This window comes from Flavobacterium notoginsengisoli, assembly GCF_042686225.1.
Classification (GTDB): domain Bacteria; phylum Bacteroidota; class Bacteroidia; order Flavobacteriales; family Flavobacteriaceae; genus Flavobacterium; species Flavobacterium notoginsengisoli.
Genome location: NZ_JBHUOT010000001.1, coordinates 1 through 57,671 on the forward strand (window position 1 = coordinate 1; position 57,671 = coordinate 57,671).

At 34.1% G+C, this 57,671-nt stretch carries 37 protein-coding genes and 2 pseudogenes (1 of these 39 running past the window's edge); 20 read left to right on the forward strand and 19 right to left on the reverse strand.

Annotated elements, in window-relative coordinates:
* The 14 genes and pseudogenes from ACFS3A_RS00005 to ACFS3A_RS00070 form a co-directional block, all read right to left on the reverse strand.
* Positions 1 to 86: pseudogene (locus ACFS3A_RS00005) on the reverse strand (REP-associated tyrosine transposase); the annotation flags it as partial.
* A gap of 260 nt (positions 87 to 346) precedes the next feature.
* Complete coding sequence (locus tag ACFS3A_RS00010) at positions 347 to 871, reverse strand: hypothetical protein (protein ID WP_379823079.1); 525 nt, start codon at positions 869 to 871, stop codon at positions 347 to 349.
* A 539-nt stretch (positions 872 to 1,410) separates the two neighbouring features.
* Positions 1,411 to 1,710 (reverse strand): annotated as a pseudogene (locus tag ACFS3A_RS00015) (transposase); the annotation flags it as partial.
* A 443-nt stretch (positions 1,711 to 2,153) separates the two neighbouring features.
* On the reverse strand, positions 2,154 to 2,645 hold the full coding sequence (locus ACFS3A_RS00020) for a hypothetical protein (RefSeq protein ID WP_179002469.1): 492 nt from the start codon (positions 2,643 to 2,645) through the stop codon (positions 2,154 to 2,156).
* On the reverse strand, positions 2,645 to 6,031 hold the full coding sequence (locus ACFS3A_RS00025) for a hypothetical protein (protein WP_379823081.1): 3,387 nt from the start codon (positions 6,029 to 6,031) through the stop codon (positions 2,645 to 2,647). Before ACFS3A_RS00025 ends, ACFS3A_RS00020 begins: the two co-directional genes overlap by 1 nt.
* On the reverse strand, positions 6,031 to 8,190 hold the full coding sequence (locus ACFS3A_RS00030; protein WP_379823082.1) for a hypothetical protein: 2,160 nt from the start codon (positions 8,188 to 8,190) through the stop codon (positions 6,031 to 6,033). Before ACFS3A_RS00030 ends, ACFS3A_RS00025 begins: the two co-directional genes overlap by 1 nt.
* A 29-nt stretch (positions 8,191 to 8,219) precedes the next feature.
* Complete coding sequence (locus tag ACFS3A_RS00035; protein ID WP_379823083.1) at positions 8,220 to 8,717, reverse strand: hypothetical protein; 498 nt, start codon at positions 8,715 to 8,717, stop codon at positions 8,220 to 8,222.
* 27 nt (positions 8,718 to 8,744) lie between these two features.
* The gene (locus tag ACFS3A_RS00040) at positions 8,745 to 9,197 is read right to left on the reverse strand and encodes a CHAP domain-containing protein (protein WP_091498012.1); all 453 of its coding nucleotides are present in this window, start codon (positions 9,195 to 9,197) and stop codon (positions 8,745 to 8,747) included.
* Positions 9,194 to 9,415, reverse strand: a complete 222-nt coding sequence (locus ACFS3A_RS00045; protein WP_179002457.1) for a methyl-accepting chemotaxis protein — start codon at positions 9,413 to 9,415, stop codon at positions 9,194 to 9,196. The genes ACFS3A_RS00040 and ACFS3A_RS00045 overlap by 4 nt, the downstream gene beginning before the upstream one ends.
* Before the next feature lie 373 nt (positions 9,416 to 9,788).
* On the reverse strand, positions 9,789 to 10,043 hold the full coding sequence (locus ACFS3A_RS00050) for a hypothetical protein (RefSeq protein WP_091498003.1): 255 nt from the start codon (positions 10,041 to 10,043) through the stop codon (positions 9,789 to 9,791).
* A gap of 413 nt (positions 10,044 to 10,456) precedes the next feature.
* Positions 10,457 to 10,657 (reverse strand): hypothetical protein, encoded by a 201-nt coding sequence (locus tag ACFS3A_RS00055; RefSeq protein WP_379823085.1) that lies wholly within the window; start codon positions 10,655 to 10,657, stop codon positions 10,457 to 10,459.
* A 122-nt stretch (positions 10,658 to 10,779) separates the two neighbouring features.
* Positions 10,780 to 11,490, reverse strand: a complete 711-nt coding sequence (locus ACFS3A_RS00060) for a DUF3164 family protein (protein WP_379823086.1) — start codon at positions 11,488 to 11,490, stop codon at positions 10,780 to 10,782.
* 11 nt (positions 11,491 to 11,501) lie between these two features.
* Positions 11,502 to 11,780: a hypothetical protein gene (locus tag ACFS3A_RS00065; RefSeq protein ID WP_379823087.1), complete on the reverse strand. Its 279-nt coding sequence runs from the start codon at positions 11,778 to 11,780 to the stop codon at positions 11,502 to 11,504.
* Positions 11,777 to 11,911, reverse strand: coding sequence for a hypothetical protein (locus tag ACFS3A_RS00070; RefSeq protein WP_379823089.1), 135 nt, complete (start codon positions 11,909 to 11,911; stop codon positions 11,777 to 11,779). Before ACFS3A_RS00070 ends, ACFS3A_RS00065 begins: the two co-directional genes overlap by 4 nt.
* Before the next feature lie 306 nt (positions 11,912 to 12,217).
* Here ACFS3A_RS00070 and ACFS3A_RS00075 point away from each other — a divergent pair, with 306 nt between their 5' ends.
* The 7 genes from ACFS3A_RS00075 (at position 12,218) to ACFS3A_RS00105 (ending at position 26,904) form a co-directional block, all read left to right on the forward strand.
* Positions 12,218 to 12,901: a S24 family peptidase gene (locus ACFS3A_RS00075; protein ID WP_379823090.1), complete on the forward strand. Its 684-nt coding sequence runs from the start codon at positions 12,218 to 12,220 to the stop codon at positions 12,899 to 12,901.
* Between the two features lie 597 nt (positions 12,902 to 13,498).
* Complete coding sequence (locus ACFS3A_RS00080; protein ID WP_379823091.1) at positions 13,499 to 16,555, forward strand: beta-L-arabinofuranosidase domain-containing protein; 3,057 nt, start codon at positions 13,499 to 13,501, stop codon at positions 16,553 to 16,555.
* 61 nt (positions 16,556 to 16,616) lie between these two features.
* A complete protein-coding gene (locus ACFS3A_RS00085; RefSeq protein WP_379823093.1) occupies positions 16,617 to 19,304 on the forward strand; it encodes a DUF5695 domain-containing protein in 2,688 nt (895 codons plus the stop codon).
* 5 nt (positions 19,305 to 19,309) lie between these two features.
* Positions 19,310 to 21,412 carry a beta-galactosidase gene (locus tag ACFS3A_RS00090; RefSeq protein WP_379823094.1) on the forward strand — a complete coding sequence of 701 codons (2,103 nt, stop codon included), beginning with the start codon at positions 19,310 to 19,312 and terminating at the stop codon, positions 21,410 to 21,412.
* A 37-nt stretch (positions 21,413 to 21,449) separates the two neighbouring features.
* Complete coding sequence (locus tag ACFS3A_RS00095) at positions 21,450 to 23,618, forward strand: family 43 glycosylhydrolase (RefSeq protein WP_379823095.1); 2,169 nt, start codon at positions 21,450 to 21,452, stop codon at positions 23,616 to 23,618.
* A 25-nt stretch (positions 23,619 to 23,643) separates the two neighbouring features.
* Complete coding sequence (locus ACFS3A_RS00100; protein ID WP_379823097.1) at positions 23,644 to 25,602, forward strand: glycoside hydrolase family 97 protein; 1,959 nt, start codon at positions 23,644 to 23,646, stop codon at positions 25,600 to 25,602.
* A gap of 6 nt (positions 25,603 to 25,608) precedes the next feature.
* Positions 25,609 to 26,904: a DUF6055 domain-containing protein gene (locus ACFS3A_RS00105; protein ID WP_379823099.1), complete on the forward strand. Its 1,296-nt coding sequence runs from the start codon at positions 25,609 to 25,611 to the stop codon at positions 26,902 to 26,904.
* Positions 26,905 to 27,256: 352 nt separating this feature from the next.
* Here ACFS3A_RS00105 and ACFS3A_RS00110 read toward each other — a convergent pair whose 3' ends face one another.
* The 5 genes from ACFS3A_RS00110 to ACFS3A_RS00130 all read right to left on the reverse strand — a co-directional run bounded on the left by ACFS3A_RS00110 (position 27,257) and on the right by ACFS3A_RS00130 (position 36,385).
* A complete protein-coding gene (locus ACFS3A_RS00110) occupies positions 27,257 to 29,869 on the reverse strand; it encodes a T9SS type A sorting domain-containing protein (protein WP_379823100.1) in 2,613 nt (870 codons plus the stop codon).
* Positions 29,870 to 30,099: 230 nt separating this feature from the next.
* Positions 30,100 to 31,488 (reverse strand): aminopeptidase P family protein, encoded by a 1,389-nt coding sequence (locus ACFS3A_RS00115; protein ID WP_379823102.1) that lies wholly within the window; start codon positions 31,486 to 31,488, stop codon positions 30,100 to 30,102.
* A gap of 31 nt (positions 31,489 to 31,519) precedes the next feature.
* The gene (locus ACFS3A_RS00120; protein WP_379823103.1) at positions 31,520 to 33,670 is read right to left on the reverse strand and encodes a S9 family peptidase; all 2,151 of its coding nucleotides are present in this window, start codon (positions 33,668 to 33,670) and stop codon (positions 31,520 to 31,522) included.
* Between the two features lie 25 nt (positions 33,671 to 33,695).
* Positions 33,696 to 35,366, reverse strand: a complete 1,671-nt coding sequence (locus ACFS3A_RS00125; protein WP_379823105.1) for a M1 family metallopeptidase — start codon at positions 35,364 to 35,366, stop codon at positions 33,696 to 33,698.
* Between the two features lie 164 nt (positions 35,367 to 35,530).
* The gene (locus ACFS3A_RS00130) at positions 35,531 to 36,385 is read right to left on the reverse strand and encodes an AraC family transcriptional regulator (protein ID WP_109193714.1); all 855 of its coding nucleotides are present in this window, start codon (positions 36,383 to 36,385) and stop codon (positions 35,531 to 35,533) included.
* A 183-nt stretch (positions 36,386 to 36,568) separates the two neighbouring features.
* On the opposite strand from ACFS3A_RS00130, the gene ACFS3A_RS00135 reads away from it, so the two are divergent.
* From ACFS3A_RS00135 to ACFS3A_RS00195, 13 genes are all read left to right on the forward strand, one after another.
* Positions 36,569 to 37,483, forward strand: a complete 915-nt coding sequence (locus ACFS3A_RS00135) for a dihydrodipicolinate synthase family protein (RefSeq protein ID WP_379823107.1) — start codon at positions 36,569 to 36,571, stop codon at positions 37,481 to 37,483.
* 66 nt (positions 37,484 to 37,549) lie between these two features.
* Entirely contained in the window at positions 37,550 to 39,133 is a 1,584-nt protein-coding gene (locus ACFS3A_RS00140; RefSeq protein WP_379823110.1) for an aldehyde dehydrogenase (NADP(+)), read from the forward strand.
* 2 nt (positions 39,134 to 39,135) lie between these two features.
* Positions 39,136 to 40,146 carry a 4-hydroxyproline epimerase gene (locus ACFS3A_RS00145; RefSeq protein ID WP_379823112.1) on the forward strand — a complete coding sequence of 337 codons (1,011 nt, stop codon included), beginning with the start codon at positions 39,136 to 39,138 and terminating at the stop codon, positions 40,144 to 40,146.
* 151 nt (positions 40,147 to 40,297) lie between these two features.
* The gene (locus ACFS3A_RS00150) at positions 40,298 to 42,595 is read left to right on the forward strand and encodes a S9 family peptidase (RefSeq protein ID WP_379823114.1); all 2,298 of its coding nucleotides are present in this window, start codon (positions 40,298 to 40,300) and stop codon (positions 42,593 to 42,595) included.
* A gap of 37 nt (positions 42,596 to 42,632) precedes the next feature.
* Positions 42,633 to 44,423: a DUF885 family protein gene (locus tag ACFS3A_RS00155; protein WP_379823116.1), complete on the forward strand. Its 1,791-nt coding sequence runs from the start codon at positions 42,633 to 42,635 to the stop codon at positions 44,421 to 44,423.
* Between the two features lie 19 nt (positions 44,424 to 44,442).
* On the forward strand, positions 44,443 to 45,693 hold the full coding sequence (locus tag ACFS3A_RS00160) for an NAD(P)/FAD-dependent oxidoreductase (RefSeq protein WP_379823118.1): 1,251 nt from the start codon (positions 44,443 to 44,445) through the stop codon (positions 45,691 to 45,693).
* Between the two features lie 62 nt (positions 45,694 to 45,755).
* Entirely contained in the window at positions 45,756 to 47,168 is a 1,413-nt protein-coding gene (locus tag ACFS3A_RS00165; RefSeq protein WP_379823120.1) for an APC family permease, read from the forward strand.
* 178 nt (positions 47,169 to 47,346) lie between these two features.
* Positions 47,347 to 48,927, forward strand: a complete 1,581-nt coding sequence (locus ACFS3A_RS00170) for a M61 family metallopeptidase (RefSeq protein WP_379823121.1) — start codon at positions 47,347 to 47,349, stop codon at positions 48,925 to 48,927.
* 392 nt (positions 48,928 to 49,319) lie between these two features.
* Positions 49,320 to 52,307: a SusC/RagA family TonB-linked outer membrane protein gene (locus ACFS3A_RS00175; protein ID WP_379823123.1), complete on the forward strand. Its 2,988-nt coding sequence runs from the start codon at positions 49,320 to 49,322 to the stop codon at positions 52,305 to 52,307.
* Positions 52,308 to 52,318: 11 nt separating this feature from the next.
* Positions 52,319 to 53,917: a RagB/SusD family nutrient uptake outer membrane protein gene (locus ACFS3A_RS00180; RefSeq protein ID WP_379823124.1), complete on the forward strand. Its 1,599-nt coding sequence runs from the start codon at positions 52,319 to 52,321 to the stop codon at positions 53,915 to 53,917.
* 177 nt (positions 53,918 to 54,094) lie between these two features.
* Positions 54,095 to 54,730 (forward strand): hypothetical protein, encoded by a 636-nt coding sequence (locus ACFS3A_RS00185; protein WP_379823126.1) that lies wholly within the window; start codon positions 54,095 to 54,097, stop codon positions 54,728 to 54,730.
* A 693-nt stretch (positions 54,731 to 55,423) separates the two neighbouring features.
* Positions 55,424 to 56,884: a helix-turn-helix domain-containing protein gene (locus ACFS3A_RS00190; RefSeq protein ID WP_379823127.1), complete on the forward strand. Its 1,461-nt coding sequence runs from the start codon at positions 55,424 to 55,426 to the stop codon at positions 56,882 to 56,884.
* A 773-nt stretch (positions 56,885 to 57,657) separates the two neighbouring features.
* Positions 57,658 to 57,671, forward strand: partial view of a PKD domain-containing protein gene (locus tag ACFS3A_RS00195; RefSeq protein ID WP_379823129.1) — the beginning only. 13,039 nt of this gene lie beyond the right edge of the window; the window shows 14 of its 13,053 coding nt (coding positions 1-14); the start codon lies at positions 57,658 to 57,660; the stop codon falls past the right edge of the window.

The window sequence follows — 57,671 nt, forward strand, 5'->3', positions numbered from 1 at the left end:
CTTGTAAATATATCTATCCATCCTACAGCAGTTATTGTTATAAAATATGCTTCCTCGGTTGTTGTTGCTTTGTATTTTGTCGACATGTCTTTTTTCCTACAAAAATAAAAAGTATAGCATGAAATTTCACTTTTTATTTATAGAGGTTTGAAGGAGTCACTTTGCGGGCACAGATTACAAATCTGCGCTATCGTTGCTGAAATATATCTGTGTGAACATTTTTTTCAAAGAGTACTTTCCAATCTTTGCGGGCACGGATTGCAAATCCGCGCTATCGTTGCAGAGATAAATCTGCGCGATCAGGTACAAATCTGCGCGATCGGGTTGCAAATCCGCGCTATCGGGATTAAAATTCTCTTTCTAATTGAGCAACATATTGAGTTTGTGTTAAATTGAAATCATTAGATTCTAATATTAAACTAAAAATTATATTATTCAAAGTAATTAAAAAATGAGTATCTGATGTTGACCATCTTTTGTATTTTGATGGATTGACTTTTATTGCAGCAAAGGCTTCACCAATTATGGCTTTATAATAATCACCTGCAAGACATTGTTCTTTGAATTTCTTAAGTTCTATTAAAAAATCTCTCAAGCCTATCGTAGATACTTCATATCTTTCTACTTTGTCAAAATCTCCATATCGAGATACTGCTGCTTCAGAAAATACATGAAACAAATCTGTACCCCAATCTAAATACTCTAGGTTACCAGAAATAACCGCATTTAATTCTGCGAGTGTCTTTGTAATCTCATTTATTGACATTTCAGATAAAGATGATGCTTGATCTAAAGCTGAAGAACCAACTCCAATCATTACATATCTTTGTGAATAATATCTTGTTACTGTTAATTGATATTCATATGACATATTTGATCTTTTTATTATTTTTTATTTTTTCGGTATCACAGTTCCATAAGGTAATGTACGGCTAGGCATTGTTGTTGGTGTAATCATTACTTCAGTGCCAATACATAAATGCATCTTTCCTCCTTCGCTTGTTTTTCCTACCCATGTGTTAGAACTTCTGTTTGGCCTAATTTGTATCCAGTCATCTAAAGTTAAATTGTGTCTGCCATATGTTATTTCAATAAGAACCTTATCTTCATTCATCCCCGTAAAACCCCGATCGCGCGGATTTGAAATCCGTGCCCGCAACAGTAAGACACAAAGCCAATTATTAAAACAGAATTTACGTTTTTTTATTTACCGTTCGTTAGCGCAGATTTGCAATCTGTGCCCGCAACAGTAAGACACAAAACAAATCACTAAAGCAAAAGTTACACAATAAATGTACTTTTTTATAATTACAAATAATATTCTCCAATCTTTGTGGGCACGGATTGCAAATCCGCGCTATCGTTGCGGAGATAGATCTGCGCGATCGGGTGCTAACGTTGCGGGACAAATCTGCGCGATCGGGTTTCATCTATTATAGTCTGTAGTATTTTTTTTGATGTAAATTTTTTAAAATCTCTAATAATATCAGATAATACAAAACCATTTGTACCTTTACATAATAAATGAATATGGCTGCTCATAATGCAATAGGCATAAATTTCTAAACCTTTATTGTCCTGACAATACTTTAAAGCGCTTATCAAAATATTTTTCTGATTTAGTCTTGTAAATATATCTATCCATCCTACAGCAGTTATTGTTATAAAATATGCTTCCTCGGTTGTTGTTGCTTTGTATTTTGTCGACACGTCTTTTTTCCTACAAAAATAAAAAGTATAGCATGAAATTTTACTTTTTAGTTGTAGAGGTTTGAAGGAGTCACTTTGTGTGCACAGATTACAAATCTGCGTTATCGATGTTGAAATATATCTGTGCGAACATTTTTTTCAAAGAGTACTTTCCAATCTTTGCGGGCACGGATTGCAAATCCGCGCTATCGTTGCAGAGATAAATCTGCGCGATCAGGTACAAATCTGCGCGATCGGGTTGCAAATCCGCGCTATCGGGATAAATCTGCGCGATCGGGTAAATAATCTTGCCATTTCCATTCCCGTCTGAGGTAAATCTGCGCGATCGGGATTAAAATTTATTTTTTATTGACTGATATGAGCTCTCTATTAATATCTCTTTAGTGGTATTAAGAGTCTCTGGAGCACTTCGCACAGCAATTACTAACATTTCATAGAACGGGTCAATATACATAAACTTTAAAAGGTTGGTTTTGATTTATAGCATATTGAAAAAAAAGTTTAAGTTCATTTAATAAGAATATTAGTTGATGAGTATCACCATCAAAGAATTCATCTTTAGTAAAACATAAAACTTTTAGATAATCTAGATTGTTATCATACAAATTGACAAAATTAGATTCTCCACCATATTTTGTAATTAAATTTTGTGGTTCATTACTTAAATTAGGAATTAATTCAGAATCAATAAAAGATATAACAGTATTGATTTCTGAAATAATAAAATGTACCATATTATTATCATTTGTAATATTATCCAATTGAATTCCATTTTCAATTCTATAACTCCATTCAGATATTGTTGCATTTATTAATTTTTTTCCTTTAATTGGATCTATTTGTTTGGCATAATACATTAATAAGGCATATGTGCCAAAATCAAATGTTAACTCTTGATCATTTAATTCAAAAATCTTGACTCTTGTATTTCCCATTATTTTAGTTTGTTTTTAACTGATTGATATGAACTTTCTATTAGTTCATCTTTACTTGTGTTTAATACTTCTGGATCAATTTTTTGAAAATCATTAATTTGATCATATGATAATTTTATTTTTTGTCTAAATGTGGATGGAAGTTCATTATATTCTTTTCCTGTTCTTAAATCTTTAAAAAATATTTTTGCTTCGTAAATTTCATCTACTTTCGTTTTAACAGCTTTTAAAAGTGGAGTACTAATAATGTAATTTTTTAATTCACTACCATTATCTGGAAGGTTTCTCATTACATTTTGCATCTTTTTAAAGTCCATTTTGGCATTATGAGCTCCAGCATCTAATTTCATACTAATTAGTTTTTCGATTTTAGTTGTACTGCTATTAAATAATAATCCATCAATTTCTTGAATCGTACCTCCGATTTTTTTCCCACTAGCATTATAAAATCTCATATCAACTGATAGATAAACATTTTCATTACTATTAATAATTCCCTTAAAATAGTTTTCTGCAGGTAGCTCTATTAGCAAACCATTTGACCATTTTTGACCGTCAAAAAGGAATTCTTCAGCTCTTGGTTTTCTCAATGGATCAGTGAACCAATCTGTAATGTTTCTTGTAACCATTTTTTCTTTTACTTCATTTAAAGGCTTTTGCAATTTATTAATAGTTATGTTATCAAAATCGTTTATCAACCAAAAATCTTTATTATTTTTCAGCAGTAATTTTTTTGCAGCATCAACACCAAGATATTCGGGTATTTTTTTTTGGTTATTAACAAGTACATCAAAAAAGATGCCTTCTTCGTTTCCGAGATTATCCATAAATGATAGTCTGTTGTTAATTCTAGCTCTTTCTAAATACCATCTTGATGAATCTTCACTATAGTAATTTTTATATGCTTTAGTTCTGGCTGTACTTGAAACAACTGATATTTCATTTCTTTCTAATACATCAAGTTGTTTTAGCTCTTCCCAATTATCAAGTGTACTAGTTTTATTTAAAGAATTCCAAAATTTAGCTTCCGAATTTTCTATTTCACCAAAATCTCTATAGAAAGCTCGTTTAAGGTCATCACTATAACTTGTATATCGAGTAATTATAACATTAGTTGCTTCAAGTTGAGGTAAAGTTGATAATTTTGTTTCAAAAGAAATTACGTCGTTAACCTTATCTCCAAGAAGTGTTTGCATTACCGATTTTACTTCAGCGGGCATACCAATTGTTCCTGCGGCATCAATCAAAGCATATTCTGCTGCAGTAACTGCTTTATATCTACAATAAATAGTTCCTCCACCAGAAACCAAAGCTATATATAAGAATGCTTTATTAGCATTTTCTCTAGCTTTTCTTTGTTCTTCGGTAGGCAATTGTATAGCATTGTATTGACCAAGTGCATAAATTGTTGAAGCTGAAATTGAAGTTGCAAATGAACCAGCTTCAAGGCCTGTCCATACTAATACTTCTTCTGCCGCAGCTAATTCTCCACTTAGAGCGGCACGAATTTTTGTAATATGTTTTAAATATTGTAAATTTTTTAATTGAGTAATACCTCCAAACGTAAAAAATAATACGACCTCTATTCCAATAGTTACTGCTAAAGCTATTTTCGCATCAATTTTTAAAATTCTTTTAAAGTCGTCAGAATAATAAAATAAGAAAGCAGGTATAGGCTGGTCATTAGGTAAGATAGTTCTATCATCAGCCTGATGGCCGATTAATGTTAACGATTGATATAAATGATAAGTATTAGGAATAGTTTCATTTCTATCTAAGTTTTGAGCATCAGCTAAATAACGACCGTCAGTACTTAAGTATAAATTGGTAGTGGCAATTTTTTTATTGATAGTCACAAGTTCCTTTTTTAATGTTTTGTCAGTTTGATAATTTACCCAAGTATTGGTTTGAAGTTGCATTTCAGGATCTCCGGAATTAACTGACGAAATTCTGCCACATTCTAAAACAACCGATTTTAAATGGCCATTTTCTTTTTTATAGAAATTAATACCGTCATTAAAAAAGAAAGACTCCGTATTAATTTCTTTGGAAGAATTTACCAAATTATATTTAGATACTTTCCATAATTGATAAACAGCATATACAAAACCCATTCTATTTGTTTTTTCATCTGCAATCCAACTGGCAACTGGTATTCTTTCAATTCTGGCATCATCAAGCATATGAAACAGATAATCAAAATTTGTATTTACACCATTCTCTATTTTTAGGAGAAAGTCTAGAAAATCATTGGCTTGATTCTGTGCTACAGATAAAACTAACCTTACTATAAATTGCTCTTCAGTTTCTGTAATATTTCTTGTTTTAATAAAAAGTAATAGTGTTTTTTTTATAATTTCAATTGGTAACGCAGAAAGAGCATTAATCGGAAGTATTTCTAGTAAATGTTCATATTTTATTTGTTGTGGAAATGTTGATAATGTATGAGGCATTTTATAAGTTTTATTATAAAAACTTACTAAGCCAAGATAATAATATTCAAAATCAGAATACGATGATTGCTCATTAAAGAATGGTTCTAAAATACTTCGATGAGGTAAATTTGAATTTGGATCATAGTAATACCCCCAACTTTTCTTTAAAAGAAATAACATTTTATCGAGATCAGACAAACCACTTAAATCTATATCATTGCTATTAGCAGCTCCTTCTAAAATAAGATCAGAACCTTCGTCACTTAATAGCATTGGAAAAATATCTTCAACAATTTCTCGTATTTTAAAAATAATTAAAATAACTATCTTCTTTAATTTTCTTTTATCAGCATCATTAGAATATTGATTAATGTAATTTCCTAGATTTTTATTATAAAAATGATAACCGAATCTGTTTGCTGGAGTTATTGGAACCGAAATAGTTTGTGATGTAAATTTATTAGGTAATCTAAGTATATAATCAATTTTTTCAAAACCTTCTGTTGTTGAATCAGAATAACTTCTGATTCCTTTATTGTCTAACGTACTTTCAATTTTAAATTCATATTTTTTTCGGTCATAAAAGAAATCATAAGGAGCATTAAAATTGGTTACACCAACAGAAATAGAATCTCCTGGTCTTGCAAGATATTTGTCAAAATTAAATTTATACCTAAAAATCATGTCTCGACCTAAAGGAATATCCGGTCCTGTGTTTTCAATATATTTAAGAAATTGAGTTTCATCATAATATGCATCAATTAAATCAGATCTTTTTTTATCATTTGTTTTAAACTCTGCTTTAAAATAAAAACGATAATTAATAGAATCACTTAGAATATTTTCTTTGAATGTAAATCCAATTAAAAAACCTTCAATATCAAATTCTAACTTGCTGAACTTCTCAGTTAATTTTACAGGTATTCCTGATTTATATAAAAGTACTACCATTATCCTATATCTTTATTTATGATTAAATATGTGCTTTGTAATTGTTGTTCTGGCATATATTCACTATACCCTTTGCTAAAATGATATCTCCTATCAAAAGAATAAACAAAAATTGATTCTACTGGTTCCGTCAACACATTGTTGCCATCAAGATTTTCAGTCACAACACTCACTCTGTATTTCTGATATTTAACCTCTTCAGGAGAAACCAATTCGTTTTCATCTTCAAAAAGATCAATTAAAAACAAACGAGGATTTTTTACATTGCCAGAAATCAGATCTTTTATAGTCTCATTTTCGGTTTTGGTTAATCCCAGGATAATTTTATTGGGAGTAGAACCATCAAGAGTTTTTAGTTCCAAGCCAGTAATAGTTTGGGTGCTGTCTGTAAACAGTTTTAAATTGTAATAGTAAGGTTCAGGAAGCTGGTAGGTTTTGCTTTTAGTTACAGCACCACTAGCAGAAGCGGTGGTTTTAGTATCTGGTGTAGTGCTTCCGGTTGCAGCAACAGCATTGTTCATAACATCTACAGCTTCTGTGATATAGGTAACACGTTCAATAAATGGTGGCTCTTCAATTCCTGTTTCAATGATATCATTTACGGTAAGCGTTTGTACAATCGAAATTCCCTGCTGTTTTTTATCGTAAAATTCATTAACGAGATTTAGTTTTTCAGAAGTCATTCTGGAATAACTTTCGTCACTGCCCAATTTTAGTAAAGGTTTTGCCTTGATTAAATTGAAAACATTGTCAAAATAGTTGGCTTGTCTGTATAAAATGACCAGATCTCCGTTTTCATCTAATGTTGTTCCAGCAGTATACATATTCACTTTTCCTTGATAAATCAAAAGACTAAGAGAAGCAATATTTTTACCCGCCACTGCAGGAGTTGTTAATTGTATTGTTGAGGTTAAGTCGGCATAATTGCCTTCTTCATCTGGAGGCAGTTGTAAACCATCTGCGTTAATGAAATTGTCTTTTTGTGCATTGGCAACTTTAGCAAGCTGTCCGTAAAAAGCGGTGTTGTTATTGTTGTCGGTTGGAAATTGCAGATAAAGGTTATTTGTTGTAACTGTATTGGTCTGTTCTTGGTTGTTAATTAAAACCGGCCATCCTTTAGTACCGTAAATCTCCGCTGTCATCGGAACTACTTTTGTTGTTGGGTCTTCTAGTAAACCTGTTTTTAGGTTTTCTGGATCTTCGTCAATTTTGTAGTTTCCATAGAAATCGTAGCTGCGGGTTCTGTCACTCTGAATGTAAACGTACCAATTGTTTTTGGTCCAAAAATTATGGAGCAGATCACTAAAAATTGCAGTTCCTTTTTTGTCGGCTTGAACTCCGGAAGCAGTTGTTTTAACAACTCCATTTTCAACATGTGAGCCATAAAAAGCGGCAATGTCAATAAACTGTGTACTTTGTTCACGTTGTAATTTTTGTTTAAAAGCAGTATCACCAGTTACTGTAATTTCTGCAAAAGGTTTACGGGCATATTCTAAATCGAAAACAAACTCACTGTTGTCAAACTCATGTTTGTAATCACCGTAATTAAGGACAACATCAATACCGCATTCTCCTTGCGCAAAATAACCTAACGTTTCACCGCTATCAATAAGCGGAAGTTCAAAAGAATCGTTTTCTTTTATGACATTATCGACAGTTTTAAATTCAGATTCTTTAAAGAAAAGACTAGAAATAGGAGTTTTTACATTTTGTTCAATAGGATTTTCATTGTAGCCAATAAAACTGGCTTTAAAAGCAGGTTTGGTTAAAGTTGTAGTTCCTTGGTAAAAAGCATCAAAGTCATCATTAATTTTGTTTATTAATTGAGAAGTTTGATCATCTTTAATGATTACCTTGTATTCGCCCTCTTTTATAAAAAAATCGCTTTTTCGCAATCCTCTATAAATAAAATACTTGATGTTTAAACCCGGAAAGGGCTGTTTGTAAGGACGTAAAATTAAATTTACTTTGCCATTATTCAGATCTTCCTGAGGTTGTACTAAAACAACGCCTTTACAGATCGAATAGGCTTTTTGGGGAGAGCTTAAAGAGAATCTAGAAGTGAGGTTAAACTTGGTGTTCGAAACGGGACCAAAAGCTTGTGTCTCACTCTGCGTAAATCCTCCAGGCTCTATAAAAAAATGAGACTGTGCTGCCATATTAAGGTATTATTTAAAATTTTGATGTATTAAAACCAAAGTGGTTTATAGGTTTTGTACAAGAATCTGCCAATCAGGAAAAGCAGTGCGATAAGAAGAAATCTTCCTAACCAAATCTGTACTTTTTGCCAAAAGGTTAAATGGTTGACAAACTTGGTAATCGTGATGGTTTTTTCCAGTACGTCTTTTACCTGCTTCGATTTCCAATGGGCGTAGAGTTCCTGTTCTTTCAGGTTGCAGTCTACTTGAAGTGTATTGTTATCCAGTCGAACCCTTGGGCTTTTTAATGTACGCCCTGGTTCGGCTTGAATAACATTTTTAAGCACTACTTTTCCGTTTATACAGTCTAGTAATGCGTTATAAGAACTGCTGTCTTTTGCGATTTTAAAAACAGTGTCGTGTAAAGTTTCGGTAATCGTAATGGTCTGGATTTTATTCTCGTTCTGTACAGGTTTCGGACTTCGGCATGAAATCACGATTAGCAGAATGAAAAAAGAAATAACAACGTATTTGAGCTTTTTAGTCATAATTTAGAATTGGTTTATAAGTTAATTTTACAGACGCAGAAAGCCTTTTATGCTTTTGATATCTCGTTTTCTTCTGGCGACTTTGTAGCCTTCACGGCCTCCGCTATCATTCGTATTTCCTTCGATGGTGTAAATGGTGTTTCCTGCAACTTTTTCGACAAATCCGGCATGACCTGTACCGTTTTTAAAATCCATAATAAAAACATCTCCGGGCTGTGGCAGTTTTTTGACCAAAAGCGGTCTTGAATTGTATTGATCCAAAACGCCTCCTGTTTTCTTCAATGGATTTTTGGCGTTGATTTGAAGTGCGGCTTTTTGAGTACACCAGTAAATAAAAGCCATGCACCAAGCGTATCCTTTGCCGAGCCCGACGCTTCTTAAATAAATTTCTACTTCGGGTCCGGAGTTGCTGTTTCTGGGAATTTCTTCAACCCCAATTTGTGCCGTGGCGATTTCTAATGTTTTTTGGGTAAGTGTCATGCGTGTTTTCCGTTTAACTGTTTGAATTTTTGCAGCTCATCTACCAATTGCTGGTTAATGAGCATGAGTTCTTTGTGCTGTATTTCCATTTTTTTTATGGTGTCTGTTGCCGCTGTAAGTCGGGCGGTAAGGTCGTCTAGAAGATCACGGTAATATTTTACAGCACTTACGGCATTGTCAAGTTCGGCTGCGCGATCTTCAGCCAATGATTTCCGCATCGAGAAAAACCAGGTAATAAAAGCGGCGAAAAATGCGGTTAGAGTGGGGTATAAAAACTGCTCCATTGAATGTGTTTAATGTTGAATGTTAGATTTTAAAAATGTTTTTGGATAACAACTTTTAAGTTGTTTTTTGAGGGAAGCTAAGCTGGATTTTTTCCAGTTTTGAAGTGCAGTTATTTCCTTTTGACATTGCAAAGATTGGGCGAAAAAAGCCCTAAAAAAAACAAATGCAAGGTGCTTGAACATTTGTATTCTAGGGCTTTACAAGGTTGTAAGGAAAGCGAACAAAGCTCGGTTTTGATGGAGGAAATGCCTCATCTTTGCATCACAAAAGGATGTTTTTGAAGATTAAAAAGAAATAGTTTTCTTTTTAAGATGGATTGCGAAGATTTTCCTTATTGTTCATAAGTTCTTCGATTTTTTTTAATTCTGAAGTGATAGGCGTACAAAGAATTTCATACAAAGTAGTGCGTGAAATGGGGTAAACAGGATAAACATATTTACGCCATACAACGGTCGTAGGAATGTCTTCTGTTTTATGTTTTTGATACAATTCTTTGATGAGTTTGTAACGCATTAATTTATTTTTTTGAATTCCGAGACTTCTGTTTGAAGATATAGGCATGAGAGATATTATTTTGAATGAAAGAAAGAAAAAGTTTTTTAAGAAGAACGAAGTTTGAAAAAAGTGAATTGCTTTAATAATAAAGCGATGACATCATATTTAAGACAGCCAAAACCATTTGATCATTTTTATGAATGGTTTTACTCCTCAAATGCCATTTTATATTGAACCTCGTTCTGAGGTAGTATTTGTTAAAGATTTTTATTTAACAATTTAGGTCAGCAAACCCCGCATGACAATCCTGTTTCCAAAACATTTTAAGTTTGGATTCCTGTAGAAAGAATGAGTTTTTGGCTGTTTGTTTTAAGGGCAGAAATCGCCCGTTTTCCGGTTCCTAGTTCTCTTCAGTAAAGAAGAAGAATCAGGAACCATTTTTTTACTTGCAATTTAAGGCTGCAAGGAGAAGTTCATTTTTAGCCTCTGAAAATGGCTGTAGTGTGTTTTTTAAATCTCGGATTTCTAATCACTATACTTTCGTAATGATAAAAAGCCCGACGCTCTTTGCTGGATAAATCATTATTGCAGTTCCAGTTTCCGAGTGCATCTTTAAAGATCGTATGTTCATTTACTTTGTAGCTTTCATGATCTGTAATTGGCTTTATTTTTACGCTCATTTAAGTATTGTTTAAAAGTTGTTTTTAATTTGAAATAAAACCATTCTCTAAATAAAAGTATGGGTTTTAAATTGGTTAGAATTAATAAGATGGTAAGCAACAATGATAAATAAATGTCGTGATTAAGCTGCATGGTTTTGTTCGTTTTGGTTAAAGAAATTGAAAGCATATCCTTGTAAAAAATCAACAGAAGACATCGATAACGGAATATTGGTTCTTACACCATTTTCATCAATTCTGTTTGCTTCAATAAACCAGCTGGAACGCACCGGTTTAAAAGAAGAAGCAATAATTTCTACACCATCTGTAAATTCCTCATTGTTAAATTCTTTTGTAAGTTTTTGAAGTTCTAAAACTCTTGAGCCTTTTAAATTTCCTTTAGCATCTTTTTTTAAAAGATTGAAAACAATTTTTACAAGTGAAGCCGTTTCTTTGCTGGTAGAAAGTGATGAAATGTAATTTTGTACTTTCTCAATTCCGATAGTTACCGTATCGTCCCAGCCTTCATTAATTCGATAGCCAATCGTAATCTCTTCCTTGTCATTAGAAAAAGTATGAGACATTTGTTTTTCTTTAAAACCATACACCTGATTTTTTAAATCCAGAATAGTTTCAAACAATTGAAAAGTTTCGGTTTTGGCATTACGCATCATTTCAGAAGTTTCGTGTAATCTTGAAAGCGCTTTTGGAATCGTTTCTGCTACCAGTTTTTTATAAGCATCTCTTTCTTCCAGTTTTTTACTCTCAATTTTATTTAGAGCTTCTTTTAGTTGTTGTGCGGAAAACTGAGATAAGTCCATAGTTTTGAAATTGTTGGCTGTTGAAGTGTTCATAAGAGTTGTTTTTAGGCGTTTAATAAAATTTCTTCTTTAAAAGGATCTCCGTAATAAGGTTTAAAATTATGCTGAAATGCTAGTTTTGAAACTTCTTTCAGTTTGTTTTCAATAATGGGAGAAACAGGACGGGGAGTAGCAGCTTCGTTATCCAGGATATGCATCCATTGAAAACGTTCCTGGTTGATACAGATTCTTTCTCCGGCAGTGAAAGTTTTCTTTTTTTCAGAACAATATTGAAGTGCCAGATATAATGTTGCAATACGTTCTTCGATTTGTAGTTTGTTCATGGTTTTTTTTCTAATTGATTTTTTAATTTTTGGATATCAGATTCGATTAAACTTCTTTCAGGACTATTTGGATTTTCAATCAGCCAGTTTTCCAGTTCCCGAATTTTTTGTTTGATTTGATTTGTTTCCATTTCGATTTGTATTAGATAATATTGAAATTTGTTGTTTTTTGAATTTTAGAGATTATATTTTTAGGATTCGTAGTATTTTCCATTCTTTTCTTTTTTTAGGGTAGTATTTTTCTTTTTTGTGTTTTTACTATTTTGTTTGTTGTAAATGAGTTAATTATCGTGGTTTTTAAACTTTCTGATTTTGGCTTTTATTATAATTTATTGACTTAACCTATTGTTTTTCAATTTTATTTTTCTTTACTTTGCAAATATAATGTAAAATAATACATTAAAACAAATCTTTAACGTAAAATAATACATCTTTTTATGGGGTCAACGGAAAGAGTGCGGGAATATCTTGATTATAAAGGGATTACTAAGTATAAGTTTTGTAATGATTTAGGTTTTTCTAATAAGTTTTTAGATAATAGTAGTAATATGGGAACGGATAAGGCGTGTAAAATATTACACTATTATCCGGACTTAAATTCAGAGTGGTTATTAACGGGAAATGGATCAATGATAAAGGAAGAAAATACTAGTATTGTGATTATGAATAATGATAGAAAAACAGTTGATTCGCTACATGTAAATCAGGAAATACCGTTGTATGATTTAGAAGCGGTTGCAGGATTGCGGGAATTGTTTAGTAGTGGCGAACCACAAAGAATTCTGGATACAATAAAAATTCCAAATCTTCCAAAATGTGACGGAGCAATTTCTGTAACTGGAGATAGTATGTATCCTTTATTGAAATCAGGAGATATTATTTTGTATAAGGAAACAGAATTTGAAAATATATTTTTTGGAGAAATGTATCTTTTAAGTGTAAAACTCAATGATTGGGAAGAGTATATTACAGTAAAATATGTTCAGAAATCGGATCAGGGGCAGGAATATGTAAAATTAGTAAGTCAGAATTCTCATCATCAGCCAAAAGATATTCATGTTTCAAAAATATCAGCATTGGCACTTATAAAAGCGAGTATCCGTATTAATACAATGATGTAGAAAATTTTTCTTTGTAATAAAATCAGGTAATTTAAAATACAAAAAGGCAGAAAATATTTTCTGCCTTTTTGTATTTATAGCTCTTAAGAAAACATCTGATTTTCGAAATGAGATAACCTTTTCATTATTAATTATTCTCATTTTTAGATTTGCTTTCTTGTTTATCAAAATGATCTTTCAGAAGGTCACTTTCATAAAATGTTCTCAAGTTCGATGACACGAGAAATTACCGCTTTTTCATCCCTTAAATAAATATCAATACGACCGGGCACCATAAGCTATAAATGACAAAGAACTTCTTTAATAAGGTGATGGGGCTATTCGAATTATTCTGCAAAACTGTTAAAATGTTTAATTTAAGATAATATAGTATTGGCTTAGGATAAAATATAGTTGAATTAATTTGCTTATTGCTTCTAATTTTACAATTGTCAAAATATTTAAAGAGCTAAGAATTATTGGCTATTTTTGATAAATGTATATTTTACACAATTAAAAAAAGGAGGATATAAGTATCTTTAATTTATAAAAGTGTTTTTCTTGCATTTTAATTCTTCTGATTTAAAGTTAAAAATGAAATATTAAATTTTTTTGAATATGAGAATATCCGGACTATTACTATTTGCAATGCTGAGTTTTGGCTCAATGAATACAACAACTTTATGGGCACAAGGCGGAGATCAGATTCTGGATGGCATTGGCGAAACAGAATTGATTGCACGTTATGTGTTTGATGGCGATGTAAAAGATTGGTCCCGAAATAATTTGCATGGTACAATAGTAGAGTCAAAAATGAAATTTGAGAATGATGCTCAATTTGGAAAAGTACTTTCTTTGACTGCTGATAGCAATGCTTATGTAACGATTCCGGGAAGTGTATTTGCTAATGAAGAATCATTAAGTATTTCAGGATGGATTTACCTGCTTTCTAATCAGCGAAATCAGCATTTTTTTGATTTCGGAAAAAATAGTAAAACCCATTTTTTTGTTGCTCCAACTGGAAGTAAAGAAAAATCTAATCTGCAAACAGAAATTACAACTGCGGCAGGAGAAAAGTACAAGACGGATGGCCCTGTTTTGGAACTTAATAAATGGGTTCATTTGGTAGTTGTAATTGATATTCCGTCAAAGTCTTTAAATACTTATGTTAATGGCGTTTTAACAGGTACGACTAAAATTGCAAAATTAAAATTGGACCAATTATTTGATTCTAATACAGCAAAAAATAATGTTTTAAACATTGGAAAATCAATTTCGCCTGAAGATCCTTATTTAAAAGCAAAATTGCATGATTTTAGAATCTACCGAGTTCCTTTAACAGAAAAACAGATCGGAAAAATTTACCATAATTCTTTAAAAAGCGAAGCTGAAGAAGAGGAACCGGAACAGCCGACAGGCGATCTGCCAAAATATCCTGTGAAAACTCCTCAATTGTATAATCAATATCTAACGGGCGTTTCAGATATCAAAGTACAGACTGTAGTGGGAGATCTTCCCAGATTACCTGGAACTTTAAAAGGAATATATGCTAACGGAATTGAAGGCCCTGAAGTTAAAGTAATTTGGCCTGCACCGACGGATAATAGTTCTGTTCTAAAAGCAGGACAATATACTGTGACTGGAATAGTTTCGGGAACAGATTTAAAACCTAAAGCAGTTGTCACAGTACAAGCGGCGAAAGAAGCTGCACCACCAGAACTTAAACTGAAAACTTTCGAATTAGATGAAGTAGCATTAAGCTCAGATTCTCATGGACATGACACAAAATTTATTGAGAATAGAGAGAAGTTCATTAAAACACTTGCAGCAACAAATCCGGATTCGTTCTTGTACATGTTTCGAAATGCTTTTGGACAAAAACAACCAGAAAATGCAGAAGCTTTAGGCGTTTGGGATACACAGGATACTAAATTACGAGGTCATGCAACAGGTCATTATTTAACCGCAATCGCTCAGGCGTATGCAAGTACAGGATATGACAGTGCGTTACATGAAGATTTCGCCAAAAAAATGGATTATCTGGTCGATACGCTTTATGATTTGGCTCAAATGTCTGGAAAACCTCAAACAGCTGGAGGAGTTTCAGTATCAGATCCTACGGCAGTTCCTTTTGGGCCAGGTAAAACAGCTTATGATTCTGATTTAAGTACGGAAGGAATTCGTACCGATTATTGGAATTGGGGAAAAGGTTTTATCAGTGCTTATCCGCCGGATCAATTTATAATGCTGGAAAAAGGAGCTAATTACGGAGGACAGAAAACACAGATTTGGGCGCCCTATTATACTTTACATAAAATTTTGGCTGGTTTATTAGATGTTTACGAAGTAAGCGGTAATAAGAAAGCACTTGAAATATCAAAAGGTATGGGAGACTGGGTGTATGCCAGAATGAAAAAACTGCCTAATGAAACACTCATCAGTATGTGGAACAGATACATTGCCGGAGAATTTGGAGGAATGAATGAAGTGATGGCACGTCTTTACAGAATAACAAATGAAAAACAATATCTTGAAGTTGCCCAGTTATTCGATAACATTAAAGTATTTTATGGCGATGCTAAACATTCAAACGGATTAGCTAAAAATGTAGATACTTTTCGAGGTTTGCATGCCAATCAGCATATTCCACAGATTGTGGGTGCGCTTGAAATGTATCACGATTCCAAAACACCTGAATATTATCACATTGCTGACAATTTCTGGTATAAAACCACAAATGATTATATGTACAGCATTGGAGGTGTTGCTGGGGCAAGTAATCCTGCCAATGCGGAATGTTTTATCAGTCAGCCATCAACAATTTATGAGAACGGATTTTCTGCAGGCGGACAAAACGAAACTTGTGCGACTTACAATATGCTGAAATTGACCAGCGGTTTATTCCTTTACGATCAGCGTGCGGAGTATATGGATTATTATGAAAGAGGCTTATACAATCATATTTTGGCTTCGGTAGCAGAGAATACACCTGCCAATACTTACCATGTTCCTTTGAGACCAGGTTCAATAAAACAATTTGGTAATCCAAAAATGGATGGTTTTACGTGTTGTAACGGAACAGCTTTGGAAAGCAGCACCAAATTGCAGAACTCCATTTATTTTAAAAGCATTGATAATCAAGCGTTATATGTTAATCTGTATGTACCGTCAACAGTAAAATGGAAAGAAAAAAATATAATGATAGAACAGACGACTTCTTTTCCAAATGAAGATCATACACAATTAACGATCAAAGGAGAAGGTAAATTTGATTTAAATGTACGTGTACCACATTGGGCAACGAAAGGATTTTTTGTAAAAATAAATGGAAAAGAGGTCAAAGTAAAAGCGGTTCCAGGCAGTTATCTTACGTTGAATCGTAAATGGAAAGACGGAGACAAAATTGAATTGCGCATGCCATTTCAATTTCATTTAGATCCTGTAATGGATCAGCAGAATATTGCCAGTTTATTTTATGGGCCGGTTTTATTGGCGGCTCAGGAAACAGAACCGCTTAAAGAATGGCGAAAAATAACTTTAGATGCCAAAGATTTAAGTAAATCAATAAAAGGGGATCCGGAGAAATTAGAATTTGTTGTTGACGGAATACCATTTAAACCATTTTACAATACATACGGACGTCATTCGGTTTATCTGGATGTTACTTTGAAATAGATTGAAATAAAAAACAAGACCAAAACCAAACAAAAAACAAACTAAACAAGCATAAACAAAGATGGGAAACAAAAAATACAGACTTGGTTTATTATTATTTTTGGGCTGTACACTAAGTATTCAGGCTCAGGATTATTGGAGTAGAATTGAACAAAAAACACCTTCTTTGGGTATTGCAGAAGTTTATCAAAAAATAAATACACCTGCTTTTCAATTAAAACTGGTTAAAGCATCGCAAACAGTCGCAGGTTTAAGACCCATTAAAAACTTAAACTTTGATTTTACGCCTAGTGACCGACTTGAAATTAGAGACAAAGACGGATTGTATCATCTTGGAGATATCAATTTAAGAATTAAAGAAGGCAATGGCGATTGGCAGAGTTATTCTACAGCAGCAAAACGAGCAGCGGTTACTCCTTTGGAAACTTCATCAAAAGTTTTAGCGGCAGCTGATTTAGCAAATACTTTACCTGCTAATATTCCGGTAACAATCAAACGTTTTTATGAACTTGATGGTAATCAATTAGTAATGCGGTTTGAAATTACAAATAAATCAGATAATCCTATTGAGATTGGCGCATTAGGTATTCCAATGGTTTTCAATAATATTTTAGAAGGAAAATCTCTTAATGAAACACATGCCCAAAATGTATTTTTTGATCCGTATATAGGAAGGGATGCTGGTTATCTGGAAGTAAAAAGATTAAGCGGAGAAGGGCCTGCATTAGTAGTGCTTCCAAAAGAAAATATGCCTTTTGAAGCGTATCGTCCGTTATTGGATGATCCGACGCCGAGAAGTATTGTTTTTGAAGGTTTTCACGAATGGATGGTCTACAGTAAAGCTTACGCAGAAAATGAGTGGAAAAATGCACAGCAATGGAATACACCGACTTCATTAGTATTGAAACCGAAAGAGTCTAAAAACTTCTCTCTAAAACTCGTACTTTCTGAAGGAATTGAAGACATCCAAAATACACTTGTAAAAGAAGAACTTGCTGTTGCAACCAGTATTCCGGGATATGTATTGCCTCAGGATATTAAATCACAATTGTTTTTGAATTATAAAAGCGAGGTAAGCTCATTTGAAATTGAACCTAAAGGAGCATTGCAGATAAAAGAAGACGGAAAAACGCCAAAAGGATTAAAAAAATATAGTGTTCATGGTGTTAAATGGGGACGCGCCGTATTGACAATCAATTATAAAAATGGTATAAAACAAACCATCAATTATAAAATTATTAAACCTGAAAATGAAGTGATTAAAGATTTCGGTCATTTCTTAACCACAGAACAATGGTTCGATCAGCCGGATCCTATTTTCAAAAGAAATCCTTCGGTAATTAGTTATGATTACGAAACCAAAAAGCAACTGACTCAGGACAGCAGAGCTTGGGTGGCTGGTTTAAGTGACGAAGGTGGAGCAGGAGGCTGGTTGGCAGCAATTATGAAACAGCATATTCAGCCTGATAAAGAAGAAATCAAAAAATTAGAGCAATTTGTAGATAAAACACTTTGGGGCAATATTCAGTATAGCGAAGGAAAAAATAAATACGGAGTTAAAAAAAGTGTTTTTTATTACGAGCCAGATTCTTTGTCAAAAGGAACTTACAGTTCAGATGTAGATTATAAAACCTGGGCAGCATGGAAACATAAAGAAGCAAACGATCCGGGAAGATCTTATAATTATCCTCACGTTGCCGCAGCTTATTGGACATTGTATCGATTAGCGAGATACAATAAAGATTTGGTAGATACCAGAACTTGGGATTGGTATTTAAAGCAAGCCTATCATACTTCAATCGCAATGACAGAATTGGCGCCTTATTATGCTCAGTTTGGTCAAATGGAAGGTTCGGTATTTTTGTTTATTTTGGAAGATTTGAAAAATGAAAATATGACTGAAATGGCAGCTGATTTAGAAGCAAAAATGAAAGACAGAGCCAATCATTGGAAAGCATTGGATTATCCTTTTGGAAGCGAAATGCCTTGGGATTCTACTGGTCAGGAAGAAGTATATATGTGGTCGGATTATTTTGGTTATGATGAAAAAGCCGATGTAACTTTAAACGCAATTTTAGCTTATATGCCAACAATGCCGCATTGGGCTTATAACGGTAATGCACGAAGATATTGGGATTTTTTATACGGAGGAAAATTATCAAGAGTAGAACGCCAGATTCATCATTATGGGTCTTCTTTAAATGCAATTCCGGTATTGAGACAATACAGAAAAAAATCGGATGATTTGTATTTATTGAAAGTAGGTTATGGCGGTCTTTTAGGCGGAATTTCAAATATTACCGAAGACGGATTTGGTTCTGCCGCTTTTCACTCTTATCCAACAGAGTTAAGAATTGATTATTTGTCAGGAGATTACGGTTCTGGTTTTTATGGTTACGCAGTAAATACAGCAACTTACATTACAAAAGATGCTGATTTAGGCTGGCTGGCTTTTGGTGGTAATGTTACTGTAAAAGGCGATTTAGTAAGCGTAAAATTAACTACAGTTGCAAAATCTAAAGTATTCTTTGCACCAAAACAATTGTGGTTAACATTAGATGCAGGAACTTTTGATACCATTACTTATAATACAAAAACAGAGGAAGTTGAAATTACTTTGAGCAGTAAAAACGAATTCACTCCAAATGCTTATTTAAGAATCGATAAAGATATAAAGCTTTCTTATCCAAAAGTGAGAGGGGCGTATGAAATACCGTTGACCAATAAAGCGACTAAAATTAAATTATAATATAAATGCATTTAAAATCAAAAAAACACTTTCTCAAAGGATTTTTACTGGGACTATTTGGAATAGGGATCAGTTTAAATGTTGCAGCTCAAAAATTCGATAAATTTTTTCCAAAGAAAGATTTAACCACTGTTGGAGTCTATTATTATCCTGAACATTGGGATCAAAGCCAATGGGATCGGGATTTGAAAAAGATTTCAGAAATGGGTTTTGAATTTACTCATTTTGGAGAATTTGCCTGGGCGCAGTTAGAACCTCAGGAAGGCGTTTATGATTTTAAATGGCTGGATAAAGCGGTAGAAATTGCCGCTAAATATAAACTGAAAATTGTAATGTGTACTTCGACCGCTACACCACCTGTATGGCTGGTTCGAAAACATCCGGATATATTGGCAACTTATGAAGACGGTACCAAAACAGATCATGGTTCGAGACAACATGCTTCATTTTCAAGTAATTATTACAGAAGCTATTCTTTAAAAATAATTGAAGAATTGGCAAAAAGATATGGTAATAATAAAAATATTATGGGTTGGCAGGTCGATAATGAACCTGCGCGTTTTCTTGATTATGGAGCCGATGCACAGCAGCGTTATCGAAATTGGCTGAAAAACAAATACAAATCGATTGACGCCTTAAATGTGGCTTGGGGAAATAATTTTTGGAGTGGTACCTATACTGATTTTGAACAAATTAACATTCCGCTTCATAAAGAATGGGGAATGAATTTACATTCGCAATTGGATCATTATCGATTTGCAGATGAAGAAACAGCCACTTTTTTGGATTCACAGGCCATTACAATTCGTAAATATGTAAGCAAAGACCAATGGATCACTTCCAACTACAGATCCAATTACAATGAAAGTTTTGTGGGCATGAGTAAAGAGCTGGATTTTGATTGCTATACGCGTTATCTGGTTTACGGAGGAAGTTTAGGAATCGGTTCGCAAGGATATCGTTTGGGAGATTATTCCAGTATCGGAATGTCAAATGACTTTTTTCGTCCTTTAAAAGGAATGTACGGTTGTATGGAGTTACAGCCGGGACAAGTCAACTGGGGAAGCATAAATCCGCAGCCAATGCCGGGAACGGTGCGTATGTGGCTGTGGCATGTTTTTGCAGGTGGCAGTAAATTTGCCTGTACGTATCGTTTTCGCGCGCCATTGTACGGTTATGAGCAATATCATTACGGAATTGTTGGCACAGACGGAGTAACACCAACTCCCGGTGGTTTAGAGTTCAATCAGTTTATTAAAGAGATAAATACGCTACGTAAAATATATGATGCTAAAGCAGCATTGCCAGATTATTATTTGAAACGTAAAACCGGAATTTTGTTTAATGGGGATAATGTGATGGGAATCGATTTAAACAAACAAACCAAGGAATGGAATACCATTGGACATTTTCTGAAATATTATAAAACCACTAAATCTTTTGGTGCACCCGTTGATTTTGTGAGGGATTCGACGGATTTTTCTAAGTATCCTTTTTTGATTGTTCCTGCTTATCAGATGATTGACCAAAAAATGATTGATAAATTGACTTTGTATGCTAAAAATGGCGGAAACTTGGTATTGAGCTGTCGATCTGGAATACAAAATCGTTTGGGACATCTTTGGGAAGCTAAGTTTTATGAACCGATGTGGAGTTTAATAGGTTCTGAAATAGAATCGTATGATTTATTAATGCCACAATCTCCAGGAGTAATAAAGTTCAATAATCAGGAGTTTGCATGGACAAGCTGGGGCGATTTATTAAAACCAAATAAAGAAACGGAGGTTTGGGCAACTTATGGAAGTGAGTTTTATGCTGGAAAACCAGCTGTTATTTCTAGAAGTTTAGGCAAAGGAACGGTAACTTACATTGGCGTAGATTCTAAAAATGGGGAACTAGAAAAACAAGTATTGCGAAAACTATATCAAAAGCAAAATGTAGCAATAGAAGATTATCCTCAGGGAATAATGGTAGAATATCGTGACGGTTTTGGCATTGCAGTTAATTATTCAGATAAAATCTACGAAATCAATTTACCAAAAAATGCCAAGACAATTTTCGGAAACAATGCTGTAAAAACTTCTGATGTATTAGTTTGGAAATATTAATATCATTTAAAAACGCTTCAACTTAATTTTATTAGCAATGTCAAAAAAAAACATATTTTACAACCTTATACTACTCGTTTTTACCTTACAAGTCATTGCTCAAAAAAAAGTTGAAGCGAGTAATTTATCAACTGGAAATCCAATATTACCTGGATATTACGCAGATCCAACTATTAAAAAATTTGGAGACATTTATTATATCTATGCCACGACCGATAATGAAATGCTGGCATCAGGAGCTCCAACGGTTTGGTACAGTAAGGATTTAAAAAACTGGTACAATTATACCATGGAAATTCCGTCTTTTACGGCAAAACCCATTACCAATTTTTGGGCGCCGGATATTGTGGTTGGAAATGATGGTAAGTATTATTTGTATTTCGGGAACTGCGAAATTGGCTGTAATATTTACGGTTATGTTTCGGATACTCCAGTCGGGCCTTGGAAAAAACTCAATGAAAATGACGAACCCGTTATTTCAAATGGATATCCAAGAGAAGGTTTTCCATCTTTAGATGCACAATTTTTCAGAGATACCGACGGTAAAATATACAGTTATTGGGGAACTTGGGTGCATTATAATGGCGGATATGCCGTTGGAGAATTGAATAGTGCTACGATGAAGAATATGATGAATTCTAAAAATATTCCGTTAAGCCAAACACCTGAACCTTTCGAAGCCGCCTACATGATGAAAAAAGGAAATAAATACATTTTGATGTATTCCGGAGCTTCTTGTCATGATGAAACTTATAATGTACGTTATTCTTACTCAGATTCTCCTTACGGGCCTTTTAAAGAAGGACTTAACAATCCGATTTTGAGTACGAACGAAGATAAAACGACTCACGGGCCGGGACATCATTCGGTATTAGAAGATGGAAAAGATTATTACATTGTGTATCATAAACATGATTATCCAATGACACGCGGTGGTTTGGCAAGACAAGTCTGTATCGATAAAATGATTTTCGAAAATGATTCTACTATTGCAAAAGTGATTCCAACTTCAAGCGGCATAGGAGAAATTGTAAAATCGAATGTACCTGAAAATATAGCTTTAAATGCTCGCACTACCGCATCATCTTATTATCATTTACAATCGTTAGAACACAATTACGAATATAAGCCTGATTTTGCTACAGATGATAATAATGCGACTATGTGGAAAGCTGGAAGTAATGCACTTCCACAGGATTTAACTGTAGATTTAGGAAGTGTAAAACCAATAAAAAGGGTCATGACACAATTTGAATTTGCCAGTTATTATTATCAATACACTTTAGAATATTCAACAGATGGAAAAAATTGGCAGTTATATGCTGATAAATCAAAAAACCGTACTTCGGGAAGTCCGATGATTGATGATAAAAATGTTACAGCACGTTTCTTAAAACTAAAAGTTCTAGGTACAGAAAAAGCAGGGCTTTATGCCGCAGTTTGGAACATAAAAGTATACAACGAATTATTTGAACTTCCTTTACCATTAGAAAATAAAAAATCAAACACAGAACCAGCAGCTGTAAGTTCACATAAAATGTTGATCGATATTGATGTAACTAATGAAAAATACGGAAATTCATTTAAAAGTCTGCCTAATAAAGGTTCTTTAGGTGGTGTATTTACAAAAACTGGGGATGTAAAGATTTCCTGGGATAAAGAGGATAAAATTAAGGCACTTGAGTTTGTAAACGGCGCTTTGATATTAGACAAACCCGTTCCTAAAAATCTGGCTTGGAATGGTTCGTATTCTGTGGCAGTCTGGGTAAAAAATCCGGAAGTAGCCAAAGAAGGAGAGTTTCTAGCCTCATGGTGCGATCGTTCTGAATATAATTTAGCCAATTCGTTTAATGCATTGGCATACAATAGCGGACATTATGGTGCGGCGCCACATTTGGATGGTCATTTTGATATGAAATACAACAAAGTTCCGGAACAAAATAAATGGCATCATATTGTTTTGACTTTTGATGGAGTGGTAGAGAAAATTTATGTCGATGGCGTACTTGATAATTCTCAAAATATGATGTTGTCATCGGCTATCAAAAATGCTAAAATTATAATTGGAGCTTCAGATATTGGAGAGAATTACTCCGGTTTTATGGCCTCTTTAAAAATGTATGATTATGGTTTGACTAAAGATGAGGTACTAAATCTACTGAAACAAACCGCGCCTAAAGCAACTAAAGAACCTTCTGCAAAATAGTATAAAAAAATAATAGCATTCAAAGATGAAAAAAAGAGTACTGATTTTATGTGGCTTATTGTTGTGTGCATATCAAGCTTCTTCTCAAAGTTATGAGGTTAAATCTCCAGATGGACGAATTCAAATAAAAGTGAATCATTCCGATAAAATTTCCTGGTCGGCATCATTAAATGGAAATTTAATCATTGAGAATGCAGAAGCAGGAATGGATTTTTCGTCTAAAACCAATTTTGGATTAAATCCGAAGGTTAAAAAGCAAACGGTTAAAAGTGTATCTCAAAATATACATGCCATAGTGCCAATTAAAGAGTCTGAAATTAAAGATGAATACACAGAACTTTCGATTACTTATCAGGGAAATTATAGACTTAATTTCCGTGCCTATAATGACGGAGTGGCTTATCAGTTTGTAGATGAGGCCAAAGAAAAACGAAATGTAGTTTCAGAGAAAGTTTCGTTATCATTTCCTAACGGTTCACGTTCTTTATTTCCGCAAGAAGAATCGATGTATTCTCATAATGAAAGATTGTATTTGGATAAGTCTTTAAATGAGATTGCGTCAAAGGATTTTTGCAGTCTTCCTGTTTTGTTTACTACTCCAAAAGCCAAGGTTTTGTTTACAGAAACTGCTCTTCATGATTATCCGGGATTGTTTTTAAAGGGAAATGGAAACACCACTTTAAATGCTATTTTTCCAAAATATGTTTTAGAAGCAGTGGATAAGGATGGAAAATCCGATCGTGTGCAGACCATTACAAAAGAAGCTGATTATATTGCAAAATCAAGTGGAAACAGAGCTTTTCCTTGGCGTGTATTTATTATCAGTGATGATGATCGTACTTTGGTATCAAGCAATTTGTCTTACCAGCTTGCGGCACCGAATGCACTTAAAAATACGGATTGGATCAAACCGGGAAAAGTGGCCTGGGATTGGTATAATGATAACAATATTTACGGTGTTGATTTCAAAGCAGGGTTAAATACCGAAACGTATAAATATTTTATAGATTTCGCTGCAGCGAATAAAGTGGAATATGTAATTCTAGATGAAGGCTGGACAAAATCGACTACCAACATTCTTGATTTTAATCCCGCAATGGATGTAAAAGAATTGATTCGATATGGAAAAGAAAAAGGAGTCGGAATTATTCTTTGGGTTCTTTGGAAACCATTAGACCAAAATTTATTGCAAATTCTGGAAACTTATAAAAGCTGGGGTGCAAAAGGAATTAAGATTGATTATATGCAGCGTAACGACCAATATATGGTCAATTCGTATGAGCAGATTGCCAGAGAATGTGCCAAACTAGAATTGTTAGTAGATTTTCACGGTGCATTTAAACCCGCAGGTTTACACCGAATGTACCCAAATGTTTTGAATTACGAAGGAGTAAGAGGGAATGAAAACAATAAATGGAGTACAGATATTACGCCAGAACATACTGTAACCATTCCGTTTATCAGAATGGCAGCAGGCCCAATGGATTTTACTCCGGGAGCAATGATTAATAAACAACCTAAAAATTTTGCCATAAGTTTTAATAATCCAATGACAATGGGAACTCGTGCGCATCAGGTGGCGATGTATGTTGTGTATGAAGCTCCTTTGCAGATGATGTGTGAATCGCCATCAACATATTACAAAGAACAAGAAACAGTTGATTTTATCACTCAAATTCCAACAGTTTGGGATAAAACAGTTGTACTTCATGGTTCTGTTGGGAATTATATTGTGGTGGCAAGAAAAAAAGGCGATAAATGGTTTGTCGGAGGAATGACAGATGCAGATGCCAGAGCATTGCCAATAGATCTTTCTTTTCTGGGAGAAGGCAATTTTTCGATGGAAGTTTTTTCAGACGGAATCAATGCTGAAGCATTCGCTCAGGATTATAAAAAAGAAATTATAGCGGTTAATAAGAATACTAAAGTAACAGCTAAAATGGCTTCCGGAGGAGGCTGGTCGGCAATTATTACAAAAAAGTAATGACCAATGAATAAGGCAATCAAAATTCCTACTTTTCTCTTTTTATTATTTGTTGGTATAATGAATGCGCAAGAAAAAGTTTTGGCTAAGGAAAGATATATTCCTGCGAAAATTTGGATGGTTCCAGAACATAATAATTATGATTCTTCAGATAGTGATTACAGTTACAGCCGAATGATAGAATCGGATAATATTGTGATGTTCTGGCATAAAGAATATGGCAGTGATCCAACATTAAATACAGATCTTAAAAAACGTTTCGATCCCAAAAAAGCAATTGAAGAATGTGAACGATTTTATCAGTTTTATGTAAATGATTTGAAATTGGTGCAAAAGGGACATTCCGTAAGTGATCAATATAAGTTACTAATATTTGTTTTTGGAGGAAGTGAAAACACAGCTTTTGGAGGTGGAGAAGAGGATAAAGTGGGCATTTTATGGACTCCAGCTGTTCGAATAAATGCAGTTCCTTACGGAGCATTGGCGCATGAAATTGGGCATTCATTCCAATATATGAGTCATGCCGACAGCAAGACTGGGCCATCTGGGCCTGTAATGGAAATGTCTGCTCAATATATGCTCTGGCAGGTTTATCCGGAATGGATGACTTTTGAAAATTATCATCTTAAAGATTTTTTAAAAGGAGCGCATTACGCTTTTCTTCATCCTGCCAATATGTATCATTCTCCTTATGTCTTGGAATATTGGTCTGAGAAACATGGTATTGATTTTTGGGGAAGACTCAGCAGATCAACTAAAGAAGGCGAAGATGTTGTAATGACTTATAAAAGAATTAATACTATTTCTCAAGAACAGTTTAATGACGAAATATTTGATGCAAGCCGAAAGTTTATAACCTGGGATTTAAAAAGGGTTGAAGAAGCAGCGAAACCTTATCGAAATTTACATTTTTCAAAATTGAATGCAATAGAAGGAGGCTGGTATCAAATAGATTCAACAAATTGTCTTCAGGATTATGGTTATAACGGAATTAAATTAAACGTCCCGCAAGCTGGAACAAAAGTTAAATTAAAATTTAAAGGTTTAGCCAATTCTAGGGAAAACGCAGGATGGCGCTACGGATTTGTTGCATCGTTAAAAGATGGCAACAGAGTGTACAGCAATGCTTTTAAAGAAAATGAAAAAGAAATCGAATTTAAAATTCCAACCAACACGGAGTATTTATGGTTGGTTGTAAGCGCTGCTCCAAAAGTACATGAAAAACATTCTTGGGAAAATGAGAAAGAAACTTACAGAAGTTTTCCATATAAAGTACAATTTAAAAACACAAAACCACTTTAATTATATTTTTTATCATTGCAAAATAAGCTGCTCAAAAGACGAGCTTTTTGTAAGCTTCGGAGAAGCGACATATTTATAGCAAATAATAAAAGTCTAAAAAAAAGCTCCGGAGGAGTGACATTTTATATAGAATCTATAACATATGCCGCTCCGCTGGAGCTATTTTTGTTTGCGGTTATGATATTCTATAGATATTATACCCCGCTGGGGTATTTGTTGCTATAACTATTTTGATAAATATTGAAGAACTGTGCTTTTGAGATAGACTTTTTTTATTTAATTGATTTTATATATAAAAAAAACTACATCTTCCAAACGAAAGATGTAGTCTGCAATTAGTAAGGAAATGCTATTATTTTACAATAATCTTCTTGGTCTGTTTGAAATTCTGTGATTGAATAGTCACAAAATAAACTCCTTTTGACAAATTACCGGTATAATATTGTTCTTCCAGATTGTAGTTTTTATTTTCAAAAACTAATTGTCCAGTGCTATTGGTTATTTTTAAATTATAAGTTTCAGTACTTTCATTTGAAAGCTTAATATTAAGCATAGAAGCATTATTTGTCGGATTTGGATAAATCAAAAATTGAGAAGATGAATTGGAGAAATCGGCTACGGAAAGGTTATCGCTTATTGTAGCTTTCCAATCCCACCAATTTTTATCTACGCTGGCAGTTCTAATGGCTCCATCTTCCAGTTTAATTTTATAGTTAAACTTCTTTTTACGGGTATCATTATTTTCAAAAACATAGTCAGAATTACAAATTACGGCGAATATTACACTATTGGCAGGAACGCCCTGAGAAAAAGAAATAGTACAGTCGCCTGCATAAACAGGTTGTGTATAAACCGTTTTTCCTTCTTTGGTACGATAACACAATTGAATCGACATATTTTCTCCTAAAGGCTCAAAAAACACGGTAGCCTGATTTCCCTGTACATGAATCGGAATAAAATTAGCTCCAGACCAGCCAGGTAATGTTTTTTCTTGCGGAATTAAATAACCGTTTTCATCTTCAGTAGTTATAGCATAAGGTGTTGCTTTCCATTTTTCTACATTGATAAGTGCAGGTTGCTCAGGCCCTAATTCGCGTCCCATATTATTGCGGTACAAATTTAAAATAGGCTGTTCAAATTTTCCGAAATCAGACAATGCTAATCTGGCTCGGTATTCCTGAACCATCTTTCGTGTTTTATCTTCTCCCAAACCATTTACAGTGCCATTACCATTTGCAATACCTTCTAATACACGTCCTTCGCAATAATTCCATACCCAAGGCAAACTTTTTTCGCCTACAATTTCACCTAAAAAGGTTGGAAATACCGAACTGTACTGCACACCTCCAATAATATCTCTGGTCAATCTCAACGTAACTCCTTCAGAATTTTGAACTCCGGAATCTACACCTTCAGCAGATGGCCCGCCAAATGTGCCGTCCTGAAGCCAGCCGCTATAACATTCAATCGGAATAAAAGGGGCAATGACAGAACCCGCACTTAGCCATCCTAGATCTACATTGCTATAGTCTGTACTTCCCGTTTTTTTGATATCTAACACAGTCTGCAACCAAACATTTGAACCTTCATGAAACCAAGCCGATTTTCTGCAACCTGGCAAAGAAGCATAAATAGCATGAATACCTTCATGAACACAAGCTCCTGTTTGATACTGCGCATCTGGAAAAGTGGTATTTGGGTCAAAACTCGCAACTGGATAATAGGACAAAAGAACCATTGGCCAGCTTTCTCCATCGGGAGTTCCAACACCGCTCTGCCATCCTCCTAAATCGGTATTTGAAGCGGTATCGGTACACAAACCAGAACCAAATAAATATACTGAACTGCGATAACCTGCTCTGTATAATTTATCTGGCGGCCAGCCCATATTATCTCTCAAAAAAGTAAAATCACTGTCTAAACGTTTTAACATTAAGTCGACAGCGGCATCTGTTACTAAAGAGTTAGCATTTGGCCCTTGTACAAAAGTCCATGAACCCACATTAGTCGATTTAACGCCATTGCAACCGTTGTAATTGGGATAATCTTCTTCTAAGTTTTTTGTTGGTTTTGGAAAATCAGGATAGTCGCTTTTAAAATCATAATGAAGTGTTGTGCCATAACCCGGCCAAGTCGTGAAATCGCTGTTGCTTTCTTTTACGGTTAAGTAAAAAGATAAAGCACTTTCTGTCCCGCATTCATTAATGTATAAAAAACGATACGTTCCGGAATTCTCCACTTGTAGATTTGAAAGTGTAATGTTCTGGCTGGTCGATGTAAAATTATTAGGGCCAGTCCATTTCATTTTACCACCAGTCGGATTATTAGCAATAGAAGCTAAAAACTGCACATTATCTGTTGGAGAAACAACGGCATAATTAAGGCTTTTTTCGGTTCCGTTATTCACTTTAAGAGAAGCGGTTAATGCCGTAGGATCACATTGAGTGGTTTCTACACCAAAAGCCTGAAATTCTACCACACCGGTTGCGGTATTACTTTTAAAATAAACCCTCAGTTTTTTGGTCTTAAAATTTAAATTTCCAAGAGTATTAAATTGATTTAAAGCCAATCCTACAGAACCACCATTAATCCATTCGAGTCCATCCCAGTAGCTGATGTAGGCATTTGTTGGCTGAGAAACACCTCCAAAATCGGTAAACCAGTAAAGTGCCACAGAATTGATTTGATGAGCAAAATCCCAGTCGTATTGTATCCAGTTATAGGTATTGTAATTCGCATCGCCATCCCAGTTTCCATAAACAGGATTTGTTCTGTCATCAGAACTAATAGGCGTAAAACCATCGTTTACAGCCGCTAGACTTTCCCAGGGCGATACATGAGAAGTACTGACTTTTGTGGAACTCAGTCTGGCTAAATTCGTTTGAGCATTTAAATTTTCTGCCGCTAACACAAAAAGAGTAAGAAGAAGAAAAGATAAAAATCGGGGTAGTTTTTTTTCTTTCATAAGGTTTGTTTTGGTTGTTAATTGTTTTAAAATAAGTTTGAATGGTTAAAATGTAATCTTATTCCTTATATACTAAGTTAAACTAGTCCTTATGAAAATATATGTACTTAATTATCTGATAATTAGTAAAAGTTAACCAGTGTTTACTTTCGATAAAAAAAGCCGTCTCAGATTATGAGACGGCTTCATTGATTTTTAGGTAATCAGCCAGGAAAAACTATTTTACAAATTTAATAGTTTCGAAGTGTTTCAATGTCTTCAGCTGTTTTGGCAAGAGGTTTCCCTAACAATTTATAAGACTCTTTGGTAATTAGAAAATCTTCTTCTATACGGATACCTCCAAAATTTCTGTACGCCTGAACTTTATCATAATTAATAAATTCACTGTATTTATTTTCTGCCTGCCATTGATCAATTAATTCTGGAATAAAATAGATTCCAGGTTCAACAGTTAAAACAAAACCTTCTTCAAGTTCTTTGGCCAGACGCAGTGATTTTAATCCAAATTCGGTGCTCTTCTTTAGAGTTTCTGTGTAGCCAACATATTCTTCGCCAATATTTTCCATGTCATGAACGTCCATTCCCATCATGTGACCTAAACCGCATTGAAAGAATAAGGTATGAGCGCCTGCTGCTACGGCTTCATCCAAATCACCTTTTACCAAGCCAAGAGATTTCAATCCCGTTAAAATCTCCTTGCACGCGGTAAGATGTGAATCTTTGAAGAAAGTTCCGGGTTTAAGAGTGGCTATAGCGGCTTCTTCAGCTTTTAAAACAATATTATAAATTTCTTTCTGCTGTGCTGTAAAGGTTTTCGAAACTGGAAAAGTTCTGGTCATATCTCCGGCATAACGCATATTGTTTTCGGCTCCACAGTCACATAAAACCAATTGTCCTTCCTTTAAGACATTACTGCCGGCATGATTGTGCAGGTATTGTCCGTTGACTGTTAGTATTGTCGGAAAAGCAAGATGACCGCCAAGACTGATTGCCGTGCCTTCAACTTGTCCTGCAATTTCATATTCGGTCATTCCAGGTCTTGCACTTTGTATTGCTTTTAAGTGCATTGCTGCCGTTATATCTACCGCTTTTTCAATCTCAATCAGTTCTTCATTCGTTTTATAAGAACGTTGTGCAATTATTGCTTTAGATAATGGAATGGATGATTTTTTAGCTACTTCATTAGGATGAATATCCAGCCATGAACTTAATTTTAAAGTAATAGCAGCACGATAAGGTGGTAGAAAATGAATCGCACGTTTCTGTTGTACAGCATTTTTAAGAACAGCTTCTACAAATGAGAAAGGCTGTACAGTTGTGATTCCTGTTTTTTCTGCATCACTATTTAATGAATCTTGTGGGCCAACCCAAACAGTTTGTTCGATTGTCAGGTTATCGCCGAATAGAATTTCCAGATCAGCATCAATATCGATTATTAAAAATAAAGAAGGACGATCTATTCCTGCATAATATAAAAAACTACTGTCTTGTCTAAAATGATAAATATTATCCCGGTAGTTCATTCCGACTTCTTCATTTCCGGGAAGAATAATAAGGCCAGAACCCATTGCTTTTTTTAAGACTTGCCTTCTGTTTATATAAGTTTCTCTGCTAAACATATTTTTTTTGAACTTGGTATTTAAAATGATATTATCTGCCTCCGCCTGGACAGTGTTCTTTTAAGTATTGTGTGAATAATTTCGATAAATGTTCCGTTGTTCCTTCTCCTTCATTAATGCTGTGTGTACGATTTGGATAACTCATCATTTGGAATTGTTTGCCGTTTTTTACTAATTCGTTAACCAGCATTTCTGCTCCCTGATAATGCACATTATCATCGCCAGTGCCGTGAATCAGCAATAAATTTCCCTGAAGTTTATTGGCATAAGTAATAGGAGAGCCTTTGATAAAAGGTTCTTTATTTTCCTGAGGTAATCCCATATAACGTTCCTGATAAATATTATCATACAACAATTGGTTGGGTACAGCGGCAATAGCGATTCCTGTTTTATAAATTTCAGGATATTGAAATAAAAGATTTAGCGTAGTAGAACCGCCGCCGCTCCATCCCCAGACTGCGATTCGGTCTTTGTCTACAAAAGGCCATTTTAGGATTTCCTTAGCGGCCATTGCCTGATCTCTGGTGTTTAGAATCCCTATGTTTTGATAGATCGATTTACGCCATTCAGCACCTTTTGGAACTGGAGTTCCTCTTCCATCTAAGCTAATTTGAATATATCCGTCGGCAGCAATATCTCCATCGTATAAAAAAGTACTGGCATAACCCGCGGCATCTTTTACAGTTGCGCCTGCAGGTTCTGTATAAACATAAAATAAAACAGGATATTTTTTAGCAGGATCAAATGGAGTTGGTTTGATCATCCAACCGTCAAGGGTAACATTGTCAGCAGTTGTAATCTGAATCATTTCAACATTACCGCTTGCAGTCATATTATGATCGGTTTCTTTAATAGTCTTTTGAGTAGAAAGATTAACCCATTCTGCTATTTTTTGGTTTTTATGATTCGAAAAACGATGTTCTGCATATTTTGCATCGGGAGATAAACGATAAGTGTGCGTTCCGATTTCGTTAGCTGGAGATACTTTTATTAGTTTACCTTTTCCATTTAATGCTGTTTTGTATAAATATTGCTGTGTTGCATTATCTGGAGAAGCTAAAAAGTAAACAAAACCATTTTTTTCGTCAACGGCTTTAATATCAATTACATCATATTTTCCATTGGTAATCAATGTTTCTGTTTTTCCGTTTTTGCTGATTTTATATAAATGCTTCCAGCCATCTTTCTCAGTCAACCAAAGAAATTCTTTTCCGTTGTTAATCCATTTCAAGCCTTCATTTTCAGTTGGTAATATATCGATCCATGAAGTATTCTTTTCAGAATAAATTGGACTTGTATCGCCACTTTTAGGGTCACATAAAAAGAGTTTGGCTTCATTTTGTTTGCGATTTAGTTGTTCAACTAATATCGAAGAACCATCAGGAGTCCATTGCATTAACGGAATATAATGTTGTTTTGAATCCCCTGGAACTTTCATCCATGTCGTTTGAAGTGAAGCGATATTGACAACTCCAATTTTACAAGCCGAAGGATCTTCTCCCGCTTTTGGATATTCAACCGGAATCGTATAAGAATAGATAGAATCGGTGTTATTAATCATTAAGAAGTTTTTGATTTTGGTAGCATCAATCTGCCAAAATGCAATACTTTTTCCGTCAGGACTCCAGCGAAAACCGTCTCTGCAATTGAACTCTTCTTCGTAAGCCCAGTCAAAAGTTCCATTTATCAATCGATCTGTTCCATCAGTTGTTAAAGCCGTTTCTTTTCCGGAATTAAGGTCTTCAATATATAAATTATGCTTGCTTACATAAGCAATTGAATTATTGTCCGGAGCTAGTTTTGCAAACATCAAAGACGATTCTGGCCTGTTTTTTCCAATCTGTCGCAATTCATTTGTTTCGGTATTAAAAAGCCAGTAATCGCCACGCGTTTCCAGCCTCCACACTTTTTTTGAATTGGTGTAAATCAAAACTAATTTTTCATTTTTACTGAATTCAAAATCTTTAACTTCTAAAGCTTTTGCGCTTCCTTTTGGTGTAAGCTGTTTGGCATCAACAATTACGTTTCTGGTAAAATTTGGTAATTCGTACTGTATTATTTCTCCTTTTTCTGCGGTATAATAACTACTGTTGTTATTCGCCCATTTTGGTCTTTGAGCATTTGCAGTCAGGAAAAAAAGTGACAGGATAAAACAGAAAAAAAGAGAGATTATTTTCTTCATCGTATTTTGATTAATGATTGATTTTTTATTTTATATTGTTCTCCAAAACAGGATTTATATAATACATTTTAGTAATAGAAGTTACGTCAAATAAAGACTTTTGATCTTTTGCTAAGGCAATACTCTGCCATTGATCTGATGGTATTATTTTGATTTTATCCGTATCATTTTTTAAGGTCAGCGGTAAATTAAAACCACTTACACAATTGCTGTAACGATAGAAAACTTTGGTTTTATCTTCATTAAAATAAAATTCAAAGTTTGGAATCTGTGTTGTGGTAAGATATTGCTCGTAAACTTTACTGTAATCAAAATTAAGCTTTTTCGAAATATAATTTTCAATCTGTTTCGAATCTACCGTTTGATGATAAAACTCTTTTCCCAATCCTCTGATTACTTCTCGAAATAAGGCATCGTTATCCAATCCATGACGAATGGCGTGAAGCATATTTCCTGCTTTTGGATACATATCGCCGCTTCCTTGTGCATTTACATTATAATCGGGAATAATGGGACGATCGTTTCGTATTCCTTTGCGAGTTCCGGCGTTGTATTCATCTCCGGCTTGTTTTCCAAAAATATAATCGACAAAGAGGGTTTCGCTGTAATTGGTAAATCCTTCATGTACCCACATATCAGCCAGATCATTTGTGGTAATGTTGTTTCCAAACCATTCGTGTCCGCTTTCATGAATAATAATAAAATCCCATTTCATTCCCCAGCCCGTTCCGGAGCCGTCATTACCGCGATAGCCGGGCTTATAATGATTACCATAAGAAACAGCACTTTGATGTTCCATTCCGGTATGTGAGGTTTCAATCAACTGATAACCATCTTCATAAAACGGATATGGCCCCATCCAGTATTCAAATGCATTCAACATATTATGCACTTCTTTTGGCATGTATTTTTGAGCTTTTTCTAAATTGTAATCCAAAACCCAATAATTCAGATCTAAATTGCCTTTTTCGCCTTTATAAGTTTCTTTAAAATTGACATATTTTCCAATGTACGGAATGATGCAATAATTACTAATCGGATTGACAACAGCCCATTTATAAGAAGTTGTTCCGTCATTATTGTTTTTCTTAAACTCTAATCGTCCGTTAGCAATTGCGGTTAAAGAATCAGGAACAGTCATCGTTAAACTTGCTCCATTATTCGGTTCGTCACTTTGATGATCTTTGCACGGATACCATACAGAGGCACCAAGTCCTTGGCAGGCAACCGTCATCCACGGACGGCCTAAGGAATCTTTTGTCCAGATCCATCCACCATCCCAAGGCGCTTTTATGGCTTCATGCACTTTTCCACTGAAGAAAATAGCCACTTTGCTGGTGGATTTTATTTTAGATTTAGGTGTTTTAATATACCAGACACCGTTTTCTTTTGCAAAACTTAATTTCTTTCCGGATTGAATAACACTATCAATAACCAAAGGATTCTGCAAATCAATCTGCATTTTGGTATTGCTCTTTTCTTTAAGTGTTTTATACGTTATAGTGTTGCTTCCTACTATTATTTTAGTGTCATAATCAGGTTTCACAGTAATATCATAACGTTGTACGTCCCACCACTGTCTTTCGGGAGTTAAACTGCCTCTTAAGGTGTCTGCCAGCGTATATGGTTTTGTTTTTTGGGCAAAAGAAATGAAATGAAAACACAAAAAAACAAGAGTTAAATAGTTCCTAATCATGGCATTTTTAAGTTTGAAATGGTTGAAAATGTAGCTGGACTCAAAATCTTATTTCATTAAGAAAAAGAGTGTAGATTTTCAAAAGTATGCAGATTTAGGATATTGAAGCTAGACTTTTATTATCCTTATATAATAGAATATTACTTAAAAAGGAGTAAAATAGGCTAAGACTTAATAAGGGAACTTTTAAACTCAAAAGGGGTTTTCTTTTTGATTTCTTTAAATTTTCTGTTGAAATTAGAAATATTATTGAAACCACTTAGTTCCGAAATTTCGATAATCGATAATTCCTTGTTTTTGATAAGCAGTTTTGCAGCATGTTCAATTCGGATTTCAATCAAAAACTGGAAAAAAGTCTTTTTAGTTCGGGTTTTGAAATATTTGCAGAAAGCATTTTTGGTCATGTTGGCAATTTGGGCAATTTCGTCTAAAGTGATATTTTTTTGATAATGCGTCATGACAAAATCAAAAACCATCTGCATTCGTTTCCCTTCAGCATCTGTAAAAGGTTTATTGAAAACATAATTAGATAGATGTTTTTTGTCAGACTGGCTAAAGGCTTTTAGCATAGACATTAAAAGAATAAAACGATCGTATTTATCGGCTTCTTTAAACTTTTTAAACTTCCTTATAATAGATGGTTTGGCATCTCTAATCTGTATTCCGTTTTTAATAGCTGTAAAAAAAGGTTCTACAGCATTTAATTCCGGTAAATTAAAAAAATCTTTTCCGAATCCATTTTCGGTAAAAAAGACCGTAAGCATGACCGACATTCCTCTGCTTTCAGAAATGTCGCTTTTAAAAACGTGCGGTAAATTGCTTCCTAATATAATTATGTCGCCTTTTTGATATTCGGTAATCATATCTCCGACTAAAATTTTGCCTTCTCCTTTCTTTATATAACTAATTTGAATTTCTTCATGCTGATGGTATTTATCATAAAAAATAGTTTCGCAGTCTTCTTGATAGATAAATGCCTCTTCGCTTGACTTTGGGATTTTAAAAGGAAAAACTTTCATTGCGTGGTATTTTTTTTATATTTTACGGAAAGATATAAAAATTAGTAAAAGATGAATTAAAATTAATCTAGTTTTTGTTAAAATCTTACAAATGAGATAATATTGTATAGGTTTTTGATAATATTCCTAGATAAAATTTTTACCCCCCTTGATACCTTTGAAATAAATAAAAATAGATAAATTATGAATATTCAATGGAAAGGGGTAATGCCAGCTGTTACCACAAATTTTACAGCTGAAGACACTTTAGATTTTAAAATGTTTGAGAAAAACCTTAATTATCAATTAGATGCTGGAATAGAAGGCGTTATTCTTGGAGGAACTTTAGGAGAAGCAAGTACACTTTTAGAAGAAGAAAAACAAGACCTTATTCTTGAAACAGTTCGTATAGTTGATGGAAAGGTTCCTGTGATAATGAATATTGCAGAACAAACTACGCGCGGTGCTATTGAAGCAGCAAACAAAGCTGAAGCTAATGGAGCAAGAGGTTTAATGATGTTGCCTCCAATGCGTTACAAAGCTACCGATCACGAAACTGTTGAATATTTTACAGAAGTTGCAAAAAGTACTTCTTTACCTATTATGATCTACAACAATCCGGTTGATTATAAGATTGAGGTAACTTTAGACATGTTTGAAGAACTTTTAAAGCTGGATAACATTCAGGCTGTTAAAGAATCTACAAGAGACATTTCTAATGTAACCAGAATCATTAATCGTTTTGGAAGCAGATTAAAAGTCCTTACAGGAGTTGATACTTTAGGATTAGAAAGTTTACTAATGGGAGCTGACGGATGGGTTGGTGGTCTTGTTGATGCATTTCCAGAAGAAACAGTTGCTATTTATAAATTAGCGAAAGCTGGTAAAGTTCAAGAAGCGTTGACGATTTACCGTTGGTTTTTGCCTTTATTAGAATTGGATATCAATGCACAATTGGTTCAAAATATTAAGTTGGCGGAAGTGGGAACAGGATTAGGAACGGAATACGTACGTGCACCAAGATTACCACTTATGGGAGCTGAAAGAGAACGAGTTTTGACTATTATTAATGATTCATTAAAAAATAGACCAGCGCTGCCAGACTATAAAAGCCTGTAATAGAAAAGAAGTTTTTTGAAAACTTTTTTCAATTTTAGAATTACTTAACCAAATACTATAGAATACATGATTACTGGAAAAAATTACATAGGGAGTCAGTTGTCAGCTAACAGCGATAAAACCTTCAAAACGTTTAATCCTCAGGAAAATACAGAGAATACCTGGCAGTTTACTGAAGCAAGTAATGAAGAAATAGAATCGGCCGTAACTCTTGCAAGCAAAGCATTTTTGACATTTCAGAAATCTACTGGTAAAGAGAAAGCCTTATTTCTAAGAACAATTGCGGATGAAATATTGGCTTTAGGAGATAATCTCTTAGACGTTTATTGTCAGGAATCGGGTTTGCCAAGAGGTCGTGCTGAAGGCGAAAGAGGAAGAACTATCGGACAATTAAATGCTTTTGCTGATTTAGTAGAAGAAGGTTCTTGGGTTGAAGCGGCAATTGACACTGCTATTCCAGACAGGGTTCCCTTGCCAAAGGTCGATCTTCGTAAAATGAAGCGCCCTTTAGGTACAGTAGTTGTTTTTGGATCCAGTAATTTTCCATTCGCTTATTCTACGGCCGGCGGCGATACAGCATCTGCATTGGCCGCTGGATGTCCGGTTATCGTAAAAAGCCATCCCATGCATGCAGGTACTGGAGAAATGGTAGCTTCGGCAGTAATTAAAGCAGCTCAAAAAACGAATATGCCGGAAGGTGTTTTTTCTAATCTGAACAGCAGCGGAATTGAAGTTGGGGTTACATTGGTAAAACATCCTTTGGTTAAGGCAGTTGGATTTACAGGAAGTATAAAAGGCGGTCGTTCTTTATATGATTTAGCAGGACAGCGCGAAGAACCAATACCGGTTTTTGCAGAAATGGGAAGTATAAATCCAGTTGTATTATTACCAGAAGCATTAAAACAAAATGCTGAAAAATGGGCAGTGGCATGCGCTGGTTCTGTAACATTAGGAGCAGGACAGTTTTGCACTAATCCCGGATTGATGCTCGGAATTAAAAGTGATGCTTTAAAAACGTTTACCGAACAGCTTGCCGTTGAGATTTTAAAGATTTCGCCAAGTTGTATGTTAAATCCATCGATTTATAAAAATTATCAATCCAATAATGAACTGTTAAGTTCGCAAGACGGAATTGAAGTCGTAGCAGAATATGCTAAGACAGATAATCCTAATTACGCTTCACAAAAAATATTGACGGTTTCGGGCAAAATCTTTTTAGAAAATCCAGTTTTGCATAGAGAGGTTTTCGGCCCTTTTTCGATATTAGTGCAATGTGAAGACGAAATTGAACTGGTTGCGATTATTGAAAAATTAGAAGGACAGCTGACGGGGAGTATTTTGGCAGAAGAAAATGAAATTGAAAACTATGAAGAAGTAGTGGATGCTTTGGGTAATCGTGTCGGAAGAATAATCTTTAACGGATTACCGACAGGAGTAGAGGTATGTCCGTCGATGGTGCATGGCGGACCCTATCCTTCCTCATCAGATTCCAGATTTACAGCAGTTGGAATTGGTTCCATTAAAAGATGGGTTAGACCTTTTAGTTATCAGAATTGGCCGAATAACAAACTTCCGGAGGCACTTCAAAATGAAAACCCGCTTGGAATTTCAAGATTAGTTAATAATGTTCAAACAAAAGATTCAATTTAAATATGGCTAGAAAAACTTTTTTTTGTGTAGATGCACATACTTGTGGTAATCCGGTTAGAGTAGTTGCTGGCGGTGGGCCAAATCTAATTGGTGCCAACATGAGCGAGAAAAGACAGCATTTTTTAAGCCAATACGATTGGATTCGTAAAGGATTGATGTTTGAACCTCGCGGACATGATATGATGAGCGGCAGTATTTTGTTTCCGCCAACGAATCCGGATAACGATTTTGGCATTTTGTTTATCGAAACGTCAGGCTGCCTGCCAATGTGTGGACACGGTACAATAGGTACGATTACCATTGCAATTGAAGAAGGATTAATTAGTCCGAAAATTGCAGGGAAAATAAATATGGAAGCGCCTGCAGGCTTGGTAAAAATTGAATACAAGCAAGTTGGAAAAAAAGTAGAATGGGTTAAATTGACGAATGTTAAATCGTATTTAGCGGCTGAAAATTTAACTATTGAATGCCCAGAGCTAGGCGAATTAACTTTTGATGTTGCTTATGGCGGAAATTATTATGCCATTGTAGATCCGCAGCAAAATTTTTCTGGAATTCAGGATTTTACCGCCAGTAAGATTGTGCAATACAGTCAGGTAGTGCGAGCACGAATTAACGAAAAATATCCAAATCTATTTATTCATCCTGAAAATGATACGATTAGAGATGTGAGTCATATGTTATGGACGGGTACACCTCTAGATCCGACTTCATCAGGCAGAAATGCTGTTTTTTATGGAGACAAAGCCATAGACCGTTCGCCTTGCGGTACTGGTACATCAGCAAGAATGGCGCAATTACATGCCAAAGGATTGCTTGAAAAAGGAGACGAATTTATACACGAAAGTTATATCGGAAGTAAGTTCGTTGGCAGAATAGAAGAAGAAACTGCAATTGGCGATATTAAAGCCATTGTTCCCAGTATACAAGGATGGGCAAAAGTGTATGGTTACAATACCATAATTATTGATGAGGAAGATGATCCTTACGCACACGGATTTCAGGTTTTGTAATTCAATCGACCTGAACTAACAGTTTTTTAGTTTTTACGGTATCGTGAATAGGACTTTTAAACCTGCTTTTCGGAGGTTTTTAGTTCTATTGGCAAACTATTTTTATTTCTATAATTAATAAATAGGGAAGTCTCCTTGTATTTGAATAACTATGAAAAAGAATTTACTCCTTTTTGCCTTCTTCGTATCATTTCTGAACTGTAGCTTATATTCGCAGCATAAAGAAATGATACCCTATCAGCCTTCTAAAACCGAGATTTTAGAACGATATAAAAAAGCTTTGTTATTGGATAAAACAGTTAAAAATACTGTTTTCAAGACCAGTATAAAAGCACAGTGGCAAAGCGACGGAAAATCATTTTGGTATTCCAATGTTTTAAAAGACAGTATTATCGAATATATTTTGGTAGATGCCGAAAAAGAAACTAAAAATATTTTATTTGATGAACCTAAACTAAAAAATGCACTAAGCACTCTTACAGAGATAAAAACTCCCCAAAAAAGTCTGGTTATTGATAGTTTAAATTATGATGCCAAAACAAATTTAATAGCTTTAAAATATGATAAAAACTACTATCAGGTAAAGCTCTCCGATTATAGCATTCAAAAAATAAATTCCCTGTCTAAAGACAAAACAAAATATCCTAGTTTAAATAGGCAATGGCAAAGATGGAATTCCTTTAAGACAGACAGTATTTCTCCCAATAAAAAATGGCTGGCTTTTATAAAAGAGTATAATGTATTTATAAAGCCAATCGCTGGAGGAAATGAAATTCAATTCACAAAAGACGGTACAAAAGAAAAACCGTATGGGGCTTTAGCGTGGTCGCCTGACAGCAAATATATTGTTGGTTATCTAATTACTCCCTTTACCGATTTGCCTGTTCATTATGTTTTAACTTCCGTAGCCAATACCACTCGCGGTGAATTGCATTCCCAGCCTTATAAACAACCGGGAGATCCTTTCACTACTTATGAAATGTATTTGTTTCATATCGAAAATCAAAAAACAATAAAAGTAAATGCTCCAATAATTGATTTTTTTGATGCTCCGGAATTGCATTGGAGAAAAGACAATCCAAATTACTTTACGTTTGAAAAAGTAGAAAGAGGCCATCAAAGATTTAGAATTTTAGAAGTAAATACTCAAACTGCCGAAACCCGTTCTGTAGTCGATGAAAAGACCAATACTTTTATTTATGAATCCAGATTGTTTACGCATTATGGTAAAGAAAGCAATGAAATTGTAATGTCTTCTGAAAAAGACGGTTGGAGACATTTGTATTTAATTGATGCGATAACAGGTAAAGAAAAAAAGCAAATTACGAAAGGACAATGGGTTGTTCGAAGCATTGACAGCATTGACGAAAAGAAAAGAGAAATTTGGTTTTCGGCAAGCGGAATGAATTCAAACGAAGATCCGTATTATATTCATCATTATAGAATAGGTTTTGATGGAAAGAAACTAATTAATCTGACTCCTTCAAAAGGAAATCATCTGGTTTCTTTTTCGAAAAACAAACAATATTATGTCGATTCTTACTCAGAACCGAATGTGGCTACTATTATTGAACTTCATCGTACTTCTGATGGAAAAAAAATAATGGATCTTGAAAAATCAGATGCTACAGCTTATCTCGCTACAGGAATGTCTTTACCGGAACCTTTTCATGCGAAAGGGAGAGATGGTGTGACGGATATTTGGGGAATAATATGCCGTCCAGCAGATTTTGATCCTAATAAAAAATACCCTGTAATTGAAAGTATTTATGCAGGTCCGCAGGATTCTTTTGTGCCTAAAAATTTTATGGATCGCTACACAACCGAGATGCAGAGTCTGGCTCAGTTAGGATTTATAGTGGTACAAATTGATGGAATGGGAACAGCAAACAGATCAAAAGCTTTTCATGATGTCTGCTGGAAAAATTTAAAAGATGCCGGTTTTGAAGATCGTATTTTATGGATCAAAGCCTTGGCTAAAAAATATCCTTATGTAGACGATTCAAGAGTAGGATTGTATGGTACTTCTGCCGGAGGGCAAAATGCTTTAGGCGGTTTATTGTTTCATCCGGAATTCTACAAAGCAGGAGTCGCCGCCTGCGGTTGCCACGACAATCGAGTAGATAAACAATGGTGGAATGAGCAATGGATGGGATATCCGGTTGGAGAGCATTATAAAGAACAATCTAATGTGACCAATGCCGGAAAACTTACAGGAGATTTATTGTTAGTCATTGGAGAAGCCGATGAAAATGTACCGCCAGAATCTACTTATCGTGTTGCCGATGCCTTAATAAAAGCAGGAAAAACATTTGAGTTTCTGCCTTTGCCAGGTGTTGGTCATAGTGATGGTGGCCCTTACGGAAGACAGAGAAAACGTGATTTTTTTGTAAAACATTTATTAGGAATTGATCCTCCAAGCCGAAATAACAATGAATTAGACCAGTAAAAAAACACAGTCTTTTTAACTCTACCAAAATACCACCATGATTAAAACCAAAAAAAATAGAACCAGTTATTTCCTCTTATTAATCTTTTTAATTGTTTTAAGACCAGCATCTTCTTTTGCACAGAATTTCAGTTCAGATTTGTATCTGCAAACGAGTGAAGTCAACAATACCATGGTGCATTATGAAGCCGATAAAGGAAGTATCATGCGGTTTTATGCCACCAATAGCAATGCAGATACTTTTGGTGTTCAATACAATGAAAATAACTACAATACTCCCGAACGAAGAAACCGTCGTTTACAATTAATTTCTGATTATAAAAAAACACTTGAAGGATTAAATTTCGATGCCATGAACATAAATGGCAAAGTGGATTATATTTTATTTAATAGAAATTTAAACAGTGAAGAATACGAACTACTACAGCAACAAAAAGTATACGATAAGATAAAAGCCTATTTCCCTTTTGATGAAAAAATTTATGCTCTGGAAAAACCACGTAGAAGAGGAATCAAAGTAAATGGAGAACTAGTTGCAAAAGAACTGGAAGATTTACGCAAAACTATCATTGAACAAATCAAAAAAGTAGAAAAAATTGAAGGTTTAGATAAAGCCTCTTCAGAATTTGCTGTTTTGCATGCAAAAGGATTACAGGAAATTTTGAAGAATTATTTTGATTTTTATAATGGTTATGATCCCTTATTTTCCTGGTGGGTTCCCAAAACTTACAGCGAAGTTGATGTTGCTTTAGGAGAATATGCTTTGCTTTTAAAGTCAAAAAGAAAAGATGCCAGTACTCAAAAAGAAGATGGAAGCGGTATCGTTGGAAATCCAATAGGGCGAGAAGAATTAATTCGTCAGTTGCAAACAGAGTTTATACCTTATTCACCGGAAGAATTGGTAGCAATTGCTAATAAAGAATTTGCATGGTGTGATGCTGAATTATTAAAAGCCTCTCGTGAAATGGGCTTTGGAGACAATTGGAAAGCCACTCAGGAAAAAGTCAAAAATTCTTTTGTTGCTCCTGGAGATCAACCGCAGGCAATGCTGGATTTATACAATCAGTCGGTAGATTTTTTAAAACAAAATAATCTTTTGACCATACCGCCAATTGCAGAAGAAAGCTGGCGTATGTACATGATGTCGCCCGAAGCACAAAAAATAAACCCGTTTTTTCTGGGCGGAGAATCTCTTATTATTTCTTATCCAACAAGCACAATGTCTTATAGTGAAAAGATGATGAGCATGCGTGGCAATAATCCTCATTTTTCCAGAGCGACTATTCATCATGAGTTAATTGCAGGACATCATTTACAGCAATTTATGAAAGATAGGTATAAAGCGTATCGTCATTTTGATACTCCGTTTTGGGTTGAAGGAAATTCATTGTATTGGGAAATGCTGTTATGGGATTTAAAATTTCCTCAGACACCAGAAGACAAAATTGGTATGCTGTTTTGGAGAATGCATAGATGTGCACGAATTATTTTTTCGCTAAACTATCATTTAGGAAAATGGAGTCCGCAACAGTGCATTGATTTTTTAGTTGATCGGGTAGGACATGAACGTGCCAATGCTGAAGGCGAAGTGCGAAGATCATTTGTAGGCGGTTACAGTCCGTTATACCAAATTGCTTATATGCTGGGCGGATTGCAGTTTACTGCCTTAAAAGAAGAATTAGTCACAAGCGGGAAAATGACATATCAGCAATATCATGATGCTATTTTGAGAGAAAATGCGATGCCAATCGAATTGTTGAGAGTATTATTGACTAATCAATCCTTGCAGAGAGATTTTAAAACCAACTGGAAATTTTACAAATTTTAATTAAGATACAAGCACATTTATGAAACAGGTAGTAGTAATAGGCGGAGGAATTATAGGATTAAGTTCGGCATTTTATTTACAACAAAGTGGTTGTAAAGTTACCGTAATAGACAAAGATAATTTTGAAAACAATTGCTCTTATGGCAATTTAGGATATGTTTGTCCGAGCCACTTTATACCATTAGCAGCTCCTGGCATTGTTTGGCAAGGATTCAAATGGATGTTTAATTCTAAAAGTCCGTTTTATGTCAAGCCTTCTTTTAATAAAGCATTATTGGATTGGGGATTAAATTTTGTAAAAAGCGCTACAGAAACAAATGTTGCCAAATCGGCTATTCCACTTCGAGATATATCCTTATTGAGTCAGAATGAGTTTTTAGAATGGAAAAAAATCCCAGGCTTTGAATTTGCTTACGAACACAAAGGAATGCTGGAAGTTTTTCAAACCGATGCCGTTGCTAAACACGCAGAACATACTGTTTCTAAAGGAAGAGAATTAGGTTTAGATGTAAACTTACTGGATTATGAAGCGCTGCAGGCATTAGAACCTCAAACCAAAATTAATGCAATAGGAGCTGTGCAGTTCAATTGTGATGCACATGTTTATCCAAATAAATTGATGAAAGTTTTAAAGGAGCATTTAGTAGCAAATGGTGTTCAGTTTCAATCGGGAGAAACTGTGGTTTCATTTGAAAAAGAGAATAATGCAGTTAAAAAAGTAATTACCGATAAAGAATCTTATGAAGCAGATGATGTTGTGATTGCAACAGGAGCCTGGACGAGAGAAATCGCGGCCTTAGTAAATGCCAAAGTATCACTGATGCCGGGTAGAGGTTATTCTATAACTTTAGAAAATTCGAATTATAAAGTAAATCATCCCATTATTCTAGCAGAGGGGAGAGTAGCTATAGCGCCTATGGATGGCAACAAAATTAGATTTGGAGGTACAATGGAAGTAGTACCTACAACTGAAAAACCACAATACCATCGCATCAACGGAATATTAAATGCAGTTAAAGATTTCCTGCCGGAATTTGATATCCAAAAACCAGCAGAACAAGATATTTGGTACGGTTACCGACCATGTTCTGCGGATGGTCTCCCATATATTGGAAGAATAAAAAAATACAATAATGTGGTGGTTGCAACCGGACACTCTATGATGGGATTAAGTCTTGGGCCAGGCACAGGAAAATTGGTTTCGGAAATAGTGAATAGGGAAGCTACAAGTATCGATATTGATGCTTTTGAAGTAGAAAGGTTTGGATAAGTGCAGCTTCTAAAATAGATTTTCATTCAAAACAAAACAAAAAAACAAAACAACAAGGAAATATGGAATCAACAACAGAAAAAAATAATTTCAAAAGATCATTAGGATTATTAGATGCTACCATGATCGTTGCGGGTTCTATGATTGGATCAGGAATCTTCATTGTTAGTGCAGATATTGTTCGTAATGTAGGATCAGCAGGTGCTTTATTGCTGATTTGGTTATTTACGGGATTTCTAACCATTGCCGCAGCACTGAGTTATGGAGAATTGAGCAGTATGTTTCCAAAGGCTGGAGGACAATACGTTTATCTAAAAGAAGCGTTCAATTCACTTACCGGTTTTTTGTACGGCTGGAGTTTTTTTGCAGTGATACAAACGGGATCAATTGCGGCGGTTGGTGTTGCTTTCAGCAAATTTGCTGCTTATGTTTTTCCTTCCTTAAGCGAAAAAAATAATATCATAGACTTTAGTTTTTTACAAATATCGGCAGCACAATTGACTTCTATAATTTTAGTCGTTTTCCTTACTTATGTAAATACTAGAGGCGTAAAAGAAGGAAAAATGATCCAGACTATTTTTACGCTGGTAAAATTAATTGCACTGTTCGGACTTATCATTTTTGGTTTTACTCTTGCAGCAAAAGCTGATATTTGGAAAGCAAATTGGAACACAGGTTTTTCGATTAATAAATTAGAAGGAAATACGTTGGTTCCTTACTCAGGATTTGCGATTATGGGAGCTTTAGCAGCAAGTCTTGTCGGGAGTTTGTTCAGCAGTGATTCCTGGAATAATGTCACTTTTATTGCGGGCGAAATAAAAAATCCTTCTAAAAATATCGGAAGAAGTCTTTTCTTGGGAACTTTGATTGTAACCATCATTTATATTGCCACCAATATGATGTATTTATCGGTTCTTTCTATAAATGAAATTGCCTATGCCGAAAACGATCGTGTAGGGGTGGTAGCATCGCAGCATATTTTTGGAAATTCAGGAACTTATATCATTGCCATATTATTGATGATTTCGACTTTCGGATGTAATAACGGATTGATACTTTCCGGAGCTCGTGTGTATCATACAATGGCCAAAGACGGATTGTTTTTTAAACAATTAGGGCAATTAAATAAAAACGGAGTACCGGAAAAAGCATTATGGATTCAATGTATTTGGGCATCAGCACTTTGTTTAAGCGGCAAATACAATGAACTTTTAGAGTATGTAATATTCGTCGTTTTAATATTTTACATTTTAACCATTGCCGGAATTTTTAGACTTCGTAAAACGAAACCGGATTTAGAACGTCCGTACAAAGCAATTGGTTATCCGTTTCTGCCTTTTATTTATATCATTGCGGCTTTGACTATTTGTATTATGCTCTTGATTTACAAATACAATTCTTCGATACCGGGATTGGCAATTGTACTTTTAGGAATTCCGATTTATTACTATTTCGTGAGTAAAGACAAAGCGTAGAACTAGTAAAGTTATTTTTTGCCACAGATTTCACAGATTTAAAGAATTTTACCACTTTCGAGAACGAGTTAATTTTTTTCAAATTGTAAAGCATAAAAAAAATAATCCTGTTTAATCCTTTAATCTGTGGCAAAAAAAACATTTGTAAACCTGGATTATTAGAAATATAAGTAATCATATGAAATATTTATCAGCACAAAACAGAAAAGGAAACTCATTTGTAATTCTATTGTTGATTTTCTTTTTTTTAGGAATTGCTCAAAGTGCAGTTTCACAAACGAAATCTCCAGTTTTGCAATATGTAGTTTCGATGCCTAATCCTGAGAATCATTATTTTCATGTGGAATTATATTGCAGTGGCTGGCAGGAGGAAACAATTGATTTTAAAATGCCAAACTGGATGCCGGGTTATTATCAGTTAATGTATTACAGTAAAGCGGTAGAAAATTTCGCTGCAAAGTCTGATAATAAAAATATAGCGGTAAAAAAGGGGAACGAAAACAGCTGGCAGATTAAGACGCCAAAGAATAAGCCGTTTACTTTAAGTTATGATGTAAAAGCAGATAAACAGTTTGTAGCCAATAGTTATCTGGATGCCTCACATGCTTATATAATTCCGAATAGTTTATTTGTCTATATTAATGAACATCTTAATACGCCAGTTTCTGTAAAATTTGAGGGAATAAAAAAAGGCTTTAAAATAGCAACGGGTTTAGATCCGATTACAGGAAAAACGAATGAATTTACTGCTCCTGATTTTGATATTCTGTACGATTGTCCACTATTAATTGGAGATTTAGAAGAATTGCCCTCTTTTAAAGTCAACGGAATCGAACACCGTTTTATAGGTTATAAAATAGGCGATTTTGATAAAGTAAAATTTATGGACAATCTGAAAAAGGTTGTCGAATCGGCTGTAGCTATTATTGGAGATATTCCGTATAAACAATATACGTTTATTGGAATTGGCCCCGGGCAAGGAGGCATCGAACATCTTAACAATACAACAGTTAGTTTTGATGGTTCTGATTTGGATAAACCGGAGGCAATGAACAGAATGATGAGTTTTTTGGCTCATGAATATTTTCATCATTATAATGTAAAAAGAATCAGACCTTTTGAATTGGGACCATTTGATTATGATAAAGGAAGTAAAACAAATTTATTGTGGGTAAGCGAAGGTTTGTCGGTTTATTATGAATACCTAATTGTAAAGAGAGCTGGATTGATAAGTGAGCAGACTTTATTTCAGAATTTAGAAAGTGGCATTAATGCGTTTGAGAATTCTCAAGGAAGAGCATTCCAATCTTTGACCCAGGCAAGTTTTGAAACCTGGAGCGACGGACCTTTTGGGAAACAGGGAGAAAATGCAGCTAAATCTATTTCTTATTATGATAAAGGGCCAGCTGTTGGTCTTGTTCTGGATTTTGCTATTCGTAAAGCAACACAGAATCAAAAATCATTAGATGATGTCATGCGTCTTTTATATTGGCAGTATTATAAAAAATTGCAACGTGGTTTTACAGATGCTGAATTCCAGGAATCTTGTGAAAACATAGCAGGATGTTCATTAAATAGCATTTTTGAATATGTTTATACAACAAAAACAATCGATTATAATTCTTATTTACAATATGCAGGTTTACAGCTGAATGAAAAATTAGATACCGTTTCAAATAGTAGAAAATTTTCTTTTCAGATTTTAGAATCAGCTAATGATAACCAAAGGAAAATATTGCGCAGCTGGTTAGAACAGTAAAGCTACAATTAGAATACTTAAAAGCCCATCACAAATTAGTTTAATTAATTGTGATGGGCTTTTAGTTTTTGTCAATATCTCGATTTTTTGAATGAATCTTATTAAATGATTATTTTGAGTGTTTAATATTGATGTTTTTTTAATGTATTTTGAAATTACATGCTTTTTGTTGTGTGTAATTAACATATTTTTTTTGAATACCATTTTTTTTAATCAGTTTTTGCTTAAAAAACATAATAAGAGGATAATATAATACAGCTTTCGGATAAATTGTTGGCTTTCTTGGGATTGGTTATCATTTAACTTTACAAGTGTCTAAAACACACAATTGATATTTCGTGTATTAAACAAGTATTTTTTTAACCAAACAAAAACCAAAAAACCAAAAAGCTATGAATTTTACTAACCATTCAGTATTGCAGAATTTTGGAAATAAATTGTTCAAGAAAAAACTGGGATTTACCATTTTTTTTCTTTTGACATTTTTAACTTCCATTGCACAAACAAAGATTCAGGGTTCTATTAAAGATATTCAAGGAGTACCTATTTCCGGAGTATCAATTGTAGAAAAAAATACATCTAATAATGGTGTATTATCAGATTTTGATGGAAATTTCCAGATGACACTTCAAAAACCAAACTCTAAATTGGTTATTTCTTATGTCGGATTTGCATCTCAGGAAGTTACAGTTTCAGGTAATAAAGTAGATGTAGTACTAATCGAAAACACAGAACAATTAGCCGATGTTGTGGTAGTTGGGTACGGTACTCAAAAGAAATCAAGGGTTACAAGTGCTATTGCCAGTATAAAAGAAAAAGACTTTACAAGAGGAGCAATTAGAGATGCTTCGGATCTTATAAAAGGAAAAGTTGCAGGTTTAACGATTAGTAATGGCTCCGGAGACCCTTCTGCTGCACCCAATATTTCATTGCGTGGGGTATCTTCTTTAAAAGGCGGATCAGCTCCTTTGGTTTTAATCAATGGGGTACCTGGTGGAATTGATACTGTTTCTCCAAATGAAATTGCTTCTATCGAGGTATTAAAGGACGCATCTGCTGCAGCGATTTACGGAACAAGGGGAGCGAATGGGGTAATTTTAATTACAACAAAAACAGTTAACAAAGAGATACAGCCAACCATGACCTATTCTGCTTTTACAACGGTATCGAATTTTGCTAAAAAAGCAGATTTCTTAGATGCCGCAGGATTAAGAAGTTTACTGGCTCAAGGAACTAAAATGCCTTTTACAGATGAGGGTGCCACTACAAATTGGTTAGATGAAATTTCAAGAAGTAGTTTTGCTCAAAATCATAACTTAGACCTTAAAGGAGGAACAGCCAAAACAAACTATGTAGTAAATTTAAATTATGTAGATCAGACAGGAGTTTTTAATGGTACGTTTAATAAAGAGTATAGATTTTCATTTGATGTAAATCATACTATGTTCAATGACAAGTTAAAAATTAATTTGAACTTATTGAACGGAACACAAAAAATGGGAATTTCTCCGGGTACTGCAGGTTATGCTTACAGACAAGCGATGATTAGAAATCCTACCGCTCCAGTTTATAAGCCTGATGGAACTTACGCAGAAACCAATAGATTTCAATATTATAATCCGGTTGCAATCTTAAATGAGACAAAGCAGGACAGACAAAGTACCTGGCAGAGGTTTACAGCGAATATAACTTTGGACTTATTGCCTGGATGGGATGTAAGTGCTTTGCTTGCCAAGAATAAAAATACAGGTCTAGATGGTTATTCTGAAACCAAAAAACACTATTCGAACACAATAAACGGACGAAACGGAGTTGCTTCAAGAAGTACCGGACAGACAGATAGAGATTACGTTGAACTTACCTCTAAGTATAATAAAAAATTAGATAAACACGAATTTACGCTATTGGGAGGTTACAGTTATCAATATACAATGAATGAAGGTTTCTCAGCTTCTAATTTTGATTTTCCTACAGATGCTTTTTCATATAATAATTTAGGAGCAGGTAACGCATTGTCTGATGGAAAAGCATCTATGGGCAGTTACAAAAATGATGATAAATTGATTGGTTTCTTCGGAAGAGTGAATTACAATTTTAATAACAAATATGATCTTTTAGTTAGTATCAGAAGAGAAGGTTCTTCTAAGTTCGGAAAAAATCATAAATGGGGTAATTTTCCGGCAGCTTCAGCAGGATGGAGTATTAATAAAGAGTCTTTTCTTAGCAATGTTTCGGCTATTAACAACCTAAAATTAAGAGCTGGTTATGGTGTTACAGGAGTAATTCCCGGAGAATCTTATCTGTCTCAGACTTTGTATAATTATGATGGTTATTTCTTCAATGACGGTAAATGGGTAAAAGGATTAGTACCGGCAAGTAACCCTAATCCGGATTTACGCTGGGAGAAAACCGCTGAGGTGAATGTAGGGGTTGATTTTGGATTTTTTAATAACAGAATCAGCGGAAGCTTTGATGTTTACAGCAAAAAAACAAGCGATATGTTGTGGGATTATGCTGTTCCAACACCTCCATATTTATATTCCAGCATTACTGCAAATGTTGGAAAAATGGAAAACAAAGGTTTTGAGATTCTATTGAATACAATTCCGGTTAAGACTGAAAATTTTATGTGGAATTCTTCTATGACTTTCTCACACAATAAAAATAAGTTAACAAGCCTTTCAAATGATTTGTATAGTATTGATAGAAACTTTATTAATACTGGAGATACTGGAGATCCAATCTCTTTTACAACACATAGATTAGAAGTTGGTCAATCTATTGGGAATTATTGGGGATTAAAATCTGTAGACATTACGACTGACGGAAAATGGATTATTGAAACTGCTGATGGAACCAGAAAAACATTGACACCAGATTTGTACAATGATGCTAACAAACAGTATTTAGGTAACGGAATACCAAATTACGTTGCGGGCTGGACGAATACATTTACCTACAAAAAATTTGATTTAAGCATTGTAATGACTGGAGCTTTTGATTTTCAGATATTAAACTCTCAGCGTATGTTCTATGAAAATCCTACGATCAATTATAACATGTTGGCTTCAGCATTTGACAAGGTGTACGACAAAGCGGTTCTAAACTATAATCAAACCTATGTAAGTTATTATCTGGAGCAAGGAGACTATGCAAAACTTGATAATGTTACATTGACTTATAATTTTGATGTTAAGCCTTATAAATTTATCAGTGCAATGCGAGTTTATGCTTCAGCAAATAATTTGGCTGTCATTACAAAGTATAAAGGTCTGGATCCTGAGATTGCCAGGGATAATGTTTTGTCACAAGGATTGGACAATAGAGATAAATATCCAACGACAAGAGGGTTTACTTTAGGTTTAAATTTAACTTTTTAAAAAAATTAAAGATGAAAAATCAAAATATAGTATATAAAATCCTTATTTCCGGTTTGCTTTTTTTAGGAACTGGCTGTACAAATTTGGATGAGACAGTTTATGATAAAATAACTGCTGAAGGTACAGTATTGACTGAAGAAGATTTAACAAGTATTATTGCGCCTGCTTATACTTCATTTAGAGGAATTTTTTGGAACTGGGATGGCTTGCATGATTTGTACGAGGAATCATCTGATTGTTTGGTGACACCGCAACGAAACGGTATTGGTTGGGGAGATTATTATATCACGATGCATCAGCATACCTGGGGCTCTACTCTTCCTCATGCAGAAGGTAACTGGAGTTACATGTATACAGGTGTAAATAGTGTGAATAGAGCAATATATCAAATAGAACAAATTGAAGGTATCGCAAATAAAGATAAAGTAATTCAAGAGTTAAAAGCGTTAAGAGCAATTTATTACTATTTGTTGCTGGATAATTTTAGAAATGTTCCTATAGTAACTTCTTTTATAAATCCTCCTGGCTATCTGCCTGTTCAGAATACAGGTAAAGAAGTGTATGATTTTGTTGAAAGTGAATTGAAAACTGCCCTGCCATTTTTAAGTGATGAAAATAATACGGAAACTTATGGTAAAGTAACTAAATGGGCAGTTAAGATGACTTTGGCAAAATTGTATTTAAATGCACAAGTTTATATTGGTACTCCTAAATGGAATGAAGCTTTAGCTGAGGTCAATGAAATTATAGCCAGTGGAAAGTTTAGTTTGGCAAGTAATTACGCTGATAATTTTAAAATTAAAAATGAAGGTTCTCCGGAAGAGATATTATCTATTCCTTTTGATCAGGTTAAAACAGGAGGAAGTTACTGGCCTTTTAAATCTTTAGCGGCTCCTAGTCAGGCAACATTTGAAATGAGTGGTGGCCCATGGAATGGAACCGGAGCAATACCTCAATTTATTGATACTTACGATCCGGATGATCAAAGATTAAAAGATTGTTGGTTAGGAGGTAAGCAATATACAAGCAAAGGAGAGTCGATAATGGTAGACGGTAAACAGTTTGAATATATTAATTTCATGACTAGCGTAAATGGCTGTGAACCTAACGAAGGTTACAGATTAGTTAAATATGAAATAGGAACCGGAGATATAGGACAAACAAGTAATGATGTACCTTTCTACAGATATACCGATGCTTTGATGATTAAAGCAGAATGTCTCCTAAGAACCGGAGATGCTGAAGGAGCGGCAGCGATTGTTTCTCAAATCAGACAAAGAGATTTTAAAAACACAAATCCGGGTAAAGCTACGGTTTCAGGAACTAAGTTAACTGGGGGAAGTGTTTATAAATACGGAACTTATGCTTCTGGTGTCATTACCAAATTAGAAGGCGGTGCCGATATTCAGTATGGAGGTTTCTTAGATGAACTTGCCTGGGAATTTATTGGCGAAGCACATAGAAAACAAGACTTAATACGATTTGGAGTATTTACTAAAAAATCATGGTTCTCTCATACACCAAATGGTGATTTCAGAAGCATTTTGCCAATACCACAATCCGTAAGAGACACTAATAGTAATTTGAAACAAAATCCAGGTTACAATTAAGAGATTGTAGATAAATAATTTGAATTTTTTAGTTTCGATAGGGAGTAAATTAATTTTTGCTTCCTATCTTTTTAAGATTATTGAAAAAGGATTTTTTCTTTGAATTGTAATCATTGTAAGATCCGTTTTTTTATCTTTAGAATTAAATAATTATCCGGTAATAAATACAATTTGATTATGGAAATTAAAGTTCACAATTTGCAAAACGGACAGGTAAGAGTTGATAGATTTCTTCCTGCCAATGAAAATAATAACTTTCATACATTTTCCTATACCGGAATTACAAAACCGGTTAAATGTAAGATATGGCTTCCTGTTTCAAGTTATTTGATAGAACATCCAAAAGGGGTAGTTTTAATTGATCAAATGTGTCATGCAGAAATGCACCACATTAAACGTGATAAAAAAGAACTTAATTTTTTTCAAAATCTTATCAATAAACCATTTTGGGAGCTTGAGAGAATTATTACCGAAAAGCTTGAAAAAGCAGGATACAAATCGAATGATATAGACTATTTGATACCAAGTGATCTTCCATCAGCTTATTCTAGAGGGCTAAATTATTTAAAGAATGCAAAAAAGATCATGATAAGTGATCTACAATGGAATGCCGAATCGGCAGAAGAGCCGGTGAATTTGCTAACTGAAAAATGGAATAATTTAAATGTTCAAAAATATAGTTTTTCAAAAACCGGAATAGGTCCACAAGGTTTATCTTATGATTTGTTTGGAGATAAGACAGTTGTTCTGGTAAGTACACCGGAGTATAGCTCAGGAGCGGTAACGGTATTAGTTAAAAATAATAACTGCTAACCTAAAATTGCAGAAAAAACAAAAAGCCTTTAAACAGTAGCGTTTAAAGGCTTTTTAATTTTAATGTTTCTTTTAATACGATTTAAATCACTGCTTTAATACGTAATTATTGTTTCTGAAAAAGTTTTTTCTGCTAACGGTTAATAAAATTCATTTTTAGAATTACTTAAATCGGAAATTCGACAGATAATGTGCTTAAATTATGTTCTTTTTTTTACAAAAAAATATCCAAATTACTGAATAGTACTAATAAAACTAAAATATATTTTTTTGAAATTTTAAACTGGATTTATGTAGTATTTATATAGCTGATGTTTTAAATTTGCAAGATGCGAAGTGTTATTTCTACACTAAGTTGTTTTTATTAGAATATCGGTAAGGTTTATAACTTTTAGTTGTCATTCTAAGTTTAATTAAGGAACATTTTAAATTATTATAAGGATCCCCCAAATCTTTAAAACTACTATTAAAATGAAGATTAAGGAGCTAACCGCATTTAGTATTAGTTTTTTATCTAAAGGAATTTTTAAACTCATTAATTGATTTCACGAGTGAACAGCAATACGCTGTAATGCTTGATTTTGTTATACTTATATGCGCCTAAAACCTATTTTTTTTGCTTTTTTATTTTTCAGTTTCTTATGTTATTCTCAAAGTTCAAAATTCGATAAAGTTTTTGATCAAACCTCTAAGGTGCTTTTAAGTTCAGATCCGGAAAAGGCTTTACGAAATACTGTTTATCTCTACAAAATTTCAACAAATAACACTGAACGCATTAAAGCCTTGATGTTAAGAGCAACTCTTTTACGTCAACATGGTATAAGAAATGAAGCTGTAACAGCATTAAAGCGCGCTGATAGTTTAGCTGTAATAGATAAAAGTTTTACTCTCCAGGCAAGGGTAAATGGTTTTCTTTCGACAATTTACCGTGAATACGAAATTTACAGTCTTGGTAAAGTTCATTTAGAGAAAGCAATTGCAGTTAGTAAAAAAATTGAAGACAAAAACGAAATGTATAAATTTCAAGGAAACTTGTCTCAGGAAATAGCTTATTACGAAATGCATTCTTCTAATTATTCCAAAGCTATTGCAGATCTAAAAGCAGGAAAAAAATCATTTGCTTTAGCAGATTCCAGTATTGATAAAAATTTTCATATTGCTGTCAACGAAGAGCTTATTGCAAAAAATTTCCTTTTACTGCAAAAGGTCGATTCAGCTTTGATTTATTTCCAAAAGGGGGAGAAAGAACTTGCAGAATCCGAATCGAAAAACAGTCCATTGAAAGGTTTTATATTTAACGGTTTTGGAAATGTATATGCCAGTAAGGGCGATTTAAAAAAGGCACTCCTTAATTACCAGAAGGCAGAAGAAATTGCAATTGCCTCCAATTTCTTTATCTTAAAACAAGAAGTATATACTTCCTTAATGCAATTTTATAAAGAAACGGACAATAAAAAATACATTGAGTATAATGAACTGAATTTGAAGTTAAAAAAAGCAGAGGAAGACAGCCGTAAGATTAATACAGATGAGTTAATTCAAACACTCAGAGATGAACAAATAGATAGTCAGTCAAAGTTTCAAACGAGTAAAATTATTATTACGATTGGCTTCTGTGTTTTTATTGTTTTAATTACGTTGGTGATATCTGTATTGAAAAGAAAAAAAGGTAATAGTAAGTCTAAAACAATTAGCGAAAACGTTGAGGTACTAAATACTGAAGAAGAAATAAAGCCAAAACAGGAACCTTCTAAGGAATATATGTCTGAGACAACAGAAAAAGCTATTTTAGAGAAAATACATAAGCTTGAGGAATCTCATTTTTATCTCAATAAAGATATTTCATTAAATTATGTTGCTGTAAAACTCTCTATAAATCAGCGCTATATATCTTATGTTATAAACAAAAACAAATCAATTGATTTTGCCGGATATATCAATGAATTACGAATACATTATATTACAGATCGTCTGAAAAACGACAGTAACTTTTTAAAATATAAAATCAGTTTTCTGGCAGATCTCTGCGGTTTCTCTTCTCATAGCAGATTCACAACTACTTTTAAAAAGGTTACAGGAGTTTCTCCGTTAACTTTTATTACGGATCTTCAGGAGGAACTGGACAAAGAAAAAAAAGAGGGAATAGGGCAATAAGTTTAGAAATACAAAGTATAAAAAACATCAATTTGATTTTCATATTGGTGTTTTTTTGTTTTTAGATTGCCATAAAAAAAGAGTAAAATCTAATTGTAATTCTTCTCTTCTAAGACAATAATTTGTTCTTGAATAATCCTTTTTTATATCAAACTATTCCCCCTTTTTTTAAGGTTTGCTCGCTTTTTTGAAAAGGAATGATACTAATAATGAGCGAAAAATAGCATAATTTTTTATCAAAAAAGATTGCATTCTCAATTCTTAAAATTATCCCTGTAATCCTCTTCTTATTTTCTGGTAAAAAACGTTAAATCGGTTGTTTTTTGTAAAATATTACTGTTGAGTTAGTTACTGTTTTTTAAGTTGCTTAATACTTTTTATTTTACGTAATCTGGCAAGCCTTCTTTAAAATTTCCGCCCATTGATTAATTAATTTCGCCCGGAATTTGTGCGGGTTAGTGCAGTGAAAATGGCTATTTGAGAAGAGATATTTCTTTTTTGCATTCTTCTCATGGATAATGAAAAACGCATATTTTTTTGTTTTTCACCTTAGTTAAAAACAGGTGAATTTGTGACCTAAAACACGAATTAGGCATTAATAAAATCGAAAATAATTAAACATAGATATAAGTAGGTCAAGGGAGTTAACAGAGCTTCTGATGACCTTTTGGGTTTAATTATCACTATCTGTTATAAGATGAATTTTTAAAAATTTAGATAAAGAAGATTTAAAAGGAAAACTTTTATAGAAGAACATTATTTTAAGATTATTTATGGAAAAAAACTA

Bases quoted from the DNA above. Each gene is read 5' to 3' on its own strand.
- ACFS3A_RS00085 (WP_379823093.1), top strand. From the start codon at position 16,617: ATGGGAAACAAAAAATACAGACTTGGTTTATTATTATTTTTGGGCTGT.
- ACFS3A_RS00055 (WP_379823085.1), bottom strand. From the start codon at position 10,657: ATGAGCGTAAAAATAAAGCCAATTACAGATCATGAAAGCTACAAAGTA.
- ACFS3A_RS00160 (WP_379823118.1), top strand. From the start codon at position 44,443: ATGAAACAGGTAGTAGTAATAGGCGGAGGAATTATAGGATTAAGTTCG.
- ACFS3A_RS00080 (WP_379823091.1), top strand. From the start codon at position 13,499: ATGAGAATATCCGGACTATTACTATTTGCAATGCTGAGTTTTGGCTCA.
- ACFS3A_RS00040 (WP_091498012.1), bottom strand. From the start codon at position 9,197: ATGACACTTACCCAAAAAACATTAGAAATCGCCACGGCACAAATTGGG.
- ACFS3A_RS00135 (WP_379823107.1), top strand. From the start codon at position 36,569: ATGAATATTCAATGGAAAGGGGTAATGCCAGCTGTTACCACAAATTTT.
- ACFS3A_RS00105 (WP_379823099.1), top strand. From the start codon at position 25,609: ATGAATAAGGCAATCAAAATTCCTACTTTTCTCTTTTTATTATTTGTT.
- ACFS3A_RS00045 (WP_179002457.1), bottom strand. From the start codon at position 9,415: ATGCGGAAATCATTGGCTGAAGATCGCGCAGCCGAACTTGACAATGCC.
- ACFS3A_RS00180 (WP_379823124.1), top strand. From the start codon at position 52,319: ATGAAAAATCAAAATATAGTATATAAAATCCTTATTTCCGGTTTGCTT.
- ACFS3A_RS00075 (WP_379823090.1), top strand. From the start codon at position 12,218: ATGGGGTCAACGGAAAGAGTGCGGGAATATCTTGATTATAAAGGGATT.
- ACFS3A_RS00165 (WP_379823120.1), top strand. From the start codon at position 45,756: ATGGAATCAACAACAGAAAAAAATAATTTCAAAAGATCATTAGGATTA.
- ACFS3A_RS00140 (WP_379823110.1), top strand. From the start codon at position 37,550: ATGATTACTGGAAAAAATTACATAGGGAGTCAGTTGTCAGCTAACAGC.
- ACFS3A_RS00070 (WP_379823089.1), bottom strand. From the start codon at position 11,911: ATGGAAACAAATCAAATCAAACAAAAAATTCGGGAACTGGAAAACTGG.
- ACFS3A_RS00065 (WP_379823087.1), bottom strand. From the start codon at position 11,780: ATGAACAAACTACAAATCGAAGAACGTATTGCAACATTATATCTGGCA.
- ACFS3A_RS00155 (WP_379823116.1), top strand. From the start codon at position 42,633: ATGATTAAAACCAAAAAAAATAGAACCAGTTATTTCCTCTTATTAATC.
- ACFS3A_RS00050 (WP_091498003.1), bottom strand. From the start codon at position 10,043: ATGCCTATATCTTCAAACAGAAGTCTCGGAATTCAAAAAAATAAATTA.
- ACFS3A_RS00170 (WP_379823121.1), top strand. From the start codon at position 47,347: ATGAAATATTTATCAGCACAAAACAGAAAAGGAAACTCATTTGTAATT.
- ACFS3A_RS00100 (WP_379823097.1), top strand. From the start codon at position 23,644: ATGAAAAAAAGAGTACTGATTTTATGTGGCTTATTGTTGTGTGCATAT.
- ACFS3A_RS00125 (WP_379823105.1), bottom strand. From the start codon at position 35,366: ATGATTAGGAACTATTTAACTCTTGTTTTTTTGTGTTTTCATTTCATT.
- ACFS3A_RS00035 (WP_379823083.1), bottom strand. From the start codon at position 8,717: ATGACTAAAAAGCTCAAATACGTTGTTATTTCTTTTTTCATTCTGCTA.
- ACFS3A_RS00030 (WP_379823082.1), bottom strand. From the start codon at position 8,190: ATGGCAGCACAGTCTCATTTTTTTATAGAGCCTGGAGGATTTACGCAG.
- ACFS3A_RS00060 (WP_379823086.1), bottom strand. From the start codon at position 11,490: ATGAACACTTCAACAGCCAACAATTTCAAAACTATGGACTTATCTCAG.
- ACFS3A_RS00145 (WP_379823112.1), top strand. From the start codon at position 39,136: ATGGCTAGAAAAACTTTTTTTTGTGTAGATGCACATACTTGTGGTAAT.
- ACFS3A_RS00025 (WP_379823081.1), bottom strand. From the start codon at position 6,031: ATGGTAGTACTTTTATATAAATCAGGAATACCTGTAAAATTAACTGAG.
- ACFS3A_RS00130 (WP_109193714.1), bottom strand. From the start codon at position 36,385: ATGAAAGTTTTTCCTTTTAAAATCCCAAAGTCAAGCGAAGAGGCATTT.
- ACFS3A_RS00150 (WP_379823114.1), top strand. From the start codon at position 40,298: ATGAAAAAGAATTTACTCCTTTTTGCCTTCTTCGTATCATTTCTGAAC.
- ACFS3A_RS00175 (WP_379823123.1), top strand. From the start codon at position 49,320: ATGAATTTTACTAACCATTCAGTATTGCAGAATTTTGGAAATAAATTG.
- ACFS3A_RS00095 (WP_379823095.1), top strand. From the start codon at position 21,450: ATGTCAAAAAAAAACATATTTTACAACCTTATACTACTCGTTTTTACC.
- ACFS3A_RS00185 (WP_379823126.1), top strand. From the start codon at position 54,095: ATGGAAATTAAAGTTCACAATTTGCAAAACGGACAGGTAAGAGTTGAT.
- ACFS3A_RS00120 (WP_379823103.1), bottom strand. From the start codon at position 33,670: ATGAAGAAAATAATCTCTCTTTTTTTCTGTTTTATCCTGTCACTTTTT.
- ACFS3A_RS00110 (WP_379823100.1), bottom strand. From the start codon at position 29,869: ATGAAAGAAAAAAAACTACCCCGATTTTTATCTTTTCTTCTTCTTACT.
- ACFS3A_RS00020 (WP_179002469.1), bottom strand. From the start codon at position 2,645: ATGGGAAATACAAGAGTCAAGATTTTTGAATTAAATGATCAAGAGTTA.
- ACFS3A_RS00115 (WP_379823102.1), bottom strand. From the start codon at position 31,488: ATGTTTAGCAGAGAAACTTATATAAACAGAAGGCAAGTCTTAAAAAAA.
- ACFS3A_RS00090 (WP_379823094.1), top strand. From the start codon at position 19,310: ATGCATTTAAAATCAAAAAAACACTTTCTCAAAGGATTTTTACTGGGA.
- ACFS3A_RS00010 (WP_379823079.1), bottom strand. From the start codon at position 871: ATGTCATATGAATATCAATTAACAGTAACAAGATATTATTCACAAAGA.